This is a genomic window from Streptomyces sp. DS1-CR2, assembly GCF_055760475.1.
Map to the genome: position 1 here is coordinate 3,652,102 of NZ_CM147085.1, position 57,671 is coordinate 3,709,772.

The 57,671-nt window shown below is 70.7% G+C and carries 45 protein-coding genes, 1 other RNA gene and 1 pseudogene (2 of these 47 only partly in view); 9 read left to right on the top strand and 38 right to left on the bottom strand.

From position 1 onward, the window contains the following. On the top strand, positions 1-51 hold the final stretch of the coding sequence (locus tag ACY0PA_RS17835; RefSeq protein WP_473085550.1) for a hypothetical protein. It extends 432 nt beyond the left edge of the window; the window shows 51 of its 483 coding nt (coding positions 433-483); its start codon lies off the left edge, out of view; its stop codon occupies positions 49-51. 324 nt (positions 52-375) lie between these two features. On the opposite strand, the gene ACY0PA_RS17840 is transcribed toward ACY0PA_RS17835, so the two are convergent. Continuing rightward, positions 376-1,752 (bottom strand): IS701 family transposase, encoded by a 1,377-nt coding sequence (locus ACY0PA_RS17840; RefSeq protein WP_473084703.1) that lies wholly within the window; start codon positions 1,750-1,752, stop codon positions 376-378. Positions 1,753-1,843: 91 nt separating this feature from the next. Continuing rightward, entirely contained in the window at positions 1,844-2,308 is a 465-nt protein-coding gene (locus tag ACY0PA_RS17845; RefSeq protein ID WP_473085551.1) for a hypothetical protein, read from the bottom strand. Positions 2,309-2,785: 477 nt separating this feature from the next. Here ACY0PA_RS17845 and ACY0PA_RS17850 point away from each other — a divergent pair, with 477 nt between their 5' ends. The 3 genes from ACY0PA_RS17850 to ACY0PA_RS17860 are packed head-to-tail and all read left to right on the top strand — an operon-like array spanning position 2,786 to position 6,155. Further along, positions 2,786-3,244: a hypothetical protein gene (locus ACY0PA_RS17850; protein ID WP_473085552.1), complete on the top strand. Its 459-nt coding sequence runs from the start codon at positions 2,786-2,788 to the stop codon at positions 3,242-3,244. 60 nt (positions 3,245-3,304) lie between these two features. Next, the gene (locus tag ACY0PA_RS17855) at positions 3,305-5,476 is read left to right on the top strand and encodes a hypothetical protein (RefSeq protein WP_473085553.1); all 2,172 of its coding nucleotides are present in this window, start codon (positions 3,305-3,307) and stop codon (positions 5,474-5,476) included. Between the two features lie 4 nt (positions 5,477-5,480). Further along, complete coding sequence (locus ACY0PA_RS17860) at positions 5,481-6,155, top strand: hypothetical protein (protein ID WP_473085554.1); 675 nt, start codon at positions 5,481-5,483, stop codon at positions 6,153-6,155. A gap of 114 nt (positions 6,156-6,269) precedes the next feature. On the opposite strand, the gene mycP is transcribed toward ACY0PA_RS17860, so the two are convergent. The 12 genes from mycP to ACY0PA_RS17920 all read right to left on the bottom strand — a co-directional run bounded on the left by mycP (position 6,270) and on the right by ACY0PA_RS17920 (position 21,400). Next, entirely contained in the window at positions 6,270-7,646 is a 1,377-nt protein-coding gene (gene mycP / locus ACY0PA_RS17865; protein ID WP_473085555.1) for a type VII secretion-associated serine protease mycosin, read from the bottom strand. Between the two features lie 3 nt (positions 7,647-7,649). After that, on the bottom strand, positions 7,650-9,362 hold the full coding sequence (locus ACY0PA_RS17870; RefSeq protein ID WP_473085556.1) for a translation initiation factor IF-2: 1,713 nt from the start codon (positions 9,360-9,362) through the stop codon (positions 7,650-7,652). After that, positions 9,363-9,914: a hypothetical protein gene (locus ACY0PA_RS17875; protein ID WP_473085557.1), complete on the bottom strand. Its 552-nt coding sequence runs from the start codon at positions 9,912-9,914 to the stop codon at positions 9,363-9,365. It abuts the gene before it with no gap. A 368-nt stretch (positions 9,915-10,282) separates the two neighbouring features. Further along, positions 10,283-12,610, bottom strand: a complete 2,328-nt coding sequence (locus ACY0PA_RS17880; protein ID WP_473085558.1) for a xanthine dehydrogenase family protein molybdopterin-binding subunit — start codon at positions 12,608-12,610, stop codon at positions 10,283-10,285. Then, complete coding sequence (locus ACY0PA_RS17885) at positions 12,607-14,157, bottom strand: (2Fe-2S)-binding protein (RefSeq protein WP_473085559.1); 1,551 nt, start codon at positions 14,155-14,157, stop codon at positions 12,607-12,609. Before ACY0PA_RS17885 ends, ACY0PA_RS17880 begins: the two co-directional genes overlap by 4 nt. Further along, positions 14,154-15,038, bottom strand: a complete 885-nt coding sequence (locus ACY0PA_RS17890) for an FAD binding domain-containing protein (protein WP_473085560.1) — start codon at positions 15,036-15,038, stop codon at positions 14,154-14,156. Before ACY0PA_RS17890 ends, ACY0PA_RS17885 begins: the two co-directional genes overlap by 4 nt. Before the next feature lie 317 nt (positions 15,039-15,355). Next, positions 15,356-17,002, bottom strand: a complete 1,647-nt coding sequence (locus tag ACY0PA_RS17895; RefSeq protein WP_473085561.1) for a beta-N-acetylhexosaminidase — start codon at positions 17,000-17,002, stop codon at positions 15,356-15,358. A gap of 5 nt (positions 17,003-17,007) precedes the next feature. Continuing rightward, the gene (locus tag ACY0PA_RS17900; protein ID WP_473085562.1) at positions 17,008-17,856 is read right to left on the bottom strand and encodes a carbohydrate ABC transporter permease; all 849 of its coding nucleotides are present in this window, start codon (positions 17,854-17,856) and stop codon (positions 17,008-17,010) included. A gap of 2 nt (positions 17,857-17,858) precedes the next feature. Continuing rightward, positions 17,859-18,821 carry a carbohydrate ABC transporter permease gene (locus ACY0PA_RS17905; protein WP_473085563.1) on the bottom strand — a complete coding sequence of 321 codons (963 nt, stop codon included), beginning with the start codon at positions 18,819-18,821 and terminating at the stop codon, positions 17,859-17,861. 4 nt (positions 18,822-18,825) lie between these two features. Continuing rightward, positions 18,826-20,136, bottom strand: coding sequence for an extracellular solute-binding protein (locus ACY0PA_RS17910; protein ID WP_473085564.1), 1,311 nt, complete (start codon positions 20,134-20,136; stop codon positions 18,826-18,828). 315 nt (positions 20,137-20,451) lie between these two features. Then, on the bottom strand, positions 20,452-20,739 hold the full coding sequence (locus tag ACY0PA_RS17915) for a DUF3039 domain-containing protein (RefSeq protein ID WP_100593929.1): 288 nt from the start codon (positions 20,737-20,739) through the stop codon (positions 20,452-20,454). A gap of 100 nt (positions 20,740-20,839) precedes the next feature. Next, positions 20,840-21,400 (bottom strand): YqgE/AlgH family protein, encoded by a 561-nt coding sequence (locus ACY0PA_RS17920; protein ID WP_199841783.1) that lies wholly within the window; start codon positions 21,398-21,400, stop codon positions 20,840-20,842. A 326-nt stretch (positions 21,401-21,726) separates the two neighbouring features. On the opposite strand from ACY0PA_RS17920, the gene murA reads away from it, so the two are divergent. After that, positions 21,727-23,067 (top strand): UDP-N-acetylglucosamine 1-carboxyvinyltransferase, encoded by a 1,341-nt coding sequence (gene murA, locus ACY0PA_RS17925; RefSeq protein WP_473085565.1) that lies wholly within the window; start codon positions 21,727-21,729, stop codon positions 23,065-23,067. Positions 23,068-23,306: 239 nt separating this feature from the next. Here the strand turns inward: murA and ACY0PA_RS17930 are convergent, their stop codons facing one another. From ACY0PA_RS17930 to ACY0PA_RS17990, 13 genes and pseudogenes are all read right to left on the bottom strand, one after another. Then, on the bottom strand, positions 23,307-23,588 hold the full coding sequence (locus ACY0PA_RS17930; RefSeq protein WP_030680681.1) for an HU family DNA-binding protein: 282 nt from the start codon (positions 23,586-23,588) through the stop codon (positions 23,307-23,309). A 295-nt stretch (positions 23,589-23,883) separates the two neighbouring features. Then, positions 23,884-25,317 (bottom strand): NAD-dependent malic enzyme, encoded by a 1,434-nt coding sequence (locus ACY0PA_RS17935; RefSeq protein ID WP_100593926.1) that lies wholly within the window; start codon positions 25,315-25,317, stop codon positions 23,884-23,886. A 362-nt stretch (positions 25,318-25,679) separates the two neighbouring features. Next, complete coding sequence (locus ACY0PA_RS17940) at positions 25,680-28,070, bottom strand: HelD family protein (protein WP_473085566.1); 2,391 nt, start codon at positions 28,068-28,070, stop codon at positions 25,680-25,682. A gap of 81 nt (positions 28,071-28,151) precedes the next feature. After that, positions 28,152-28,952, bottom strand: coding sequence for an anti-sigma factor family protein (locus ACY0PA_RS17945; protein WP_473085567.1), 801 nt, complete (start codon positions 28,950-28,952; stop codon positions 28,152-28,154). Beyond that, complete coding sequence (locus ACY0PA_RS17950; RefSeq protein ID WP_100593923.1) at positions 28,949-29,524, bottom strand: sigma-70 family RNA polymerase sigma factor; 576 nt, start codon at positions 29,522-29,524, stop codon at positions 28,949-28,951. The genes ACY0PA_RS17945 and ACY0PA_RS17950 overlap by 4 nt, the downstream gene beginning before the upstream one ends. 145 nt (positions 29,525-29,669) lie before the next feature. Then, a complete protein-coding gene (locus ACY0PA_RS17955; protein WP_473085568.1) occupies positions 29,670-30,263 on the bottom strand; it encodes a CGNR zinc finger domain-containing protein in 594 nt (197 codons plus the stop codon). Positions 30,264-30,398: 135 nt separating this feature from the next. Further along, entirely contained in the window at positions 30,399-31,559 is a 1,161-nt protein-coding gene (locus ACY0PA_RS17960) for a uroporphyrinogen-III synthase (protein ID WP_473085569.1), read from the bottom strand. Between the two features lie 97 nt (positions 31,560-31,656). After that, positions 31,657-33,009 (bottom strand): nitrate/nitrite transporter, encoded by a 1,353-nt coding sequence (locus tag ACY0PA_RS17965; RefSeq protein WP_473085570.1) that lies wholly within the window; start codon positions 33,007-33,009, stop codon positions 31,657-31,659. 238 nt (positions 33,010-33,247) lie between these two features. Next, positions 33,248-34,180, bottom strand: coding sequence for a hypothetical protein (locus ACY0PA_RS17970; protein ID WP_473085571.1), 933 nt, complete (start codon positions 34,178-34,180; stop codon positions 33,248-33,250). A 104-nt stretch (positions 34,181-34,284) separates the two neighbouring features. Beyond that, complete coding sequence (locus ACY0PA_RS17975) at positions 34,285-35,574, bottom strand: acyltransferase family protein (protein WP_473085572.1); 1,290 nt, start codon at positions 35,572-35,574, stop codon at positions 34,285-34,287. Further along, positions 35,571-37,693 (bottom strand): annotated as a pseudogene (locus ACY0PA_RS17980) (bifunctional polysaccharide deacetylase/glycosyltransferase family 2 protein). The gene ACY0PA_RS17975 and the pseudogene ACY0PA_RS17980 overlap by 4 nt, the downstream one beginning before the upstream one ends. Before the next feature lie 54 nt (positions 37,694-37,747). Beyond that, positions 37,748-38,434 (bottom strand): hypothetical protein, encoded by a 687-nt coding sequence (locus ACY0PA_RS17985; protein ID WP_473085573.1) that lies wholly within the window; start codon positions 38,432-38,434, stop codon positions 37,748-37,750. A 245-nt stretch (positions 38,435-38,679) separates the two neighbouring features. Continuing rightward, a complete protein-coding gene (locus ACY0PA_RS17990; RefSeq protein ID WP_473085574.1) occupies positions 38,680-39,690 on the bottom strand; it encodes a LysR family transcriptional regulator in 1,011 nt (336 codons plus the stop codon). A gap of 83 nt (positions 39,691-39,773) precedes the next feature. Between ACY0PA_RS17990 and ACY0PA_RS17995 the strand changes: the two genes are divergently transcribed. Beyond that, positions 39,774-41,030: an MFS transporter gene (locus ACY0PA_RS17995; protein ID WP_473085575.1), complete on the top strand. Its 1,257-nt coding sequence runs from the start codon at positions 39,774-39,776 to the stop codon at positions 41,028-41,030. A 49-nt stretch (positions 41,031-41,079) separates the two neighbouring features. Here the strand turns inward: ACY0PA_RS17995 and dacB are convergent, their stop codons facing one another. From dacB to ftsE, 7 genes are all read right to left on the bottom strand, one after another. After that, a complete protein-coding gene (gene dacB / locus ACY0PA_RS18000; RefSeq protein ID WP_473085576.1) occupies positions 41,080-42,699 on the bottom strand; it encodes a D-alanyl-D-alanine carboxypeptidase/D-alanyl-D-alanine endopeptidase in 1,620 nt (539 codons plus the stop codon). 44 nt (positions 42,700-42,743) lie between these two features. Continuing rightward, complete coding sequence (locus ACY0PA_RS18005; protein WP_473085577.1) at positions 42,744-43,745, bottom strand: extracellular catalytic domain type 1 short-chain-length polyhydroxyalkanoate depolymerase; 1,002 nt, start codon at positions 43,743-43,745, stop codon at positions 42,744-42,746. A 211-nt stretch (positions 43,746-43,956) separates the two neighbouring features. After that, positions 43,957-44,345, bottom strand: a transfer-messenger RNA (tmRNA) gene (ssrA, locus tag ACY0PA_RS18010). A 133-nt stretch (positions 44,346-44,478) separates the two neighbouring features. Continuing rightward, complete coding sequence (gene smpB / locus ACY0PA_RS18015; RefSeq protein WP_473085578.1) at positions 44,479-45,030, bottom strand: SsrA-binding protein SmpB; 552 nt, start codon at positions 45,028-45,030, stop codon at positions 44,479-44,481. Positions 45,031-45,060: 30 nt separating this feature from the next. Further along, positions 45,061-46,215, bottom strand: coding sequence for a S41 family peptidase (locus tag ACY0PA_RS18020; RefSeq protein WP_473085579.1), 1,155 nt, complete (start codon positions 46,213-46,215; stop codon positions 45,061-45,063). A 78-nt stretch (positions 46,216-46,293) separates the two neighbouring features. Continuing rightward, entirely contained in the window at positions 46,294-47,211 is a 918-nt protein-coding gene (gene ftsX / locus ACY0PA_RS18025; protein ID WP_384264390.1) for a permease-like cell division protein FtsX, read from the bottom strand. A gap of 44 nt (positions 47,212-47,255) precedes the next feature. Further along, positions 47,256-47,945: a cell division ATP-binding protein FtsE gene (gene ftsE, locus ACY0PA_RS18030; RefSeq protein ID WP_100593907.1), complete on the bottom strand. Its 690-nt coding sequence runs from the start codon at positions 47,943-47,945 to the stop codon at positions 47,256-47,258. 292 nt (positions 47,946-48,237) lie between these two features. Between ftsE and ACY0PA_RS18035 the strand changes: the two genes are divergently transcribed. Next, positions 48,238-48,429, top strand: a complete 192-nt coding sequence (locus ACY0PA_RS18035; RefSeq protein WP_100593906.1) for a hypothetical protein — start codon at positions 48,238-48,240, stop codon at positions 48,427-48,429. Positions 48,430-48,530: 101 nt separating this feature from the next. On the opposite strand, the gene ACY0PA_RS18040 is transcribed toward ACY0PA_RS18035, so the two are convergent. From ACY0PA_RS18040 to ACY0PA_RS18055, 4 genes are all read right to left on the bottom strand, one after another. Beyond that, complete coding sequence (locus ACY0PA_RS18040) at positions 48,531-49,178, bottom strand: LPXTG cell wall anchor domain-containing protein (RefSeq protein WP_473085580.1); 648 nt, start codon at positions 49,176-49,178, stop codon at positions 48,531-48,533. 289 nt (positions 49,179-49,467) lie between these two features. Next, a complete protein-coding gene (gene prfB / locus ACY0PA_RS18045; RefSeq protein ID WP_473085581.1) occupies positions 49,468-50,571 on the bottom strand; it encodes a peptide chain release factor 2 in 1,104 nt (367 codons plus the stop codon). A gap of 79 nt (positions 50,572-50,650) precedes the next feature. Next, entirely contained in the window at positions 50,651-51,886 is a 1,236-nt protein-coding gene (locus ACY0PA_RS18050) for a serine/threonine-protein kinase (protein ID WP_351255922.1), read from the bottom strand. Between the two features lie 136 nt (positions 51,887-52,022). Continuing rightward, the gene (locus tag ACY0PA_RS18055; RefSeq protein WP_473085582.1) at positions 52,023-53,669 is read right to left on the bottom strand and encodes a serine/threonine-protein kinase; all 1,647 of its coding nucleotides are present in this window, start codon (positions 53,667-53,669) and stop codon (positions 52,023-52,025) included. A gap of 425 nt (positions 53,670-54,094) precedes the next feature. On the opposite strand from ACY0PA_RS18055, the gene ACY0PA_RS18060 reads away from it, so the two are divergent. Together ACY0PA_RS18060 and ACY0PA_RS18065 are read left to right on the top strand one after the other, a co-directional pair. Further along, on the top strand, positions 54,095-57,433 hold the full coding sequence (locus tag ACY0PA_RS18060) for an FHA domain-containing protein (RefSeq protein WP_473085583.1): 3,339 nt from the start codon (positions 54,095-54,097) through the stop codon (positions 57,431-57,433). 210 nt (positions 57,434-57,643) lie between these two features. Further along, positions 57,644-57,671 carry the beginning of an ABC transporter substrate-binding protein gene (locus tag ACY0PA_RS18065; protein ID WP_473085584.1) on the top strand. It continues 1,379 nt past the right edge of the window, so the window shows 28 of its 1,407 coding nt (coding positions 1-28); its start codon is at positions 57,644-57,646; its stop codon lies beyond the right edge, outside the window.

Consider the following 57,671-nt stretch of genomic DNA (forward strand, 5'->3'; position numbering starts at 1 on the left):
GAGGAATACGCTGCCGCTACCGCCAAATCAGGCGCCTGCCGCAGGTTGTAGCCTGTACCACAGCCGTGGCTCGTGTCCGTGAAGCTTCCCTCTCATCTCCAACTACACACACGCAGTTGAGGACTCCAGCGCATGCCGCTGAATGCGACACGCGCATTCTTGCGCTGATGACTATCGACCGACAGCCCCGTCCAAGAATTCGCGCAGACCTGGCCGCCATAGGCTATCTGGCAGTGATACTCACCGGGTGTTCCAGCGATGAGCCTCAACGCGACGGCGGCGTAGCGCATACCAACCTGCTACACCACGCCCGCCCGCTGGCGTCGGAGCCGTGCGCCAGGATTGAGGCTCAGACACGGCAGCTGTAGTTCTTGATCACGGCTGGTCGTGACGGCGGTGTCGTTGCTGGTGGCACGCTGTCGCAACGGCTTGGTGGCGGCGGCGCCAGGCGGTCCAGTGCAGGACGTGATCCCGGTCGCGGACTGGTGGGGGCAGCGCGAGGGCCCGCAGGAGACGGATGAGCTCGGGGCAGGTCAGCGGGACGAGTTCAGGCCGCTCCTCGGTGGCCTCGTGGACGGCGGCGGTCGTAAGGGCGAGGACAGCGGCGGCGATCAGGGAGAACAGCGACCAGCGCATCCAGGAGTTCCAGCAGGTCACCTGACCCTGGTCGAGTCCGGTGAAACCCTTGGCGAGTTGGAAGGTCTCCTCGATCCGCCACCTGCGACAGATCACTTCCACCAGCGTGCCCAGCGAGACGTTGCCGGGTGCCCAGCAGCGGAAGTAGGACACCTCGCCGGTGTAACGGTGCCGCCGCGCGACCAGCACACTCGTCCCGGCCCCTACACCGGCTGCGTTCTCGTTCTCGTTCTCGTTCTCGTTCTCGGCGGGAGCATCGTCGGGACGGACATCGAGCCAGGCCCAGTCGTACTCGCGGGTGCCCTTCGTGCCGTGTCCGGTCTGCCTTCGCATCCACTGCCCGGGCCGCACCTTGTTGATCAGTTTGCGGGCCTCCCACCGACGGCCGGACCCGTCGGTGACCTGATATGTAGCGGCGATCCCGACCGTGTAGCCGAGCCCCAACGCCCGTACCCCCTGGCGCAGTTCGCGTCCGCAGTACACCTCGTCGCCCGCGAACCAGCGGGCCTCGCTCCCGGCCGCGAGCGCATCGGCGACCATGGTCAACGCCTGCTGCGGCTTCGTCGCGAACCCGATCTTCTCCGGCACCCCGGTCACTCCGCGGCGTTCCTCGTCCGCGGCCCAGTCCGCCGGGAGATACAGGGCCCGATCGATGATCACCTTCGTCGTCGCGGTGACCACCGCCAAATGCACCGCCACCTGGCACAGTCCCACGCCGCCGATCGCACCGGAGTACTGCCGGCCGGCGCCCACACAGTCCGTGGACGACTTTGCGTCGCCCGTCTCGTCCACGACCAACACCACGTCCTGCCCGGCGAGTTCGCCAATCACCAGGCGGGTGATCTCCTTCCGGGCCTCCTCGTGGTCGAACCGGGCACGGGACAGCAGGTGCTGCAGCCGGTGCGGGCCCGGGTGTCCCAGCGCCTGCGCGAGCGTCCAGCAGTTCCGCGTGTCCACTTCCAGCAACAGTCCAGCGACCAACTCCGCCGCTGTCGTGCGCGTCTCGCATCGCGCGAAGCAGCCCGAGACCACCGCCATCGCCCTCCCGAACGTCTGGCCCCACGCCCGCTCGACTATCGTGGCCTCCACGGCCACCGCGTCTTGATACGTCGTCACAAACGTTCATGATCGCGGTGGCCGTACTTGCGCCCGCCCGCACCCCGGCAAGCCGCTGAACAGCGAAGACGACGGAACTACAGCTGCCGTGTCAGAGCCTCAAAACGCCTCGCCAGGTCCATCCGGCGTCGAGAACCGCGTTCAGCAGAGGGTCCGTCATCTCCCGCGTGTCGAAGGAGAACGTCTCGACCTTGCGCCGTTTGCCGTCGGGCCCTTGATCGAATAGCCATTGCCGGTACACCGCGGGCGAGTGACCACGTCCGTACTGCGCACCGTTGTTGCCGGCCGAGCGCTTCTCCCACCTCTCATGGAGAAAGCGCACCTCCTGCTTCTCCGGGATCAGACGCATACTGGTCTTGAGCCTCACTCCCACCTGCCGAATCTGGCACTCCGCCACCAGGTCGGCCTTCTCTGCCGGGCGAGCGTCGCGCACGTGATACGGCACGTCCGGCGCGTTGAGCGCTAGCAGTGCGTCCCGAAGTTCCATGCGCGGCAGCGGTGCCACACCGTCGTCGGGGTATTTGGTGCCGGTCAGCTTGTCCCATAGACGGCCCATGGCAATGCCCCCGCCCCAGTGTCCGAGCGAACCGTGCAGACGAAGTCCTGGACGTCTCCCAGGCCGGCGTCACGCTGGTCCACGATGGCGGTGGCAACGACCGCGATGTCGAACCCTTCCGAATCCGTTGCGGTCCGACCCTCCGGCGGCCGGAACTCCACCTGTGTTGGCACTTTCGTGGGCCTCCAGTGACGGGGTCGGGCGTCGCCGCTCATTCAACCCTCCAGGATCACCGCCCGTCGAACCACGTCTGCATGTCTCCCGGCCCCCTGACGGTTCCCCGTTCACCATCGCGGACGCCCTGTGGGCCCGTGATCGGCATCTTGTCGTCCAACGTCCTTGAAATGTGACCAAGTTGCATCGATTTTCCAGCTCTTCCAGCAAACGTTCGAGTGATTGCTAGCGTGCAGCGAACGAAGGCGTCCGTGCCCATACGGGGGCGGTGCGACAGCGCGCGTACGGGGAGGTGCCTGGCCCATGGCCTGGGACGAGTGGGAACAGCTCAAAACCGAAGCGGTGCAGAAGCGATCCACGGGGATGGAGCTCAATCAGCTGGCCGACAGCGGAGGCGGCGGGGGTGGGGGCGGTGACGCCGATCTCGTCGTGCATGACGACCAGTTGGGCAAGCTCGGAAACCTCGCCTACGACCTGCGCGAAAGGTTCCGTGTCGACTCGGACTTCGCGCGGCCGACGACATTCACCGCGTCGGTCGACCTGTTCAACGACGGGCTCGACACCGGCTCGGCGCTCCTCGAGCTCCACGACGCCTGGAACACCCAGGCTCAGACGGTCAAGGAAGCCTGCGCGCACATCTCCAACCATCTGGACTTCTCCCGCGCTCAGCACGCCAAGGACGACGTCCATGTCCAGACGGGAATGAGAGACGCCGCCGGACACCTCATGACGGTGTCCAGAATCAACGACTACATGAAGTGACCTACACCGCAGCTTAGTTGAGGTTTGGACGGTGTACTCGACACGGGGGCTCGGCAAGTCATGGCAGAGAAGATGATGACCGCGCAGGAGTTGCACTCGCTGCGCCTCGGCACGCTGAACACGGCCATCTCCGACTGGGAGACCATGGCCAAACGCCTGGACACGCTTGCCAACGGCGGCAAGGGCGAGGTGAGTGCCAAAGATCTGGAGACGCGGGCGCTCGGCGCCGACTGGAAGGGCGTCAACGCCACCGTTTCACGCGAATTCGTCGCCAAGACAGCGGTCGAGTTCCAGGACGTGGCGTTGGAGGCGGCGAGTGTCCTCGGGATCCTGAAGGACGTCAGCGCGGCCTTCAAACAGCACATGACGGATCTGCAGACGGCCGAGAGCGACCTCGCCAAGCGCAACCTCCACGTCGACGCCAAGGGCGGCGTGGTACGGCAGGAGGCGTCCGGCGCGGCCGGCGTCGGAGGGATCCACGCCACCGAGGACGAGATCGACGTGGCGCAGCGCCGCATCACGCGCATTCTCTGGGAGGCGTCCGAGACCGACCGGATCGCGGCGCGCGCACTGCGCAAGCTCGCCAAGAACAAGTACGACTTCACGGGCGACGGACCTGGCGGGCTCAAGGAGGCCGACGCACAGCAGGGCAGGGAAGACGCCGAGTACTGGGCGAAGCGCATCAAGGAAGGGGACGTCAAGGACTGGAGCGAAGCCGACCTGCGGGGCTACAACGAGACCCTCAAGAACCAGCGCGACAACCCCGGCTTCACCGAGACCTTCGCGACCACGCTCGGCGCGGACGGCACCCTGCAGTTCTGGCGTGACCTGGCCGCGCCGCCCGGCGGCGCGGTGGAGGGCGACCGGGCGAAGATACTTGCCGACGTGCAGGACAACCTCAGCATGTCGCTCGCCAACGCCACCCAGAGTGACAGTCCCGCCATGGACACCTGGAAGAGGGAGGTCATCGCGGCCGGCGACAAGCCGTTCCCGATCCAGGGCCTGCCCATGGGGCCCAACGGCTTCCAGGTCATGAGCAGCCTGATGGGCAAGGGAAAGTTCGACGGCGAGTTCCTGCACGACTACGGCAATGCGATGCTCAAGTACGAGCGCGAGTACCCGGGCGACCCCAAGGTGGCCTGGCGGGACTCCACGAACCTCAACTACCCGCCGACCGACGAGCCGAACGATCCCGTCGCCGGCTTCATGGAAGGGCTCGGTCACAACCCCGAGGCCTCCCTGAAGTTCTTCGACGACTCGACGACGGCGGACGGAAAGAAGCTCGACAACTGGGACTACTTGGTGGCCAAGGGCGACAGCGCCCGTGAGTGGCCGCTGGGCGAGGACGGCAAGCCGATCGGGCACGATGCGCTCGGGCACGCACTGGAGTCGGCGACGATCGGGGTGCCGTACGACTCCGACGCCACCCCGCCGAAGCACTCGGAGGACAGCGCGTCTCTCGTCAACAAGATCGTCGGAGAGTTCGGTAAGAACTCCGACCGACTCGACGACTCCCCGCTGAGCGACAGCTTCGGCCACATCTCCGCCGAGTACATGCGCGACATCCAGGACGGGATCAACGGCCCGAGCGACATCAAGACGTTCGGGTCGAACGCCGAACTCGCTCAGTACCACGAGGATGGCACCCTCGCGAACTTCCTGGGTGGGGTGGGCAAGGACCCGGAGGCGTACGGGTCCATCCTCAACGCGCAGCAGGCGGTCAGCACCGAGATGGTCAACGAGGCCTACCACGACAAGGGCAAGTACGAAGACTTCAGGGGTGAGGTGGCCAACCGCATCGCCCCCGGTTCGGAGATCGCCGGGATCATGGCGGAGGCGCGGGCTCAGTCCGTGTACGACGACCAGATCGCCAAGGACGAGGAGTTCAACAAGTCGCTGACCACGACGGACAAGTGGGCGGGCCGTGCCATCGACATGGGACTGTCGCGCTTCCCCGTCGTGGGTGAAATGGTGTCTCCGGTGATCGAGGACATTCGGGAGGCTGTCGTGGAGAACTACACACGGGACTCCAGCGATGCGGCGGGCCAGGACAAGCGGGACTTCATCGCCATGCAGCGCGCGCAGACGGCCAATGCCGCGTACGACGCCACGTACACGGCCGCGACCGACGTCGGCGTTGACGACAGGAACGCGAAGAGCCAGGCCACCAGCGTGATGGAGCAGGCCAAGGACAGCTACGGCCAAGGGCAGCAGGCGGCGGCGACAGGATGAGGACATGACGGAAACAGCCCCCGCCACGACGGCTTCCTTCCCGGCGCGCGGCCGCCCCTGGAAGGTCACAGCCGTCGTGGTGGGCGTTCTGCTGGTTCTGGTGGCCGGGGCAGGCGTCTGGCTGCTGTGGCCCGACGAGGAGCCCGCCGTGGCGGTACCTGGGAAGGTGTGCGAAAAGTCGCTGCCGGGCGCAGCCGTGAAGGGCCTCATGCCTGAGCACGGTGAGAAGTTCCAGGAGCGGAACGCCTACAAGTTCGCCTCCGCTGGGCACAGTCAGGACGCCCTGCGGGGCTGGGCACTTGGGCAGTGCTTGCTGACCGGCGGAGGGACGAAGGTCGACGTCGAGTACCGGCTGCTCCAGGGTGGCGACTACACCCGCGCCGACGCCGAGCGCGATGCCGACAAGTCCGGCCATACGTCGCTGACGCTCGGGGACGCGATCGGGTACTTGAACGGCTCCGGCGCCCACCTCGTCGTTAACTGCCCGGTCCGTTCGGGCGGCGACGAACTTCTGTCAGTCACGGTCGGCGTAGGCGGCAGCGGAACAGACATGAAGGACCAAGCGGTGCGTGCCAACGCGGCCGCCCTGACCGCCGCCACTGCCCGGCACGCGGCCCAGGACATCCGACAGTGCGCCGGCGCCGAGAGCCTGCCGGATGGTGCGCCTGGCATCGGATGAGGCGGGGCCTCGGTCTCTCGGACCCGATCACGGTCTTGGAAGCGGCGGACGGCGCGACGGAGTCGGCGTCGTCCGCCCGTTCACGATCGTGCGGTACGTCCCGGATGGGGACCGTCAGGGTCCCTGGTTGGGGTTGTGCTGGTTGTCGCTCGACGGAGGCGCGTACGGCTGGGGGCTCGTGTACTGCGGCGCCCCGTACGGCTGTCCCTGGTAGGGCGGCTGGGCCGGAGGGTACGGCGGCGGCGAGGCCTGCGAGGCCGCCGCGCGGCGGCGGCTGCGGGTGACCGCAAAGGCGGTCGCGGCACCGGCCACGACGAGCGCGCCTGCGCCGATGCCGATCCAGAGCGGGGTGTTGCTGTCGTCGCCGTTGGAGGCGGCGGCCGGCGCGGCGGAGCTGGCGCCATCCGGGGCCTGGGCGCCCTTGGAGGGCTTGGCGGCCGGGGGCTTGGACGCCACGACGGGATAGTCCGAGAGCGGGTACTTGTCCGCCGGGCCGGGGTCGCCAGGGGTCTTCAGGGCGATGCGGGGGCGGACAATTCCATAGCCGATTGCATCGTTGCGCTTGGCGCCGTCCGTGGGGCCGCCGATGGTGTTGAGCATGACCCGGAGGACCTGGTTGTTGGTCCAGTCAGGGTGCTTGGCCCAGATTAGAGCCGCGCTGGCCGAGACGATAGCCGTGGCGTCACTGGTGCCGTGACTCTTGCAGAAGCCGGTCTTGCCGCCACAGGCGTGAACCATTTCATCGCCTGGGGCGGAGATATCGACCTGCGAGCCGTAGGTCGACTCGGACGTCCGATGCAAGTTCTTGCCGACTGCCCCTACGCCGACCACGCCCGGCGTGGCCGCAGGATATTCGAGCACGTTGGTCTTGTTTCCGGAGTTGCCAGTCGCGGCGAAGACCACCGAGCCCTTCTTCAGGGCGTAGTCGACAGCCGCCGCCAACCGAGGCGAGCCTTGCGCTTGCCCCTGAGAGATATTGATGACCTTCGCGCCTTCGTCGGCCGCGTACCGGATTCCTGCCGCCACCGCCTTGATGAACTCTGCATCCGCGTCGGCCTGGCTGGATGCCTCTGTGGGCTCCGGGAGGCGGATTGGAAGGATCTTCACACCCGGGGCCAGGCCAAGAGCCCCTTGTCCCCCGCCGTAGTCCCCTGTCCCTGCGATCAACGCGGCCATGCCTGTGCCGTGGCCGTCGTAGTCGGTGTATTCATCTCCCGACTGACGGGCAGGCGCAAGATCCCTGCCTTTGAGGATCTGCCCCTGCAGGTCCGGGATATTACGGTCCACACCCGTGTCGATGACGGCGACCGTGACTCCCTTGCCCGTGCTGGTCTTCCACATGCCGTTCGCCTGCATGGCATCGAGATACCACTGCTGTGCCCGCATGGAGTCTGCTTGCGCGGGGGCATTTGCCGCACCTGCCAGCAGCAACCCAACTAGCGTCGACGCTGCGGCCGTGCGGCGCCTTCGGCTGGTGTTGGAGGGGGACATGCGTTACCTCTCGTTGTTCTTGGACGCGTCGTCGACAACCGGGGGCACAGCACGGCTGACGTCCGGCTGCCAAGTCTGCTCGTCCTCAGTGGCGTAGCCGGGGCGTTCCCCTCGCTCCTCACCGCGTTGCGAGTCGGGGCGGGCGCCTTGCGGCAGCGCACCACTGCGGTTGGTCTGACCTGTGTGGTGCGAGTCGTCGGAGGAACCTCCGGCGGCACCACCGCTTTGGCCGCGTACCAATCCGGAGCCACCGGTGCTGAAGGGACGGGCATTTGGTCGGCCTTGCTGTTGCGGTCGGCCACCGACGATGCCGCCGTTCTCGCCAGTGATTCCGGCGGCCCGGCGCCCGGGAGCGGCGCCGCGCGACTCCTCTCCGATCACACCGCGCCGTCCGACGGTCTGCCCAGGCCTGGAGCCCACCGCCCCTTGGGCTGTCGGCCCTCGGCCTCCAGTCGCGCCACGCCCCCCGGTGTTGCCTTCGCCGCCCATCACCGTGCCCCGGGGAATGCCCGTCGTGGGCTTGCCCGCCACAGGTTGGGGGCGTCCGCCGGACACGCCGTTGGTCGGCAGACGTCCCTGGGTCGCCCCTCCGGTCGCCCGTCCCGTGGCACTCTGGCCCGGCACGGTCGGCCCCCGCATGCCGGGGTTCGTGGGTCGGCCCGTGCTACCCGTCGCTGACTGGGGGCCCGGCCTCTGCGTTCCGTTGCTGTTACCGAGAGGCGTTGTGCCTCCACGGCTTCCAAGGGCAGGCCCGCTTCCGCGGCTGAAGGGGTTGGTTCGGCCGCCGCCGCCGTAGACCGGCGGGAGCATCCCGGGAGAAGGCGTGGCGGGCCCATTCGCGGGCGGGCCCACTGGCCCATGGCCTGTGGTCTGCGCGGGAGTCTGCGACGGAGGAAGCGTGCCAACGGAGTCGACGTCCATCCGTGTCGGGATCTCCGGCTTCACTGGCTCCGCAGGCTGGATCTGTCCATGCACAGCTGCGGCGGGAGCAACTCCAGCAGAAGCAGCATGCCCACTGGCGGTCGCGGCGCCCAAAGCAGCTCCTGTAGCTCCCTCCGAATTGGCAACTCCACCAGGCCCTGCGACAGCTTCGCTGCCGTCACGGGTCCTGGAAGGGCCGTCCGGTACGAACGCCGAAGGCGGCGGCGGGAACTTAGGCTTCTTCTCTGACAGTTGGTCCATCTGGCCGGCAGACACAGAGAACGCCTGTCCAAGCTTCTCCATGTGCCCGGCCGCCTCGAGCCGCACCTTCTCCTTGTCGGCCGCGATCGCCGCGAGCTCGCTCGACGACTTCGAAGCGACCGACTGGGCATCAGGGTCGTTGTGTGCCGCATGCGCCGCGTCCAGATTGGCCTGGGCACTGTGCTTGTCACGCGGAATGGTGGCCTGGGCAGTGGAGATCGCGTTGGCAGCCTCGCCCATCCACTTGGCGGCACCTTCGCTGTAATCGCCGAGCCCGAGCGTCGCGTTGGCCAAATCAGCCGCCCAGGTCCGGAAGGAGTCCGCGCCCTCGCCCTTCCACTTCACCCATTGCGGACGGACCTTGAGTTCGTCCGCGATCTTGTGAATCTCCTTGGCTGCCGCCGTAAGCCTGCCGGCGGCGGCCTGGACATCGCCGCTGTTCGCCTGGTCCAGCCACGCCAACATCTGCTCATGACTCATGCTCGCGAACTGCGTACCCCCGACGCTGCCGCCGTCGATCGGTGCCTCTGCCATTTAGACCCCTCCGCCCGAAGCGCCGTCCACAGACTCCGTCGTACCGCTGCTGGGACTGTCGGAATTGTTGTCGCCCTTATCCTTCTTCGGAAGGTCCGGAACGTAGGGGCCACCGAAGTGTTTTGTGGTCTCTGCGCTGATTGCGCGCATCCGGTCCTTGATGTCGTCATCGATGTTCGCGTAGCCCTTGTGCGACTTCAGAACAGCGATCCCCATGCCCTCGATCGAGTCGGAGAGCAACTGCGACAGGGTCTCAAGCTCCGTGATCACCGTCTGATACGACGTGTGGAGACCGGCCGCTTCCTTGAACCCGTCCGCTCCGCCACCGAACTGGGCGCGGGCCAAAGGCTCTTGCCCCAGCTTCTTCGAATCCGCCGGCGATCCCTTCAGATCCTTGATCAGCTCATCAACCCGCTGCTGGAACTTAGTGAACGACTCCAGCTCGGTGACGACCTCCCCCACCGCCGCCTGTGCCGCCCCCACCGCTCCGAGTACGCCGAAAAAGGCCCACGGCGACTCGCTGCCGCCGCCCTTGTCCGCTGCCTCTGCCATCGCGTCCTCCCCGTTCCCCGCGTCCCCGTGTCCCGTACAGACCGCTCGTCGAGCGGCGCCGGCCGGCGTCGTTCAGACCGCTCGTCCCGTCGCGTCGCCCGCCGAAGGTCCATCGGCCGGCGCCCTCGTCTACGAAGTCTCGACAACAACTCTAGCCAAACGCACTGTCAGTTCACACGCGGCCCGGTGCAGAGTCCATCGACATCGCGTCACACAACGACACGACACGTCACAACTTGCAACGGGCGGGGAGGGCTTGGAGCTTCACTCCGTTGATGTCGCCATCGCCGGCAGTGCCGTTGACGTCGTCAGCACCGCCGCCTCCGAGCCGGGCCAGGCCAGGCCAGGCCAGGCCAGGCCAGGGAGGATCAGTCCGTCGGCACCATCGCCGGCGCCGCCGTGTTCGTCACCACCGCCGCCTGCGGGCGGATCGGGAGGCGGTTGACCGGGCGGCCCGTTGCCGCGCGTACCGCCGAGGCCACCGCCGCCGGGGAAGCGACCACCGGGACCGCGCTTGCCGCCTTCGCTCCGAAGGGGGCTACCACGTCCCGTTCCTCGACCAGTTTCACGATGCGGATGTCGGGGGCGTCCAGGGACGTCGGGAGCGCGTAGCCCGTGAAGTCGGGGTGGCGGACCAGGCCGCGCGGGGTGCGGAGGTTCTCCGTGAGGGCCGCGCCCACGCCTTGCGTGACGCCCGCTTCGATACGGGCCGTCAGCTGAGCGGGGTTGAGCACCCTGCCCACGTCCTGGGCCACCGCCAGTTCCACCACCCGTACCGAACCGAGTTCGATGTCCACGTCGACCACCGCGCGGATCGCGCAGAACGCCAGGCCCACGAAGGCGTCGCCCTGGCCGTCGGCGTCGAGGGGTTCGGTGGGGTGCGGGCGGCACTGGGCCGTGGCCCACAGTTCCTTGCCGTCCATGGCCTCGGTGACCGTCGTCGAGAGGACTCCGTCGTACGACGTGATCTTGCCGTCGGCGATCTGGAGCAGTTCTGTGGACATGCCGAACTTGTGGGCGAGGGGCTGGAGGAGTTGAGTGCGGACCATTTTCGCCGCCCGTTCCACCGCTCCGCCGGAGACCCAGGTGTGGCGGCCGCGGCAGCCGGGGCCGGCCGGCGGCTGATCGGTGTCCACGGGGGCTACTTGGACCTCGTCGATGCCGAGGGTGTCCTGGACGATCTGGCGGGCGAGAGTGGTGAAGCCCTGGCCGGTTTCTACCGCCGCGCAGATGACCGTGGCCACGCCGTCGTGGACCTTCACCGTCGCCGTCGACACCTCGTCGGTGCCTTCCGCGCCGAGCATGTGCACCATGCCGATGCCGTAGCCGACACCGCGGCGCACCGCGCTGGGTTCGCCCGCGCCTTCGGGGCCGCCGGGCAGCAGCCACTCGTCCTCGGGGGTGTCCCGGGGGAGCTCCGGGAGCGGGAAGTCCCGTACCGCGCCAAGCAGTTCGGCGACCGGGGCCGGGCACGTCACCGTCTGCCCGGTCGGGAGTACGTCGCCCGTCGCCATGGCGTTGCGCAGGCGCAGCTCCGCCGGGTCGATGCCGAGCTTCTTCGCCAGCTTGTCCATCTGCGCCTCGTACGCGGCGCAGACCTGGAGGGCACCTTCTCCGCGTACGTGGCCGGAGGGCGGGTTGTTCGTGCGGACCGCCCAGCCCTCGATGAAGGCGTGCGGGACGACGTACGGGCCGCAGGCGAAGGAGACGGCGGCGGCGAGCGCCTCCGAGGACGTGTCCGCGTACGCGCCCGCGTCGAGGAGGATCTGCGCCTCGACCTTGACCAGCTTGCCCTCGGCGTCCGCGTGGTGGCGGTAGCGCAGGAGGGTGGGGTGGCGGTGGGTGTGGCCGAGGAAGGACTCCTCGCGCGTAGCGGTGAGTTTGACCGGGCAGCCGGTCCTCAACGCGAGTAGTCCGAGCGGGAGTTGGAAGCTCTGGTCCTCGCGGTCGCCGGTCGCGCCGGGCACGCCCGTGACGACGACCTTCACGCGCTCGGGTTCGAGGCCGTAGCGGGCGGCGGCGAGGTCGCGGTCGCCGTGCGGGTCGGTGGAGGCGATGTAGAGCTCCACTCCCCCGTCGGGCCGCGGGACGGCGAGGCCGGCCTCGGCGCCGATGGGGGCCGGGTCCTGGCGGCCGATGCGGTACTGGCCCTCGACGACGATTTCGCCGACCGCGTCCTGGTCGCCGTGGCGCAGGGGGATGTGGCGGATCAGGTTGCCGTCGGGGTGCAGCGGCTCGGCGGCGAAGGACTGCTCGGGGTCGGTGACCGGTTCGAGCACCTCGTACTCGACGATGACGGCCGCGGCCGCCATGCGCGCGGTGTCCGGGTGGTCGGCGGCGACGGCCGCGATGGCCTCGCCGTGGTGGCGTACGACGTCGGAGGCGAACACGGGGCGGTCCGCGGCGCGGTGGCCGGGCAGGGGCGCTCCGGGGACGTCCTCGTGCGTGATGACCGCCCGTACGCCGGGCATCTCGCGCGCGTGGGTCGTGTCGATGGAGAGGATGCGCGCGTGCGGGTGCGGGGAGCGCAGGACGGCCGCCCACAACAGGCCCTCGGCCCACAGGTCGGCCGCGTACGGGAAGGTGCCCTCCGTCTTGGCGCGCGCCTCGGCGGGCGCCAGGGAGGCCCCGAGGCCATGCGGCAGCGGCTCGGCCACGGAGGCCGCGGGCGCGGTGGCTGGTGCTTCGTCACTCACGCCAGGCCTCCGTCCTGAATACCTTCGGTCGCGCTGGGTCCCGCCTGGTGCGGGATGCGGGCCGCGCCTCCGGCGTCACCCGCGGAGGCGGCCGGGCCCGTCGAGTCCGTCGCGGTGGTCCCGCCCGTCGCCGTCGCCTCGCGTTCCGTGACGACCTGCTGTACGGCGTCCAGGATCCCGCGGTAGCCGGAACAGCGGCACAGGTTGCCGCACAGCGCCTGCCGGGTCTCCAGCTCGGTGGGGGCCGGGTTGCCCTCAAGGAGGTCGTGCACGGTCATCGCCATGCCGGGCACGCAGAACCCGCACTGGACGGCGCAGCGGTCGGCGAGGGCGCGCTGCACGTCGGAGGGCTGCCCGTCGGCGGCCAGGCCCTCCACCGTGCGTACTTCGCTGCCGGCGGCGGTGGCGCCGGGCACGAGGCAGGAGGCTACGAGGCGGCCGTCGACCTGCACGTTGCAGGCGCCGCACTCGCCCTGCGAGCAGCCGTCCTTGGCTCCGGCGAGGCCGAGGCGCTCGCGCAGGACGTAGAGCAGGGACTCGCCGATCCAGGCGCCGGTGACGGGGCGGTCGGTGCCGTTGACCCGCAGGACGTAGGAGGCGAGGGGGTGGTCGTCGTGGAGAGGGGCGACCACGGCGTCGGGGGCGGCGTCCTCAGGGGCGGGGGCTTCGGCGGCCTCAGAGGTCTCGGGGCCCTCGTCGACCTCAGGTGCCTCCGCGGCCTCACGGACCTCGGAAGCATCGGCGGCCGGCACCCGCACCGGCTCATCCGCCGACTCGGCGGCCACGTCCGCGAACGCGTGCGCTTCGTCGGCCACGGTCCCGACCGGCTTGGGTTCGCCGTACACGTCGCGTACGTCGTCTGGGTTCCCCTGCGCCAGCTCCGGCTGCGGCTGCGGCTGCGGCGCGAACTCAGGCTCAAGCTCCCCCGCCGGCTCCCGCGCCCACTCCTCCGCCGCCCAGGGCGCAACCGCGCCCCCCGGCAGCGTCGCCGGAGGCGTCCGGCCCCACTGCGCGGCGAGGGACGACGTGGTGAACTCGCCCGACTCGTCCGGAAGATCCCCCTCGGCGATGACCGGGATCGACCACTGTCCGGCCTGCCCCGCCGGTTCTGCCACCGGATGCTCGTGGGCGGGCGGCTGCTCGTGGGCGGGCGGCTGCTCGACGTCCGAGAAGTTCCACTGCCCGGTCGCCCCGGCCCCGTGGCCGTACGAAGGCATCGCCTCCGGAGCGGCCGGCTCGGCGTGTTCGGCAGGTTCGGGCCAGTGCACCTCGCCGCTCGCCGCCCCCGTGGGCACCGCCTGCGCCCCCGTCACGTCGGGCGGCAGCACCCACACGCCCGTCGCCGCCGGGTCCGTGGCCGCGGGGCCGCCGGGCGCGATGGTGATCTGCGGCGGCACGTAGCCGTGTCCCGGCGCCGCCAGCGGCACGTCGGGGAGGCCGCCCTCGGGGAGCTGCACGAAGGCGGTGGCGTCCGCGTCGTAGTCGCCCTGGGGCAGCGGCTCCCAGCCGCCGCCCTGGTGGCCACCGTGGTTGTGCTCGTCAGTCACGACAGCGCCCTCCCAAGTGCACGTCGGGCCAGCGCGGCGACCGTGCGCCGCAGGTGCAGTACGGCGGGCGGCAGCTGTTCCTGGGTGCCGTCCGGCGCCGGGGCGGCGTCGGGGATGCAGGCCGCGGCGACGTACTCGCCGAACGCGGTCAGCGCCTCGGGCACGAGCATCCGCTCGCCGTCCCAGTTGATGAGCGAGGCCACCCACTGCTCGGCCTCCAGGGGCCGCAGTGGCATGGGCGCGACGGCGCCGACCGCGCACCGCACGCCGCGCCTCGCGGGGTCGAGGACGAGCGCGACGGAGGCGAGGGCGCGTCCGGGGCCGGTGCGGCCGGTGGCCTTGAGGAAGGTCTGCGGGGCGTGCAGGAGCGGCACGCGTACGAAGCCGATGAGCTCGCCGGGGCTGAGCATCTCCATGCCCGCGAGCAGGTGGGAGACGGGGACCTCGCGCCGCGCGCCGCCGGGGCCCGCGATGATGAGGGTCGCTTCGAGGGCGGCCAGGACCGGCAGGGTGTCGCCGGTCGGGGCGGAGGAGGCGATGTTGCCGCCGAGGGTGCCCGCGTTACGGATCTGGGGCGGTCCGGCGGCGCGGGCCGCGGCCGCGAGGGCGGGGATCAGGGCGGCGAAGTCGGGGCGTCCGATGCGGGCGTGGGTGAGGCCGGCGCCGAGCAGGGCGTGACCGTCCTGGTACTGCCAGCCGCGGATCTCGCTGATGCGGCCGAGGCCGACGAGGGCGGTGGGGCGCAGCAGTCCGGCGTTGACCGAGGCCATCAGATCGGTGCCGCCGGCGACCGGGACCGCGGCGGGCATGGCGGAGAGTGCTGCCACGGCCTCGTCCAGCGAGCCCGGGAGCGTCACGGCCTGCGTTGCGTGCGTGGTCAAACCGGCTGCCCCTTCCCGATGTCCGGCACTTCGCCCGGCGGCTTCGGCTTGTGAACCGTCGTTCGCGCCGTTACGCCTGTTCCGCCGTACGGTACGTGCTGACAGGCCGGACGTGGCAACTCTGGCACATCTTCCCGGGGGCCCGGCGAGGGGGTCCGCTAGGAGGCTTTCGCCCCGAGGACCAGGGAGATCGGTCGATTTCGCCCCTGGTCACCGGTCGGCGCCCATTGCCACTCTTCGGTGATTTTTGTAAGGCTTTTTCGTGCGGTCCCACGGTCCCAGGGCCGGGGCCCCGGGGCACGCGTACGGCGGGCGTCTCACACGTTCGGGGGCGCCCCTTCGATCGGGCGTCCGAGCACACCCGGTCGCCGCTGCCACGGAAGGGGCCCTGTGGGCGGGCGGTAGCCGACGCCGAGGGCGTCAAGGCGGGCGTAGTGGGCGGTCATTCGGCGCCGGAAGTCCGCGTAGTCGCGCTCGGCGGGTGCGGGCAGGGCGCTCCAGGCGACCTCGGCGAAGGCGGCCAGGCGCGGGAACACCTGGTAGTCGACGCGGTCCTGGCTATCCATCACCTCGGTCCACACGTTGGCCTGGGTGCCGAGGACATGCCGCGCCTCCTCGTCGGTGAGCTGCGGGGGAACGGGCTCGAAGCGGTAGACGTCCTCCAGCGTGCGGACGTATCCGATGGGCATCGGCTCGTCGTCGCCCGGCGCCTGACGGTGGTCCAGGTACACCTGCTGCTCGGGGCACATGACGACGTCGTGTCCGGCGCGGGCGGCGGTGATGCCGCCCTGGTAGCCGCGCCAGGACGACACGGCGGCGCCGGGCGCGAGGCCGCCCTCCAGGATCTCGTCCCAGCCGATCAGACGGCGGCCGCGTTCGGTGAGCCAGGTGTCGAAGTGCCGGATGAACCAGGACTGGAGCTCGTCCTCGTCCTTCAGGCCGAGTTCGGCGATCCGGGCCTGCGCGGCGGGCGACTGCTTCCACTGGTCCTTGGGGCACTCGTCGCCGCCGATGTGAATGAACGGCGAGACGTCGGCGGGGAAGAGGCCGAGGAGTTCCTCGAATACGCCCTCGTAGAAGCGCAGGGTGTGGTCGCTCGGCGCGAGTACGTTCGGGGTTACTCCCCAGTTGTCCCAGACGGTGAGCGAGGCGGTGTCGACGACGTCCGTGTTGCCGAGTTCCGGATAGGCCGCGATGGCCGCCTGGGAGTGACCCGGGACATCGATCTCGGGGACGACGCGGATATGCCGTTCGGCGGCGTACGCGACGATCTCGCGGATGTCGTCCTGCGTGTAGAAGCCGCCGTGCGGACGGTCGTCCCACAGGGGTGAGGCGCGGTGGCCGAATTTCGTGCGTGCGCGCCAGGCTCCGTGCTCCGTGAGCCTGGGGTGGCGCTTGATCTCGACGCGCCATCCCTGGTCGTCGGTGAGGTGGAAGTGGAAGACGTTCAGTTTGTGCGCGGCGAGCAGGTCGAGATAGCGCAGGACGCCGTCCTTGGGCATGAAGTGGCGTGACACGTCGAGCATCAGGCCGCGCCAGGCGAAGCGGGGGGCGTCCTCGACGGTGCCGGTGGGGACGGTCCACTTGCGGCCCGGATCGACGGGCGCGCGCCGGAACGCGTCCGGGCCGAGGAGCTGACGGAACGTCTGGGCTCCCCAGAAGACGCCGGCCGCGCTGCCGCCCTCGATACGGACCGCCCGCCGGTCGACGGTCATCCGGTAGGCCTCCGGGCCGAGTTCCGGGTCGATACGCAGCTCGATACGGGTGTCACCGTCGCGCAGGTCAACGCCGGTCTCGGCGTCGTTCAGGGTGAGGCCGGTGGCCGCTCCGACGGTCGAGCGCAGCCAGCGGGCGACGCCCTCGGTGCCCGCGCCGGCGTCGATCGTGGTGGCGTCGCCGAGTTCGTGGAGGCCGTCGCCGGGCGCCGTCCGGCGGGGTGCGGGAATGAGATCTGCCGAAGTCACTGACGTCAGTCCTTAACCGCGCCGCCGAGCCCGGACACCAGGCGCCGCTGTACGAGTACGAAGAAGACCAGTACCGGAATGGTCATGACCGTCGACGCCGCCATGATGCCGCCCCAGTCGTTCTCGTCGGGTTTGAAGAAGACGAGCAGGGCCATGGGCAGGGTCGACTGCGAGGTGTCGCTGATGATGAAGGACTTCGCGAACAGGAAGTCGTTCCAGGTGGAGATGAACGAGAACACGCTGGTCGCCACGAGGCCGGGAAAGACCAGCGGGAAAAGGATCTGCCAGAGGAACCTGCTGCGGCTCGCGCCGTCGATGTACGCGGCTTCCTCGAGCGCTTCCGGAACGGCCTTCACAAAGCCGCGCAGCATCCAGATCGCGAACGGCAGCGAGAAGGCGATGTGCGGCAGGATCAGCGAGCCCAGCGTGTTGAGCTGCCCGAAATCCCGCATGAGGAAGAAGAGCGGAATGGTGAGGGCCTCGACGGGCACCATCTGCGCCACCAGGAACATGATGAGAAGCGTCGTGCGGAACCTGAACCGGAACCTTGTCACCGCGGTCGCCGCGAGGAATGCGACGAGAGCGGAGAGCACGACGACGGTGCCCGCGACGATCAGGCTGTTGAGGAAGTACCGGCCGAATTCCTGCTGTTGGAAGACGCGCCGGAAGGAGTCGAGGGACGGCGCGAGCGTCCAGGGCCTCGGCTCGGTCGACTCGATCTCACCGGCCGGTTTGAAGGCGCTGAGCACCATCCAGTACAGCGGAAAGGCCACGACCACGGCGATGAGCAGCGCCGACGCCTCGGCCGCAAGCCGCCAGGGCCGCCGCACCGCGCCCCGTATCAAACCTGTCATGCTCACAGTTCCTCCCCCTGCCGGCGCAGCAGCCGCAGATAGATCAGCGTGATCGCGAGCAGGATCAGCAGCATCACGACGCCGATCGCCGAGCCCAGGCTGTACTGCGAGGACGCGAACGCCTTTTGGTACGCGTACACGTTCAGGACCAGGTTCTGCCCGGCGATTCCGCCGCCGTTCGTCATCACGTAGATCTGCGTGAACACCTTGAAGTCCCAGATGACCGACTGGATGGTGACGACCGTGAGGATCGGCCGCAGCATGGGCGCGAGCACCGACCGCCAGATCCGCCACTGCGATGCGCCGTCCAGCGCGGCAGCCTCCAGAACCTCCTCCGGTACGGCCTTGATGCCGGCGTAGACGGTCACCATCACGAACGGGAAGGAGCACCAGACCACTTCGAGCAGGACGAGGGCGAAGGCACTGTAGCGGCCGTACGTCCACGAGAAGTCGCCGAGCCCGAACACCTTGTTGACGGGGCCGAAGTCGGGGTCGAAGAGGAACATCCACACCGTCGAACCGGTGATCGCGGGGGTCGCCCAGGCCCCGAGCGCGGCGAGCATCAGGGCGAGCCGCGGCACGGCCCGCACGCGCGTGAGCAGCACGGCCAGCGCGCAGCCGGCAGCCAGCGTCGAGGCGACGCACACGGCGGCGAACAGCACGGTGGCGAGCAGCACCTGCCAGAACTGGTCGTCCGCGAAGAGCGTCGCGTAGTTCCCAAAGCCCTGGAAGCTGGTCGGCCGGCCGCCGCTGACCTGGGCCTGCGTGTACTCCAGGAAGGAGATCAGGCCCAGTTGGTAGACCGGATAGACCAGCAGCCCGGCGAGGACGACGAGGGCGGGGGCAAGGTAGAGCCAGGGAGTCCAGCGGCCGCCCCGGCGGGCGGACTTGCGTGGTGCGTCCGGGGCAGCCGCCGTGGTGACGGGGACCGCGGCGGCCGGCTCGGCAGTGGCGTTGTGCGTCATCGGCTCAGCCCACGGACGCGAACGCGTCGTCCATCTTCTTCGCCGCGTCGCCCGAGGCCGCCGCCACGTCCTTACGGCCGGTGATGACCTCCTGGAACATGGTCGGCAACACCAGGGACGCATCGATCCCCGCCCAGGCGGGCGAGGCGGGGACGGACCTGGTGCCTGCGCCGAGCGTCTCGATGAACGGCGCGACGAACGGTTCCTTCTCCGCAACGGTGCCGCGCACATCGGTGTACGTCGGCAGGAAACCCATCTCGTCGAAGAGCTTCTCCTGACTCTCCTTGCCCGTCAGCTCCTCCATCAGATCGATCGCGAGCGTGCGGTGCGAAGTGCTCTTCATCACGCCGAGGTTGTTGCCGCCCGCGAAGGCCGGCGCGATGTCGCCCGCTTTGACGCCCGGCAGGGGCACGACCGCGTACTTGCCCTTGACCTTGCCGGCCTCGACCGCCGCGTGGTTGAAGTCGCCGCCGATGGCCATGGCCGCCTTGCCGGACGCGAACGCGGTCACGACGTCGTTTCCGGTCATGGCGGCGCACTTGGCAGCGGGGCAGTTGTCATCACCGAAGAGCGAGGTGTAGGCCTTGATGCCCTTCTGGGACGCGGCGCTGTCGATGGCGGACTCGTAGGTGCCGCCCTTCTCCTCGGCCAGCTCGCCGCCGTTGGCCCAGACGAAGGGCATCGCGGCGTACGTGGACGTGCCGCCCACCGCCATCCCGTACAGCTCCGGCTTCGCCTTGTGGATCTTCTTGGCGGCCGCGGCCAATTCCGCCTGCGTCCTGGGAACTTCGAGCCCCAGCTCCTTGAAGACGTCGGTCCGGTAGTACAGGGCCCGGACGCCGACGAAGAACGGCGCTCCATAGACCTTTCCGCCGACCGTCACGGACTCCTTGGCGGTCGGGTCGGTGTCCTTCGCCTCGGCCCAGGTGCCGAACTCCTTGGTGACATCGGCGAGTCCGCCGTCGTGGACGTAGCCGGCGGTGTCCGTGTTGCCGTACTCGACGACGTCAGGGGCGCTCTTCGGGTCGTTGAACGCGGCCTTCATCTTCTGCGCACGGGTGTCGACGGGGATGTACTCGACCGTGACCTTCGTGCCCTTGTGGGCCTTCTCGAAGGCGGCGACGGCGGCGTCGACGACCTTCTGCTTCGGTGCGTTGTTGACTTCCTGGAAGAGCCAGACGCGCAGCGTCCCGCTCTTCTCGTCCTGGGTCGAGCTGCCGGCGGAGGTCCCCGGGGCGCAGGCGGTGGCGGTGAGCCCGGCGAGGACAAGTGCCGCCACGGAGGCGGTCATTCGGGCAGAGACAGGGAGCTTCATCGGACTTCCTCCGAGGCGTTGCAGCATATGCAATAGCGGTTTCGCTCTGCACAACACAACGGAGGCTAGAAGTTCAATGAACATGGCCACAAGTGGTCTCAACCACTCTGTGACCACCGGAAGCACTCCGTGCAACGCAGGGGCAGCACAAAGGCCTCGGACGCGCGCAGAAAGCGCACCTCCGAGGCCTTGTCATGAGACCGGCACGAGGGCATCGCAGCGGATCAGGCCGGCCACCACGAACCGGGAAGCCGCGCCGCCGCGAGCCGGAATGCTGCCGCGGGCCGCCGCTTCCTGCCCTCTTGCTCCCTGCCCCTACTTCTTGTCCTTGCCGCCCTTGTCCTTGTCGCCGCCGGCGCCCATGGACTCGTAGATCTCCTTGCACATGGGACACACGGGGTACTTCTTCGGGTCACGGCCCGGCACCCAGACCTTGCCGCAGAGCGCGACGACCGGCGTCCCCTCGAGGGCGCTCGCCATGATCTTGTCCTTCTGGACATAGTGGGCGTAGCGCTCGTGGTCGCCGTCACCGTGCGACGTCTGCGGCGTCGGCTCTACGAGGGTCCCCGTACCTGTCCCGCGCTCGGGCTCAAGAGTGCTCATAAAGGCCAAGGGTACTTAAGCGCCGGGAGAAGGGGCAGCGGCCTCGGGGTGAAGGGCCCGCACGTCCGGTTTCCGCCGATCACGGCACCGGCCGGCGGCCTCAGTTGAGCGACGGATCGTCCGGGTACGTCGCCACCATCGCCAGGTCGCTGCGCTGGCGTCGCAGCACCGCGCGCCACAGGCCCTCGGGGTCCGTCGACGAGACGTCGCCCGGCTCCGACTCGACGACGTACCAGGCGCCGTCCGTCAGCTCGGACTCCAGCTGGCGCGGGCCCCAGCCGGCGTACCCCGCGAAGATCCGCAGGGATCCGAGGGCGGAGGCGAGCAGCTCGGGAGGGGCCTCCAGGTCGACCAGGCCGATCGCGCCGTGGACGCGGCGCCAGCCGAGGGGCCCTTCGTCGCCGGGGATCACCGCGACGCCGAGCGCCGAGTCGAGCGAGACCGGGCCGCCCTGGAAGACGACGCCCGGATCCCCGGCGAGCTCGCCCCAGCCCTCCAGGATGTCCCCGACCCCGACCGGCGTGGGCCGGTTGAGGACGACGCCGAGCGAGCCCTCCTCGTCGTGGTCGAGGAGCAGCACGACCGCCCGGTCGAAGTTCGGGTCCGCGAGGGCGGGTGTGGCCACGAGCAGCCGCCCTGTGAGCGAGGACACCTCGGTCATGCCAGACATGATCCCGCATCTTGCCGCCGAGCGGGGAGTCAATGACCCTTCCCGGGTGCGCCCAGCTCAGAGACGCCTCGCGCGCTCCGGGAGTGCGCCGTGAACCGCCTTCGGAAGGTGACCCTCCGCGCGCGCTCAGCGACATTTCGTGTTGTAGCGAAGTCATGACGGCCTCCCTGCGCACTTGGGCTTACGGAAGGGGGGTAGGCGGCCCTTACGCTTATGCCTTGGCCCGCCCAGCGGCCCGGCCCGAAAGGCCTCGCCCGACGGCTCCGCCCTGCGGTCCTGCCCATCTGTCCTGTCCATCTCATCGGAACGCGAGATTCATGACCGTCACCGACGATGTACTGCTTGTCCACGGCGGAACCCCGCTGGAGGGCGAGATCCGTGTCCGCGGCGCGAAGAACCTCGTGCCCAAGGCCATGGTCGCCGCGCTGCTCGGCAGCGAGCCGAGCCGGCTGCGCAACGTCCCGGACATCCGTGACGTCCGGGTCGTACGCGGCCTCCTCCAGCTGCACGGCGTGACGGTCCTCCCGGGTGAGGAACCCGGCGAGCTGATCATGGACCCGTCGCACGTGGAGAGCGCCAACGTCGCCGACATCGACGCGCACGCCGGCTCCTCGCGCATTCCGATCCTGCTGTGCGGGCCGCTCCTGCACCGGCTCGGCCACGCGTTCATCCCGGGTCTCGGCGGCTGCGACATCGGCGGCCGGCCGATCGACTTCCACTTCGAGGTGCTCCGCCAGTTCGGCGCGACCATCGAGAAGCGGGCGGACGGCCAGTACCTGGAGGCCCCGCAGCGGCTGCGCGGCACGAAGATCCGGCTGCCGTACCCGTCGGTCGGCGCGACCGAGCAGGTCCTCCTGACGGCCGTGCTGGCCGAGGGCGTGACCGAGCTCTCGAACGCGGCCGTGGAGCCCGAGATCGAGGACCTCATCTGCGTGCTGCAGAAGATGGGCGCGATCATCGCCATGGACACCGACCGGACCATCCGGGTCACGGGTGTCGACAAGCTCGGCGGCTACACGCACCGCGCGCTCTCTGACCGTCTGGAGGCCGCGTCGTGGGCGTCGGCCGCGCTGGCGACCGAGGGCAACATCTACGTCCGCGGCGCCCAGCAGCGCTCGATGATGACGTTCCTGAACACGTACCGCAAGGTCGGCGGCGCCTTCGAGATCGACGACGAGGGCATCCGCTTCTGGCACCCGGGCGGCTCGCTGAAGTCGATCGCCCTGGAGACGGACGTCCACCCCGGCTTCCAGACCGACTGGCAGCAGCCGCTCGTCGTGGCCCTGACGCAGGCCTCGGGCCTGTCCATCGTCCACGAGACGGTCTACGAGTCCCGGCTGGGCTTCACGTCCGCGCTGAACCAGATGGGCGCGCACATCCAGCTCTACCGCGAGTGCCTGGGCGGCTCGAACTGCCGCTTCGGCCAGCGCAACTTCCTGCACTCCGCGGTCGTGTCGGGCCCGACGAAGCTCCAGGGCGCCGATCTGGTCATCCCCGACCTGCGCGGCGGCTTCTCGTACCTGATCGCCGCCCTGGCCGCCCAGGGCACGAGCCGGGTCCACGGCATCGACCTGATCAACCGCGGCTACGAGAACTTCATGGAGAAGCTCGTGGAGCTCGGTGCGAAGGTCGAGCTGCCGGGCAAGGCGCTCGGCTAGGACGGGATGCGTCTGCGGCCCGGTGGGGGCTGGTCGCGCAGTTCCCCGCGCCCCTGAAATGCATACGCTGCGCGCAGCATTTCCCCGATGAGATGGCGCACGCATTGCGCATCTCAAGGGGCGCGGGGAACTGCGCGACCAGGCCACGACGCACCCGCAGACGCTCACACAGAACGCCACGAGGGGCGGTACCCGGGGAAAACCCCGGGTACCGCCCCTCGTGCTTGCCTGACAGGCGCTTACTTGCCCTTGGCGGCTTCCTTGAGCTTGGAGCCCGCGGACACCTTCACGCTGAAACCGGCCGGGATGTTGATCGGCTCGCCGGTCTGCGGGTTGCGGGCGGTGCGAGCGGCACGGTGCGTGCGCTCGAAGGTCAGGAAGCCGGGGATGGTGACCTTCTCGTCGCCCTTGGCAACGATCTCGCCGACCGTCTCGGCGAACGCGGCCAGCACGGCGTCGGCGTCCTTGCGGGTCACCTCGGCGCGGTCGGCCAGCGCGGCCACCAGCTCACTGCGGTTCATGTTTGTACTCCCGTGTTCTTCTTGCCGTTGAGGCGTGCCACGCGGCGGAGCCGCATGTTGGGCACAGCGAAGCCGATGCTGCCAGGGTCCTCGGTCAGGCCCCGGACCCGGGTCCGTCTTCAGACCCTCGCGCCCGAAGACGCATCCTGCCCCCACCAGCGGCGGGAAAGCCAATCCGGCGCCCTCGGGGGTCACCGAAATGCGTCGCCGTCCCGGACTGGGGCGGGGTCGGGGCCGTGCTTCCCGGCCACCCTAGAGGGCAGCCAGGGGCCCGCATTCCGCGACGCGCCGGGCCTCAGGAGGCCGTGGCGCCTGTCACAGCGGCGCCGGCGGCCTTCGCGGCGTTACGCACCGCTCCGGCGACGGCGCCCGCGACCTTGTCGTTGAAGACGCTCGGAATGATGTAGTTCGGGTTGAGCTCGTCCTCGCTCACCACGTCCGCCAGGGCGGCCGCGGCGGCCAGCATCATCTCCGTGTTGACCGTACGCGACTGGGCGTCGAGGAGGCCACGGAAGACGCCCGGGAACACCAGGACGTTGTTGATCTGGTTCGGGAAGTCCGAGCGGCCCGTGGCCACAACTGCCGCCGTCTGACGGGCGATTGCGGGGTCGACCTCAGGGTCGGGGTTCGCGAGCGCGAACACGATCGCGCCCTCGGCCATGGCCGCCACATCGTCCCCGTCGAGCACGTTCGGAGCGGAGACTCCGATGAATACGTCGGCGCCGCGCACGGCCTCCTTGAGGGTGCCCGTGAGGCCCTCGGGGTTGGTGTTGTCGGCGATCCAGCGCAGCGGCGAATCGGCCTTCGCGTCGACGAGGTCCGCGCGGTCCGCGTGGACGACACCGTGGATGTCGGCGACGACCGCGTTCTTGACGCCGGCCGCGATCAGGAGCTTGAGAATCGCCGTGCCGGCCGCACCCGCGCCGGACATGACGACGCGGATGTCGCCGATGGCCTTACCCGCGACACGCAGGGCGTTCGTCAGGGCGGCGAGGACGACGATGGCCGTGCCGTGCTGGTCGTCGTGGAAGACCGGGATGTCGAGGGCCTCGCGCAGGCGGGCCTCGATCTCGAAGCAGCGCGGCGCGGAGATGTCCTCGAGGTTGATGCCCGCGAAGCCGGGGGCGATGGCCTTGACGATCTCGACGATCGCGTCGGTGTCCTGGGTGTCCAGGCAGATCGGCCAGGCATCGATGTCGGCGAAGCGCTTGAAGAGGGCCGCCTTGCCCTCCATGACCGGCATGGCGGCCATCGGGCCGATGTTGCCGAGGCCGAGCACGGCGGAGCCGTCCGTCACGACCGCAACGGTGTTCCGCTTGATCGTCAGACGCCGGGCGTCCTCGGGGTTCTCGGCGATCGCCATGCACACGCGGGCCACACCCGGCGTGTAGATCATGGACAGGTCGTCACGGTTGCGGATGGGATGCTTCGACTGCATCTCGATCTTGCCGCCGAGGTGCATCAGGAACGTACGGTCGGAGACCTTGCCGAGGACGACGCCCTCGATGCCGTTCAGGCCCTCGACGATCTCGTCGGCGTGCGAGGTGGAGCTCGCGGCGATCGTGACGTCGATACGGAGTTTCTCGTGCCCGGACGCCGTCACGTCGAGACCGGTCACCGAGCCTCCGTGGGACTCCACGGCCGTCGTGAGCTGGGATACCGCTGTTCCGCTGGCGGGCACCTCAAGGCGGACCGTCATCGAGTAGGAGACGCTGGGCGCCGTTGCCATGGCCGACTTCCTCTGCTTTCACCGTGTGGCTGCTGCTGTTTTTCCGTCCGATCGTCGCACCTACCGCTGAGTACGTGGTAGCCGTCCCGGATTGCGAACGTTTTGTTCACCGCCCGGACAGCACCCCGGTCGCGCACTTTCGGAAAGTTATTTCCACCATACGAGAAGTGGGGGGAAACAGAAAGAGGCCCACGTCAGACGACGTGGGCCTCTTCCTACGTTAATGACACCGACCCGCCATGCTCGCCTCGCGGCAAGTGGTCGCTCGTAGCGACGAAGGTTGGGCCCGGGGGCTTGGATCGAGCCGGTGCCACGTCCAAGGTAACAAAGGATCCCCGTAAGGCAATTCCCATCCCTCGAACTCATTCACGCAGCAGGTCCGGCACCCCGTCCGCGTCGGGTTCGTCGCGGCCGCCCGAGACGACCGTGAGCTGCTGCGTGGCGCGGGTCAGCGCCACGTACAGGACGCGCAGGCCCGCCGGGGACTCGTCGGCGATCTCCGCGGGCGACACGACGACCGTCGCGTCGTACTCCAGGCCCTTGGCCTCCAGGCTGCCGAGCGCGACCACGCGGTCGCCGAGCCCGGCCAGCCAGCGCGCCGCCTCGTCCCGCCGGTTCATCGCCACGACGACGCCGACCGTCCCGTCGACCTGGTCGAGCAGGCGCGCCGCTGCCTCGCGGACGGTGTGCCCGAGGCCGTCTTGTACGACCGCGAACCGCGGGCGCACGCCCGTCGAGCGGACGGCCGAGGGGGACTCGGAGCCCGGCATGGCGAGCGCGAGGACCTTGGCGGCGAGCTCGGCGATCTCGGCCGGGTTGCGGTAGTTCACGGTGAGCGTGAAGCGGCGGCGCGGGCGGGAGCCGAGGGCCTCGTCGCGGGCCTCGGCCGCCTCGTCGGGGTCCGACCAGGACGACTGGGCGGGGTCGCCGACCACCGTCCAGGTCGCGTGCCGGCCGCGGCGTCCGACCATCCGCCACTGCATCGGCGTGAGGTCCTGCGCCTCGTCGACGATGACGTGCGCGTACTCGGTGCGCTCCTGGGCCAGGCGCTCGGCGCGCTCGCGCTGCGTCTCCTCGCGTGAGGGCATCAGCTCCTCCAGACCGGTGAGCTGGTCCAGGGGGTCGTACTCGCGCTTCCTCTTCGGGCGTACGGGGGTGCCGAGTACCGCGTTCAGCTCGTCGAGGAGCGCCACGTCGTGCACCGACAGGGCGTCGCGGCGCAGCGAGCGGGCGACCTTGCGGACCTCGCCGGGGTTGAGGATCCGGCGCGCCCAGCGGCCGAGTCGGCGCTCGTCGCCCATCGCGGCGAGGACCCCGCGCGGGGTCAGCTCGGGCCACCACGCGTCGAGGAAGCGGACGAAGTCGTCCTCGGAGGTGATGTCGTCGTCGAACGACGAGCGCAGCTCCGCGGCGAGTTCCGGGTCGCTGTGGCGGGTGCCCGCGCCGGACTGCGACCACAGGGCGTCCAGGAGGAGCTTGCGGGCGCGCGGGCGGAGCATATTGACGGGGGCGGTGCCGCTCAGCGCGTTCTGGCGGATCCTCGCCAGTTCGGCGGCCTCCAGTTCGAGGCGGCGGCCGAAAGCAACGACGCGCAGGCGTGTGGGCTGCTCGGCGGGGGCCGCCGCGTCGTCGTCGGGCTCCTCGCCGAAGGCCAGCTGGCCCGTGCCCTGCGACGGTTCCCTCGCGGGCGTGCCCGATTCGAGCGCGCCGCGCGCGGCCTTGCGCAGGACGCGCAGCATCCGCGAGGAGCCCTTGACGCGGGCCACCGCCGGGGAGTCGTAGACCGTGGCCTCCGCGCCGTCGACCAGTGAGCCGACCGCGCGGATCGCGACCTGGCCCTCCTCGCCGAGCGAGGGCAGGACGCCCTCGGTGTAGGCGACGAGGAGCGGGGTCGGGGAGACGATCAGGATGCCGCCCGCGTACCGGCGGCGGTCCTGGTAGAGCAGATACGCGGCACGGTGCAGGGCGACGGCGGTCTTGCCGGTGCCGGGGCCGCCCTCCACGTACGTCACCGAGGCGGCGGGCGCCCGGATCACCAGGTCCTGCTCGGCCTGGATGGACGCCACGATGTCGCGCATGGTGTGGCTGCGGGCCTGGCCGAGGGCGGCCATCAGGGCGCCGTCGCCGATGACGGGCAGCTGCTCGCCGTCGAGGTGCGCGGTGAGCTCCGGGCGCATCAGGTCGTCCTCGACGCCGAGCACCTTGCGGCCCTTGGAGCGGATGACCCGGCGGCGTACGACCCGTCCCGGATCGACCGGGGTCGAGCGGTAGAAGGGCGCGGCGGCCGGCGCGCGCCAGTCGATGACCAGGGGCGAGTAGTCGGCGTCCAGGACGCCGATCCGGCCGATGTGGAGGGTCTCGGCGATGTCGGCGGTCCGCTGCCCGTCCGCGTCCTCGCGCACGACCCCCTCGGCGGGCTCCACGGCCGTGTACGCGCCGTCGGGGCCCTTCTTGCCGTCCTTGCCGAGCAGCAGGTCGATCCGGCCGAAGAGGAAGTCCTCGAACTCGTTGTTGAGACGGTTGAGGTGGATCCCCGCGCGGAACACCTGGGCGTCGCGCTCGGCGCGGGCGCCGGGCGTGCCGACTTGCCCCCGCTTGGCCGCGTCGTCCATCAGGAACTCGGCCTCGTGGATCTTTTCCTCGAGCCGGCGGTACACCTGGTCGAGGTGTTCCTGTTCGACACCGATCTCGCGCTCCCGTACGGAATCGCGGTCCTGGTCGAGCGCGGTTTGCTGATGAGCCTGAGCGGCCACCGGGCCCCCTTCTGACGTGCTGGGCAGCCGTCAAAGGTACGCGAAGGGAGGCCCGGGAGGCTACGCATCCGGCTGCCGGGGCTACGCGTCGACCTCCACGAGGCGTTTGCCGTCGAGGGTCTCGACCTCGAAGTGGTCGATGGAGTTGCGCTCGAACGCGGCGCCCCCGTGCACGTACAAGGGGTCCTTCGACGCCCCGTGTTCGCTGCCGGGAATGCCGTAACCCCACTGCGGGACGGACCAGGTGGTGACCGTCTCGCGCTGGCCGTTCTTCCCGACCGCGATCAGGGAGCACTTCAGCGGGCCCTTGACGTTCTTCAGCTCCAGGACGGTGTGGGTGCCCCAGGCCTTCTTCTCCATGCCGATGGTGGCGGTGACCTTCGTGGCCGGGTCGGTCGCCCTGACCTTCTCGTCCATGTGGTTGAAGAAGGCGTCCTCGGCGGGGCTGGTGGGGTGGGCCCCCTCGGCGACGTTGTCGGTCCCGCCGTCGTTCACGGCGAGCACGGTCAGCGGGCCGCCGATGATCAGCGCGGCGGCGGCCGCCACCAGGTACATCCCGCGGCGGCGCTTGCGGGCCCGCCTCTGCGCCACCTCGTCGAAGAGCCGGCCGGCGAGCCGGTCGCTCGGGCGGGCGCCGAGCTGCGCACCGAGGCGTTCTCTGCCGGGGGTGCCCTGCGGTTCGGGGATGTCCGCGAGCGCGGCGAGCATCGGCTCCATGCCGGCGAACTCCTCCAGCTGGCGCGCGCACAGCTCGCAGCCCGCCAGATGCGCTTCGAAGGCGCTCGCCTCGGCGTCGTCGAGGACGCCGAGCACGTAGGCGCCGACCGTCTCGTGAACGTCACCGGACCCATGCGGTCCGTAGTCGTCGTACGAGGCACTCATGCCGTCACCCCCCGCTCCTCCAGCGCCAGCTTCATGGAACGCAGCGCGTAGAACACCCGTGAGCGCACCGTTCCGCTGGGTATACCGAGTGTCTCGGCCGCCTCGTTGACCGTACGCCCCTTGAAGTACGTCTCCACCAGCACCTCGCGGTGGGCGGGCGTCAGGTCCTCGAGCGCGTCCGAAAGGGTCATCAGCCACAGCGCCTTGTCGATCTCGTCCTCCGCGGGGATGACCTCCAGCGGCGACGGATCGACCTCCTGCGGCCGGGCCTGCCGGCTGCGGTGTCCGTCGATGACGATGCGCCGGGCGACCGTCACCAGCCAGGGGCGTACCGAACCGGTCGCTCGGTTGAGCTGACCGGCGTTCTTCCAGGCACGGATGAGCGTTTCCTGTACGACATCTTCGGCGCGCTGCCGGTCTCCCGCCACCAGCCTGAGCACATAGGCCAGAAGCGGACCCGCGTGCTCGCGGTAGAGCGCGCGCATCAGCTCCTCGTCGGGCTCAGGAGGCTGCGGCGCGCGATGTCGTGCCCTCGGCGGGCGTTCATCGGCCACGGCGGAATCCTTGCGCACGCCTACCTCCGCTGTCCCCTGGTTGAGCGTTCCGGCTGGGTCGCCGCTCGGCTGGACGCACCCCAGTACGTAAGAGGTCCGCGATGTGTTCAATCGATCGGCCGGGACATGCCAAAAGGATTCCGGGGAGGCCTTCGGGTGATCTTCAGGCCCGGGCGAGCGCCGCCCTGCGCCGGTGTCGCGCCACCCGCTCCCGGTTGCCGCACACCTCGCTGGAGCACCAGCGGCGGCGCCGCCCCCGGGACGTGTCGAGATAGATGATCGGGCAGCTGTCGCCCTCGCAGCGGCGCAGACAGGAGCGGGCGACCGGGTCCGTGAGGAGCTCCACGGCGTCACGGGCGACGGCGGCGAGCAGCTCGCCGCAGCCGGGGTCGGCGTGCAGGGCCCTGGCCAGGGTGCCGTCGGTGCCGCGGGTCGCCCGGGGTGCGGGCGGCGCCGCGCGGGCGAGGGCGTTGACCCGCTCCAGGGCGGCGGACGCGGGCCTGCCGTCGAGTTCGCCGCGCACCAACTGGCCGATATGGCCGCGCAGTTCGACCATCGCGGCGAGCCAGGCGGCGTCGGCGTCCCGCAGCGGCGTGTCCGCGGGCACGAGCCCCGAGCCGACCAGCCAGGCCCGCAACCGCCCCACCGAGTCGAGCCGTTCGTCGGGGTGCGCCGTGGCCAGGAGATCCAGCGAACTGCGCCCGGAGTCGAAGCGCAGCTCGTACGACGACGAGGACGAGGACGATGGCGATGCCATACCCCTACAGTGCCCGCCCGCACGCACCGCCGGAACCCCTGGTACCGGGCCCCTCACGAAGGGTTCACGGTGCCGCCGCCGCGGGCCTGCCGGCGGACCTCGACGAGCACAGCGTTCACGGCACGCCGAACTGACTCAGTCCGTCCCGTACTTGGAGTCCGCCGCCGGGTCCAGGGCCAGGCGGTAGCCGCGCTTGACCACCGTCTGGATCAGCTTGGGGGTGCCGAGGGCCGTACGGAGTCTGGCCATCGCCGTTTCCACCGCGTGTTCGTCGCTGCCCGCGCCGGGCAGCGCGCGCAGGAGTTCGGCGCGGGGGACCACCCAGCCGGGGCGGCGCGAGAGGGAACGCAGGAGCGACATCCCGGCGGGCGGTACGGGGTGCAGGTCGCCGTCGACCAGGACGGCCTGGCCGCGGATCTCCACGCGGTGGCCCGCGATCGGCAACACACGTGCCCTGCCCGGGAGTTCGGCACACAGGAGCTGGACGAGCGGTCCGAGGCGGAAGCGCTCGGGCTGCACCGTGTCCACGCCGTGGGCCTGGAGCGGCAGCGCGGTCACGGGGCCGACGCAGGCGGGCAGCACGTCGTGCCGCAGCGCGGCGAGCAACTCCGGTAGCTGGCCCCGCAGTTCGGCCCGGGAGAGCAGGGACACAGCGGCGGGCGCGCTGGTGAACGTGAGCGCGTCGACGCCCCGCGTGAGGGTCGCGTCGAGCAGCCGGTCGAGAGGCCCGATGTCCTCCGGCGGCATCCACCGGTACACCGGCACCCCCACGACATCGGCGCCCGACTCGCGCAGCGCCTCGACGAACCCGGGCAGCGGCTCGCCGTGCAGCTGGACGGCAACCCGGCGGCCGTCGACGCCCTCGTCGAGGAGCCGTTCGAGGACCTCGGCCATCGACTCGGACGACGGGGACCACTCCTCGGTGAGCCCGGCGGCCCTGACGGCGCCCTTGACCTTGGGCCCGCGGGCGAGCAGCTCCACGCCGCGCAGCCGGGCGACGAGCGCCTCGCCCAGGCCCCAGCCGTCGGCGGCCTCGATCCAGCCGCGGAACCCGATGGCGGTGGTCGCGACGACGACGTCGGGCGCGTGGTCGACGATCTCCTTGGTCGCCGCGAGGAGCTCACTGTCGTCGGCGAGCGGGACGATGCGCAGCGCGGGCGCGTGCAGGACGGCGGCGCCGCGCCGCTGGAGCAGCGCGCCGAGCTCGTCGGCGCGGCGCGCGGCGGTCACGCCCACGGTGAAGCCCGCGAGGGGGCCGTGCTGCCCCGCCGGGGGGACCTGCTGTGCGTCGTACATGTGGCTCTCGTCCCGCTCGGGTGGTTCTGCCGGGGTCGACCGAGCCTGTCAAGATCCCGTGACGGACTCGGTTCCCCATGATGTCAGCGGTGTTACGTCACACCTCGGCGTAGCTGAGCCGGGGCTCCGACTCCGCGGCCTCGACAGGAGCCTGCGCGCCCGCCGGGCGGCGAAGGTATACGGCCCAGGTGAGGGCGAAGCACACCGCGTAGAAGACGAGGAACCCGACGAACGCGGCCGTGCCGGTGCCCGCGGTCTGGAAGGACTGGCGGAAGGCGAGGTTGATGCCGAGCCCGCCGAGCGCGCCCACCGCGCCGATCAGCCCCATCGAGGCCCCGGACAGGCGCCGCCCGTACGCCGCGGCCTCCTCCCCCGCAAGCCCTCGGGCCGCTGCCTTGGCCTGGAAGATGCCGGGGATCATCTTGTACGTCGACCCGTTGCCGAGCCCGGTGAGCACGAACAGGACGATGAACGCCGTGGTGAACAGCGGCAGCGACTTCTGCGTCGACGCGAGGACGACCACGGCGGTGGCGGCGGCCATCCCGACGAAGTTCCACAGCGTGATGCGGGCGCCGCCGAACCGGTCGGCGAGCCGGCCGCCGACGGGCCGGATCAGGGAGCCGAGCAGCGGCCCGATGAACGTGATCGACGCGGCCTGCAGCGGCGTCCTGCCGAACTGCGTCTGCAGGACGAGCCCGAACGCGAAGCTGTAGCCGATGAACGACCCGAACGTCCCGACGTACAGGAACGACATGATCCATGTGTGCGGGTCGCGCACGGCCTCCTTGGCCGCGCCGGTGTCGTTCTTCACGGTCGCGAGGTTGTCCATGAACAGCGCGGCGCAGATCGCCGACACCGCGATGAGCGGGATGTAGATCCCGAGCAGTACGCGCGGCCCGCCGCTCGCGCCGATCACGGCGAGCCCGGCGAGCTGCACGACGGGGACGCCGATGTTGCCGCCGCCCGCGTTCAGGCCGAGCGCCCAGCCCTTCTTCCGCAGCGGGAAGAAGGAGTTGATGTTGGTCATCGACGAGGCGAAGTTGCCGCCGCCGACCCCGGTGAGCAGCGCGCACACCATGAACGTCGTGTACGAGGTCCCCGGCTCCATCACGACGAACGCGGCAGCCGTCGGGATCAGGAGCAGACTCGCCGCGAAGATCGTCCAGTTCCGGCCGCCGAAGCGGGCGACGGCGAAGGTGTAGGGCACGCGGACGACGGCACCGACCAGGGTGGCCATCGAGACCAGGAAGAACTTGCCGGCCGGGTCGATGCCGTACTCGGGCCCCATGAACAGGACCATCACGGACCACAGGGTCCAGATCGAGAACCCGATGTGTTCGGACAGGATGGAGAACGCGAGATTGCGCCGCGCGACCTTCTCGCCGCCCTCGCGCGACCAGAACGTCTCGTCCTCCGGATCCCACCTCTGGATCCAACTCCGGGCTGTCATCACACGCCTCCAGGGTCACGGTTCTCGGCTGATGACCTCGAACGTAGGGAGACGGGATTACCGCGCTGTGGCGCACCGTGACCGCCGGGGAACGTTGCTCTCACTGTGCGCGGGGCCCGGCGGTGAGCTTCGCTCCATGGCGTGGGTCAGGGCGTGGGCGTGGATCAGGTCGGTGGGCGTGGGTCAGGTCGTGGGCGTGGATCAGGTCGGTGGGCGTGGATCAGGTCGTGGGCGTGGGTCAGGTCGTGGTGCCCGCCCACTTGAGGCTGGCCGAGCCGCCCTTGTCCCACTTCAGCGTGACCACGTCGTCGGCCTGCGTCAGGTTCGCGCCGAAGACCTCGTCGCCGGTGTCCTTGCCCATGCACTTGACCGCGATCCTGAACGCCCCGCCGCTGCGGTTCTCCCCGATGCCGGTGCAGATGCCCTTACCGCCCGCGTCGATGTAGGACACGCTGTACTTGCCCTTGGCCGTGCCGGTCGCGACCTTGTCTCCGACCGTGAGGGTCCTGGCCTGCTCGTCCTGCCACTGGCCCTGATACCCGGTGGACCCGGCGGGCCGCTCCTCCGCCGTCCCCGTTGGATCCGTGGGCTCCTCCACGGGGTCCTCCGTCGCGGGGTCCTCGGTCGTGGGGTCCTCGGCCGTGGACTCGTCGGAGGGCTCGTCCGACGCGCTGGGCTTCGCGGACACGGAGTCCTGCGCCTTCGGCTTGTCGTCGTCGCCGCCGCTGTTCGTGGCGAGGAAGATCCCGCCGACGATCAGACCGAGCGCGACGAGCGCGGACACGACGATGACGGCGGTCCGGCGCGTGTTGCCGCCCGACGGTGGCGGAGGCGGCGGATAGGCACCCCCGCCGTAGGGCGGCTGCCCGCCGTACGGGGGCTGCCCGTACGGGGGTTGGCCCTGCGGGGGCTGACCGTAGGGAGGCTGAGCGCCGTATCCGGACTGGTCCCCGTAGCCGGACTGGTCCCCGTAACCGGGCCGGTCCTGAGGGGCCGGTGCCGGTGGCGGGGTCTGCGGAATCTGCGGCGGAGCCGGTGGCGGGGTCGGCGCGCCGGCGTACGGGTTGTCCTGCCCGCCGCCGGACGGCGCCGGCGGTGGCGTGGGAGGCGGCCCGTACGCCGGGTGGTGCCCGGATCCGTCCTGCGGCGGCTGGCCGGGAGGCTGTGTCATGTCGGTCCGGATTCCCCTCGTGGTCATACGGTCACTGGTCGCTCACGCCCCAACCTCCCCCACCCCCACCGGCCGCACAACCCCGTCCAGCGGCTGTGTGCCCGCTAGCGGCTGTGTGCCCGCTTCTTGACGCCGTTCGGCCACAGCCGTGGGCGCCGCTTGGCGGCGAGGTCCTCGATCCAGCCCGTGCCGAGGACCGCGAGGGCGATCAGTGGCCAGGTCAGCACGAACATCCAGAGCATGTACGTGGAGTCGAGGGCGCCGCTCCATCTCGCGTCCTCCATGAACGGCAGGTTGTACGCCAGGTCGATGATCGGCACCGTCGCCATGATCAGCATGTTGTGCCAGAGGTAGATCGTGACCGCGCGGTTGTTGGACAGCGTGATGAGCTTGTCCCACTTGGCGAGCCGGCCGGGCAGCTCCTGCCAGGACGGCGAGTACTGGAGCAGGATGACGACGAACCCGAAGGACCAGGTCGCCTGCGCCAGCGGGATGTCGTTCAAGTCCCAGCCGTCCGGCCCGAGATGGCCCGAGGCCCACCACAGTCCGAACGCCATCACGATCGCCGAGCAGGACACCGCGAGATAGCGCGGCACCTTCGCGAGGACGCCCTCGTGGTGGGCGAAGCCGAGGACCCAGCAGCCGCCGTAGACCGCGAAGTCGGTGACCGCGTTCCCCGTCTCGCCGGGGATGGTGACGATGCCCGTACCGACGACGGCCGTCAGCGCGAGCGGCGCGAGCAGCGTCGCCCACGGCACCTTGCGGAACGCCCGGAGCAGCAGCGGCGAGGCGATGACGAACCACAGGTAGGCCCGCAGGTACCAGAGCGGGCCCGCGGCCTGCGACGGCCAGGTGTCCTCCAGGAGGCCCGCCTTGTCGCCGAGGTGCCAGGGGAACGACGGCGCACCGACGGGCACGAAGTAGTTGAACAGGCTGATCCAGCCCCAGGTCCCGCCGCTGTCGGGGTCCTTGCCCGGGTTCCAGCCGCCCAGGAAGAGCAGGGCGAGGACGACGACGCTGAACGCCCACATGGGCGGCAGGAGCCGGCGGATACGGCCTCTGATCACACCGGTCGCGGGCCGGCTCAGGGAGCGCGCCATCAACGATCCGGCGAGCGCGAACATCACGCCCATGGACGGGAAGAGAACCGTCAGCCAGGCCCACCCGAAGAGGTGGTAGGCGACGACGCGGACGAGCGCGATGGAGCGCAGCAGGTCCAGATAGCGGTCGCGGCCCGGCTTCTTGGGCGCGGCCGCCTGCGCGGGCGGGGCGGGCGGAACGGGCGCGGGCGCCGGTTCCGGTGTGAACGGCACCTGCGGGAACGGCACCTGCGGCAGGCGCCGCGTCTGCTGGAACCCGCTCTGGCCGCCGGTGGCGGGAGTGGGATACGTCATGCGACGGGCCTCCGATCGTTGCCGCGCGACGCCCGCTGGCGCGGAATCGCCCCCGGCGCCTCCACCGCTCCGGTGCGGCGCAGCTTCTGCCAGCGCAGCCGGCCGCCGGTGAGCGCGGTGATCCAGGACTGGAGCAGCACGACGTACATCAGCTGCCGGTAGAGGACTTGCTGGAGCGGGAGTGAGATGAGGTGGGTCATGCGTTCGCGGTCGAGCCGGAAGGCGTACGCCGCGCAGACGGCAGGATGGCGAGGACGCCGAGCCAGGCGACGATCGTCTTCTCCGTGGGGCCGAACACGAGGCCGTAGAGCAGGAAGACGTCGATGAGGGGCGCGAGGAGCGGCGCGAGGACCATGAAGAGGGCGACGAACGGCAGGCCGATGCGGCCGAAGCGCCCGGAGGGGCCCGACTCGATCACGGAGCGGCGGTGTTTCCAGATCGCCTGCATCGTGCCGTAGGACCACCGGTAGCGCTGGGACCAGAGCTGCTGGACCGACTCCGGGGCCTCGGTCCAGGCGCGGGCCTTCTCGGCGTAGACGACGCGCCAGCCGTCCCGGTGCAGGGCCATCGTGACGTCGGTGTCCTCGGCGAGCGTGTCGTCGCTCATGCCGCCGATGCGCTCCAGGGCGCTGCGGCGGAAGGCGCCCACGGCCCCGGGGATCGTGGGCATGCAGCGCAGCATGTCGTACATGCGGCGGTCGAGGTTGAAGCCCATCACGTACTCGATGTGCTGCCAGGCCCCGATCAGGGAGTCCTTGTTGCCGACCTTCGCGTTGCCCGCGACCGCGCCGACGCGGCGGTCGCCGAAGGGCTGGACGAGCTCGCGGACGGTGGACGGCTCGAAGACCGTGTCGCCGTCCATCATCACGATCAGGTCGCACCGGGCGTTGGCCAGGCCCCTGTTGAGCGCGGCCGGCTTGCCCGCGTTGTGCTGGCGGACCACCCGGACGCCTGGCAGGCGCAGATTCTCGACGATGCGGGCCGTGCCGTCGGTCGAGCCGTCGTCGATGACGATGATCTCGATGGGGTGCTCGCTCGACATGAGCGAACGCACCGTGTTCTCGATGCACTTGGCCTCGTTGAACGCCGGGACCAGGACCGACACCGGTTCGGTGACGGGCGGCCCCCAGGAGAATCCGCGGCGCCGCACGCGGCGGGCGTGCGCCCCGGACAGGAGGAGCATCAGGCCGAAGCGGGTGAAGACGAGGACGCCGATCACGGCGAGGCCCACGACGAGGACGTCCGTCATGTTGTCCGAGGCCTCGACGGCGTAGATCCACGCCTTGCCCTTGGCCAGTTCGAGACCGTGCACGGGCGTGTGGGCGCTGGGTGCCCCGAGCGCTTCGGTGAGGTTGACGACGTCGTATCCCTGGCCCTGGAGCTGGGGCAGGAAGCGGTCGAGGGCGGCGACGGTCTGCGAGCGGTCGCCTCCGGAATCGTGCATCAGGACGATCGCGCCCTTGCCGCCCTGGGGCGTGGCACGGCGGATGATCTCGTCGACGCCGGGGCGCTTCCAGTCCTCGCTGTCGGTGTTGTTGACGACGGTGATGTATCCGCGGCTGCCGATGTACTTGGTCACCGGCCACGACTTGTCGTCCATGGCGTCGGCGAACGATGAGTAGGGCGGCCGGAACAACGAGGTGCGGATGCCGGCCGCGCCCGCCAGGGCCGTCTGGTTCTGGGTGAGTTCCCAGTCGATGCGGCTCTTGGACTGGTACGAGAGGTCGGGGTGGTTGAAGGTGTGCAGGCCGACCTCGTGCCCCTCGTCGACCATGCGTTTGACCAGGTCCGGGTAGCGGGAGGCCATGGTGCCCGTGACGAAGAAGACGCCGTGCGCGTGGTGTTCCTTCAGGACGTCGAGGACCTTCGGGGTCCACTGCGGGTCGGGGCCGTCGTCGAAGGTGAGGACGAGCCGGTGGTCGGGCACGCTCATGCCGGTCTCACGCCCGCCGCGCGTGTCGATGACGGGTCCGCCCTCGAGGATCTTCTCGGGAACGTGATCGGTGGCGGCGGGCGGCTGGATGCGGTGGTCGGCGAGGATCTCGCTGTGCACGTACCCGCGGAGCATGAGCATCGCGAGCAGGGCGACAAGGAGCAGCGACGGAAGCAGATAGCGCATGGGCAGGCGGCGGCGACGCGGCGCCCTGCGGCTGCTGCGTGGGCGGGAGGACATTTACAGGATGCCGCTTTCCGGGAACGAGGCCGATGACGGTCCGGCCGGACTCCGGCTCGGGTCGACGGGCGCGACCGGCGACTCGACGGGCGGTGCCGCGACGGTCTCGGTGCCGCCCTGGGCCACCGGGGACTCCGTCGGCTCGACGGGCGGTCCGCTGTCCGACGGGGACGGCTCGCCGGCGCCCGGTGAGCTGGGCTCCTGCGAGGGCCCGGGGCCCGGGTCGTCGGGCGAATGACCTGGGTCGGGCTTGCCGGCGCCGCCGGACGGCTTCGGGTCGGGCGACTCGCCGGGCTTGTCGTCCGGCTTGGCGCTCTCGCTGCCCTCGGGCCCGGTCGACGAGTCGGCACCCGGCGCGCTGGACGCCGCTCCCGTGCCGGAGGCGCTGGGACCGGCCGTGGCTCCCGTCGACGAGGACGGCTCGGCCGCCGGGTCGGCCGGCAGTGGCGGCGTGTCCACCTTGCCCGCGGGCTTGTCGCGGTCCTGGCCCGTGATGGGCAGCCAGGGAGCGGTCGAGTTTCCGGAGAGCAGCGTCGCCACGATGACCACGGCGTAGACCGCGCAGATCATCCCGACGATCGCGCCGAAGCGGCGGTACCTGCGGTTGCGCCGGCCCGAGTCGTCTACGAAGACCGGGACTTCCTTGTCGGCGGCACCCTCGCGCCGCGCGGCGATGAGCTCGTCCAACTGGCGTCCTGCGCCGTCGAGTTGGACCGTTACTTCATTAGGATCGTGAGTCTGCCCGGAACGGGCATTTTCTCGCCAGTGTTCCACCGTACGCACATCCCCCCAAGGACATGAACATGGGTGCGCGCACGACGTACCGAGCCCTCGTCGTTCGGACCGGGCCCCCACCCGATCCGAGCGCCCCCCTTATCACAATGCGCTCGGACCAAGAATGTAGCGCACGCGAGTGACAGCCACGCCCGACCTCAGTCCTGACTCATCATGATGAGTGCATCTATGGCCGGAATCCAGGCGCCTGAGGGCTTACGGAGCCAGTCGTTCTCCTCCGCGAGCGTGGCCGCCGCCGCACGGAGCGCGTCGATCCCCGGGTGCACCAGCCCCGTCGGCCACACCAGCGACACCGGCGACAGGGGTACGGGGTCGGTCAGGGGCCTCACTACGGAGCCGGGCATGGCCGGAAAGTCCCCCGCGGCGAGCACCGGGGTCCCCGTCTTGGCCATGATCCGCCGGAACTCCTCGACACCCACGGCGAGCGGCGCGGGCGGCGCGACGGCTATCCCGCGCCCCTCGAAGAGCCGCCCGGCCAGGTCGGTCCACTCCGGTGTACGGGGATTGCCCGCGCCCGCGTACACCGTCTCGCCCGCGAGCCGCGCGAGCGGCACGGCTTCCAGGGCGGCGAGGGGATGTCCGACGGGCAGGACCACCGTCATCGGCTCGTACCGCACGGGCTGCTGAGAAAGACGCGCCCGCACCGCCGGGTCGAGCCCCGCGTACCGCCCGAACGACGCGTCCAGGCGGCCCGCCGTCATCTCGGCGGCGGCGCCGGTCAGGCCGCTCTCGTAGCGGGCCATCAGCTCGCACTGGGGGGCGAACCCGCGGGCCCGCTCCAGGATGCGCTCGAAGACGAGGCCGGGGCTGTTCACGTCGACGAGCAGCGGCCGCGTCCCCGCTGCCGGGCGGCGCGCGAAGGCGGCGAGCAGTTCGTCCTGCGCATCCAGGACCCGCCGCGCGTACGGCAGCAGCCGCGCACCGTCCGCGGTCAGGGCGACCTGGCGCGTGCTCCGCGCGAACAGCTCGGCGCCCAGCTCGCGTTCGAGGCGGCGAATGTCCCTGCTGAGGGCCTGCTGAGCGACGTAGAGACGGGCGGCGGCACGCGTGAAGTGCAGCTCCTCGGCGACGGCGAGGAAGGCGCGCAGCAGTCGGGGCTCCAGGTGGGCGGGGGCCGGTGCGCCGGGCGCGGCTGGCTGGTCGGGCATCCGGCGAACTTACAACGCGGGCGCGTGAATCGGTACGGAGAAGGTGTTGGACCGGGCGCGCGGATCACGACGACGCTGATCACATGCCCGACGCGATATCCGAGCCCGCCACCGCTCCCCCGGCCTCCACCGCCCCGCCACAGTCCAACCGCTCCCCGTACGTCCGACTGCTCTCCACCCCCGGCGCGCTCGCCTTCACGCTCGGGAACCTCCTCGCCCGGCTCCCCATGGGCATGTTCAGCGTCAGCGCCGTCATCATGATCGCCGGGGCGCGCGGCTCGTACGCGCTCGCCGGGGCCGTCACCGCGACCGGGATGGCCGCGACCGCGGTCGTCGCCCCGTGGACGGCGCGCCTCGTGGACCGGTACGGACAGGCCAGGATCGCCGTGCCCGCCACGGCGGTCGCGGTCTGCGGATCGCTCGCGCTCCTCCTCTGTGTGCACTACCGAGCGCCCGGCTGGACCCTCTTCGCCGCATACGCGGCGACGGCCACCACGCCCAACACGGGCGGCATGTCACGCGCCCGCTGGGCCCATCTCCTCAAGGGCGACCCGACCGCCCTGCACACCGCGAACTCCTTCGAACAGGCGGCGGACGAGCTGTGTTACATGCTCGGCCCGGTCCTCGCCGCCTTCCTGTGCGGGTCGCTCTTCCCGGAGGCCGGCACCCTGATCGGCGCGGTCCTGCTGCTCACCGGTGTGCTCGTCTTCGCCGCGCAGCGCGCCACGGAACCGCCCACCCATGGGCGCACGGCCACGAAATCGCCCCTCCGCGCGCGCGGGATGCCCGTTCTCCTGGCGTCGTTCCTCGCCACCGGCGCCGTGTTCGGCTCGATGGAGGTGGTCACGATCGCGTTCGCGGACGAGGGCGGCCACAAGGCGGCGGCCGGCGCGGTCCTCGCACTCCAGGCGGCCGGTTCCTGTGTGGCGGGGCTGGTCTACGGGGCCGTACGCCCGGCCGGTCCCGCGGCGCGGCGCCACCCGTGGTGCGTCGCCACGATGACCGTCCTGCTGGCCCTCCCCCTGCTCGCGGCGCTCACCGGCTCTCTCCTTGTGGTCTCCGGGGCTCTCCTTGTGGCCGGCATGGCGACGGCCCCGACGATGGTCACGGGCATGACGCTGGTCCAGGCCCGCACCCCCGAGGGCCAGCTGAACGAGGGCATGACCCTCGCCGTGACCGGCCTGCTCGGGGGCATCGCCTGCGGCGCGGCGGCGGGCGGCTCCGCGGTGGAGCGCTTCGGCCCCACCGCGGGCTACGCGATCCCGGCCGCCGCGTCGGCGTGCGCGCTCGTACTGGCGCTCACCGGTTACGTACGAAGCGACGCACGCGACCGTACGTAGTCACCCGCACCCTCGCCCTCGCCCGCACCCGCACCCGCACCCGCAGCCGTCAGCACGCGGCCGGTTTGCGCCACGAGCACTCCAGGTCGCCCTTGCGTTCGGAGACGGGCACGGAGCGCAGCGAGCGCGGCTTCACCGCCACAGTCGCATCGGCATCGGACTTCGCGAGCGTCACCACGATCGCGTCCTCAAGAGGCTTCACCGAGCCGACCAGATAGTTGTTCTGGACGATGCTGTAGACGAGTTCGCGTCCGCCGGCGTCCTTGACGTAGCCGGAGAGCGCGGAGGCACCGGTCAACGACCCGGTCTTGCCACGGGCGTTGAGCGCGGCCGGTGTCCTGCACATCCGCGAGCGCAGGGTGCCGCCGACGAACCGGTCCGGGTCGCAGGCCACCGGCAGCGACTTGTACCAGTCGCCGAACCACGGCTCGGAGCGGACCGCGAGCAGCAGTTTCGCGATCTGGCCCGCCGGAATGTTGTCCATCCGGGAGAGGCCGGACCCGTCGACCTGGCGCAGCCGCCCGGTGTCGACGCCGATGCCCTTCAGATAGCCACTGATCGCCGCGAGCCCGTCGTCCCAGCTCCCCGGGCGGCCGGTCGCCTTCGCGCCCATGGCCTTGGTGAGGATCTCGGCGTGCATGTTGTTGCTCAGCTTCATGAACGGGATCAGCAGGTCTTTCAGGGGCATGGAGTCGTGCGTGGCGAGCCGCACGGCGCCCTTCGGGGTGGCACGCCCGAGCTCCGTGCCGCCCGACACCTTCACCCCGTGCGCGGCGAGCGCGTCACGGAAGACGGAGGCCGCGTAGGCGGTGGGCTCCCAGACGGTGACCCACTCCTTGGTGGCGGATCCGCCGACGGGAACGGTGCCGCTGACGGTGACGGTGTTCGTGCCGTGCTGCCGCTCGACGGTGAGGGTGTCGGCGCCGCCCGCCGCCACGGTCGTGGCCCGCACGTCGATGTCGACGTAACGCGTTTTCGGCGTGAGGGTGATCTTCGGCTTGTCCCCCGCCTTCGCGCCCGGCGAGGCCTCGACGATGACCGTTCCGGTGTCGTAGTCGGTGTCGGGCGCGACGCTCAGGGCGGAGATCTGCGCCGAGTAGTACGAGGACTCGTCGTCGGCGGCCCAGGAGCGGCCGAGCCGCTGACTGTCGAACGCGCTGTCGTCGGCGACGAGGTGCCCGCTGACCGACTTCACACCCGACGCGGCGACCTCGGCGGCGAGTTCGTCGTAGTCCTTGGCAAGGGCGGTCGGATCACCGGTGCCGCGCAGATAGAGATCGCCGTCGAGGACGCTCCCCCGGCGCCGCCCGTCACCGAGCACGTCGGTGGTGAACCGGTAGCCGGTGCCGAGAAGCTCGGTCGCCGCGGTCGAGGTGAGGAGCTTGGTGTTGGACGCGGGCATCAGGCGCCCGGTGGGGTTGTGCCGGTAGATGATGTCGCCGCTCCCGGCGTCGGCGACGACGACGCTCGCCGTGCCGCCCTCCATGGACGGGTCACCGAGGATGGTGTCGATGGCCTCGGGCAGGCCGGTGCTGTCGCCGTCGGCACCGGCCGGTGAACCCCAGGTCAGGCCCGCCGCGAGCGCGACGAGGGCGGGCCAGACGAGGTAACGCCGTTGACGTGCAAGCGGATTGAGGAGTCGTCTCACAGGTCCGTCGGGTCTGCTCATGCCTCAGGAGCATCCCCGATCGCGGCGCCCGGGACCAGGGTGCGTCAGTCGAGCCCCCACGAGTGACCCATGGCGTAGGCCGCGCACAGGTTCACGTCGAGGATGTAGGCACCCGCGGTCCCGCACTGCGCGGCCCCGCTCCCCGGATCGACGGGCTGCCCGTGCCCCATCCCTGTGATGCTGTACGTCTCCACAGCCGCGCTTCCGTCGGCCCGGCGGAAGACCTGGTGCGGAAACCCGGCCACGCTGTCGCTGACGTCGGCGACCTGATCGGCGCCCTGGACATCGGTCCACTGCTTCATCAGGTCGGTCATGTTCACGGGCTTCACCGTGTAGTCGGCGCTGCCCTGGAAGACGGTCAGCCGCGGCCAGGGCCCGGCGTACCCGGGCCGGGCGGCCCGCACCCGGTCGCCCCACTGCTGTGCGGTCTGCGTGGCACCCACGTACATGCACACGTACGGCGACCCGGCGGCGGCCGCGCACCCGTACGGCAGTCCGGCGACGACGCCTCCGGCGGCGAACTTCTCGGGGTACGAGGCCATCATCACGGAAGTCATGGCGCCGCCCGCGCTCAGGCCGGTGACGTACACCTTCGCGGGGTCGCCCGAGGCGTCGGCGAGCTGGCGGTCGACCATCTGCGCGACGGAGGCGGCCTCGCCCTGGCCGCGTTCGATGTCACCGGCCTGGAACCAGTTGAAGCAGGAGGACGCGTTGTTCCCGGCCTGCTGCTGCGGCAGCACGACGGAGAAGCCCCACCGGTCGGCGAGCTCGGTCCAGCCGCTGCCCGTGCCGTAGCCGGAGGCGTTCTGCGTGCACCCGTGCAGGGCGACGACGACGGGGCGCCCGGCGGGCAGCCCGTCGGGCACGTAGCGGTACATCTTGAGGGCGCCGGGATTGGTCCCGAAGCCGGTGACTTCCTGGATCGTCCCGGCGGCAGTGGCAGCGGCGGCGCCGGCGCGGGGCGCGGGCAGGAAGACGGACAGGAGGGCGGCCAGGAGGGCCACGAACGCGAGACGTGGGGGTGTTGCGGCTCTGGTCGGTGTCATGGGGAGGGACCGTAGAGGCGGGCCGGGGCCGCCGATATGGAGCCGGGCCACACAAGACGCACCGCGCACCTGTGGCACGACGAAGGCCCGGCTGCGATGCAGCCGGGCCCAGGTCTCACATGGGGTGACGGTGTCTGGGGGCCATGCCCCCAGAGATTCAACGAGATGGACCCGGCTCGCGTGTGCGGCGAGCAGAGCCCGTCCATCCGTCTAGTGGAGATGGCGGGAATCGAACCCGCGTCCAACGGTGCAGCAGCAGGGCTTCTCCGTGTGCAGTTCGCTTCGATTTTCTCGGCCCCGGTGATCACGCGAACAAGTCGCCGACGGGCCCAGTCACTGTTTGATTTCCCATCGAACCCCGTGACCGGGCTCGATGGTTTAGTTCCCTAGATTATGCCAGGATCCGGGTCGGGAACATCCCCGGGCTGACACCCTTTTAGGGTCCTTCACTCACTGCTTATTAGGCAGCGAGGGCGAAGGACTGGGAATCGCTCTTAGAAGTGGCGATTATTGGTTGCGACATATGGTTAACGAGATCATTGTCGCTTCCTCGACACGCTTCCCCTGCTTCGACATCCGCTGTCGAAACCGATCATCCCCATGTTGATTTTTCAAAACCGGATCTTTCGATCCGGGGCGTCCCGTCACCAGCGGGACAACACCCATCGTACGTGACCGACGGGCGACGGTGCCAGCCTATTACCGGCGGACCGGCCAGGACCCCGGCGGAGCGTCAGCGCTCCCGCGCCCGCTGCCTCCGCTTGGCCGACGCGATGGCGCGGTCCGAGTCCCTGCGGTCCTGCTGCTCGCGCAGCGTCTGCCGCTTGTCGTACTCCTTCTTGCCCTTGGCGAGCGCGATCTCGGCCTTGGCGCGGCCGTCCTTGAAGTAGATCGCGAGAGTCACGATCGTGTGACCCGTCTCCTGGGACTTCGACTCCAGCTTGTCGATCTCGTCGCGGTGCAGGAGCAGCTTGCGCTTGCGGCGCACGGCGTGGTTGGTCCAGGTGCCCTGGCTGTACTCGGGGATGTGGGCGTTGTGCAGCCACGCCTCGTTCTGGTCGATCTGGACGAAGGCGTCGGTCAGGGAGGTGCGGCCCTGGCGCAGCGACTTGACCTCCGTGCCGGTCAGCACGATGCCGGCCTCGTAGGTATCCATGATCAGGTAATCGTGGCGCGCCTTCTTGTTCTGCGCGACGATCTTGCGCTTGCCGTCAGCGCCCTTTGCGGACTTACCGCCCTTACCGGACGCGCCCTGCTTGGGCTGTGATTCCTTCGGTACGAACATTCCCTTAGACATAGTGCAGCCATTTTCGCACTACGAGGGGTCCCTGAGGCCACTCAATACTGTCTCGGCCCGCTGCCGCGCGCCCTCCTCGGCCTCGAGGTCGGGGACGATGCCCCGTCCGTCGACGCCGCGGCCGGCGGGGGTGCGGTAGTGGCCGACGGTCAGCTCGGCGACGGAGCCGTCGGGGAGCCGGCTCGGCATCTGGACCGATCCCTTGCCGAAGGTCTTCGAGCCCACGACGACCGCGCGGCCACGGTCCTGGAGGGCCCCGGTGAGCAGCTCGGCCGCGCTCATCGTGCCGCTGTCGACGAGCGCGACCACCGGTCTGGAGGTGTCGCCACCGCGCTCGGCGTGCAGGGCGCGCTGCCGTCCGCGTACGTCGTACGTCGCCACGAGCCCGCCGTCGAAGAACGCCGACGCCGCGGTGACCGCCTCCGTGACCAGGCCGCCGGAATTGCCGCGCAGGTCGAGAAGGACGCCGTCGCCGTGGGGGGCGTCGCGCACGGCGGACCGTACGCGCTCGCCCGAGCCCTTGGTGAAGGCCGCGACCTTGATCAGGACGGTGTCGCCGGGGAGGCGGGAGACGGTGACGGACTCGGTGGCGAGGTTGGCCCGGCGCAGGACCTCGGTCCACGCGCGCGTGCCGCGCTCCAGGCCGAGCCGGACCGCAGTCCCCGCGTGCTCGCCGCGCAGCAGGGAGACGACCTCGGTGACGGGGCGGCCGTCGACGGGCCGGCCGTCGACGGTGCGGAGCCGGTCGCCGGGGCGCACGCCCGCATGGGCCGCGGGGGACCCGGAACCGACCTTGGAGACCTCGATGCGGCCGTCGGCGGTGCGTCGGGCCCAGAGGCCGACGCCCGTGTACTGGCCGTCGAGTTCCTGCTCGAACTCCTTGTACTCACCCTGCGAGTACACCGCGCCCCAGCGGTCGCCGCTGCGGCTGACGGCCTCCTCGGCAGCCTGCACAGGGGACTTGCCGTCGGCCATCGCCCCGGCGGCCGCGTCTCTCACGTCCTCGTGTCCGGCGTCAGTGGCCGAACCGGCCGGAACCTCCTCGGACTTGTGGCCGTCGGCGCTCCACGAACCCGTCGCGACACCGGTCGCGAGGACGCTCGCGAAGACCAATGTCAGGGCCGCCCCGCGGCCGAAGCGGCGGGGCCGGGAGAACAACTCGGGGCCCGACATGACGGTGAGTCTAGGACAACGCGAAGCGCCGTACGGCTCGTTGAACCGCACGGCGCCCTGTAACTCAGGGGAGTCTTGTCACACCTTCAGATACTTGCGCAACGCGAAGAAAGCGGCGATCGCGGGCATCAGCAGTCCGATCGCGAGGACGAGCGGCAGCTTGGCCAGGACCGCGTCCCAGCCGATGAAGTTGATCAGGTTCAGCTTCTCGGAGAGCGCCAGACCGTGGTCGATCATGAAGTAGCGGCCCACGAGGAGCATGCCGCAGGCGACCACACCGCCGATGACTCCGGCGACGGCGGCCTCCATGATGAACGGCATCTGGATGTAGAAGCTGGACGCGCCGACCAGGCGCATGATGCCGGTCTCTCTGCGGCGGCTGAACGCCGAGACGCGCACCGTGTTGACGATCAGCATGAGAGCGACGACGAGCATCAGCGCCATCACGGCGAGCGCCGCCCAGTTCATGCCGTTGAGGAGTCCGAAGAGGTTGTCCAGGATGCCCTTCTGGTCCTGCACGGACTGGACCCCGTCACGCCCGTCGAAGGCGGTCGCGACGACCTGGTACTTCTCCGGGTCCTTGAGCTTGATCCGGTACGACTCCTGGAGCTGGTCCGGCGTCAGCGAGCTGGCCAGCGGGGAGTCGCCGAACTGCTCCTTGTAGTGCTTGTACGCCTGGTCCGCCGACTCGTGGGAGACCTTCTCGACGACCGGCATCTTGTCCAGGTCGGAGACGATCTGCTGCTTCTGCTCGGCGGTGACGGCTCCCTTGGCGCACTTCGGGTCCGACTCGGCGTCGCCCTTGTTGCACAGGAAGATCGAGACGTTGACCTTGTCGTACCAGTAGCCCTTCATCGTGCTCACCTGGTCACGCATGAGCAGCGAGCCGCCGAACAGGGCGAGCGAGAGGGCGACCGAGACGATGACCGCGAAGGTCATCGTGAGATTTCGGCGGAGACCGACGCCGATCTCCGACAGGACGAATTGGGCGCGCATGGCGTCTGCTCAGGCCTTTCTCAGTGCTCTGGTGCTCACGGGGCTCAGTGCTGGTAGCCGTAGACGCCGCGCGACTGGTCGCGGACGAGACGGCCCTTCTCCAGCTCGATGACGCGCTTGCGCATCTGGTCCACGATCTGCTGATCGTGGGTGGCCATCACGACGGTCGTCCCGGTGCGGTTGATCCGGTCCAGCAGCTTCATGATGCCGACCGAGGTCTGCGGGTCGAGGTTGCCGGTCGGCTCGTCGGCGATCAGGAGCTTGGGGCGGTTCACGAAGGCGCGGGCGATGGCCACGCGCTGCTGCTCACCACCGGAGAGCTCGCCGGGCATCCGGTCCTCCTTGCCGCCCAGGCCGACGAGATCGAGCACCTGGGGCACGGACTTGCGGATCTCGCCTCGGGACTTGCCGATGACTTCCTGCGCGAAGGCGACGTTCTCGCCGACGGTCTTGTTGGGCAGGAGCCGGAAGTCCTGGAAGACCGTGCCGAGCTGGCGGCGCATCTGCGGCACCTTCCAGTTGGACAGTCGCGCCAGGTCCTTGCCCAGGACGTGCACCTGGCCGTGGCTGGTGCGCTCCTCGCGCAGGATCAGCCGCAGGAAGGTGGACTTTCCGGAGCCGGAAGATCCCACAAGGAACACGAATTCGCCGCGCTCGACCTCGAGGGACACATCCCTGAGGGCGGGCCGGGTCTGCTTGGGGTAGGCCTTGGAGACGTTGTCGAATCGGATCACGGGTGCGCCTCGGTGCATCGTGGGCGTCGGGGGTAGGTGAGCGTGACCATACGCGAACCGGGCTCCGCGGCGCAGTCGGCGTCCTTGGATGAGTGTTTTGTCCCGTTGATTGCCTGGTCGTGGGCGGGTCATGGCGGGAACGGAACGGGTCCAAAGGGGCAGCATCCGGGGAGGCGCGCCGAAATCCCCGGAAGCTGGCACAGTGGTAGGGGGGAACGGTTGCGGTCCCCGGAGCGTTGTGCGGAGAGAATTACGCTGTGGCGGCTCCGCCGCGCGGGAGGAGGAAGAGCGCATGACCTATGACCGGCTGGTGTGCGCGAACTGCGCGGCGCCCGTGAGCGAGGGCCGCTGCCCCGTGTGCCGGGCGAACCGCGAGCGGCTTCAGCAGGAGAGCCCGTTCGCGGGGCTTCACCCGATGGCCCTGATAGCCCTGGTGGCTGTACTCATCGCGGCGGTGGCGCTCCTCGCGCACCAGACCGTCTAGGACACGAGGAAGGGCCCGGAGCGACGCTCCGGGCCCTTCTCGCGTTACGTGCGCACGTACATGACGTACATGACGTACGTGACGTACGCGCCTACGGCTGCTTAGGCAACCGTGCGGCCGCCGCCGACGAGGCGGGGCAGCAGGCGGAAGCCGATGCCGCCGGCGATCATCGTCGCGGCGCCGATCAGCAGGAACGTGGTCTCGGCGGCGCCGGTCTCGGCCAGCTCACCGCCCTTGCCCTGGTTCTGGGCCGGCTGGGCGGCCGGCACGGAGCCGGTGTCCTGCAGGCTGTCCTTGCCCTGGCCCTGCTCGACCGGGTTGTTGCCGCCGTCGGGGTCGGTGTTGCCGTTCCCGCCGCCGTTGTTGCCGCCGCCGTGGTGGCCGCCGCCGTTGCCGCCACCGTTACCGCCGCCGTTGCCCGGGGTGGTCGGGTCCTCGGTGGGCTCGGTGGGCTCCTCGGTCGGGTCCGTCGGGGGCTCCACGGTGGGAGGCTCCTCCGTCGGCGGCTCGTCCGTCGGCGGCAACGAGGTCGGCGGCTCCTCGGTCGGAGGGGTCGGGTCCTCGTCGCCGCCGATCGCGACACCGGCGCCGACGCCGTCGCCGCCCGCGTGCACGTTCGCGTCCACACCCGGAAGGTCCACGCCGATGTCGAGGGCCGAAGCGGCGCCCGCGGCGGTCAGCGACGCACCGGCCGCGATCACCGCACCGGCCGCTATGCGCGCGATACGGATCCGCGTCTTCTTGGTCATCTGGCTGCTACCCCCAGTAGCTAATCGTTGATGGAGCAGCGCGCGGGACGGGGGCCGTCGGGGGTAGCCGCGTACTGATGGCCTGCTCCCCGTTACACACGCGTCCCACTGATACGCATGCCGCGCGTCAGCCTTCCCAGTTTTCATGTCAGCGTCAAGGTCGTTGCGTACGTGATGCCCGAAATCGGGGGAGTTGGCCGACATACGGACATGCGACTGTGACGTAAAAGGCAACTGCCGCCCGGTGGGCGGCAGTTGCCTTGTCGACAAAGCTGGAAAAGACCCGAGGCTACTTCTCCTGCTGCTTGCGCCAGCGAATTCCCGCTTCGAGGAATCCATCGATCTCGCCGTCGAGCACCGACTGCGGATTACCGACCTCGAATTCCGTCCGAAGGTCCTTGACCATCTGGTACGGGTGCAGGACGTACGAACGCATCTGGTTGCCCCACGAGCTGCCGCCGTCCTTGAGGGCGTCCATCTTGGCCCGCTCCTCCTGACGCTTCCGCTCGAGGAGCTTGGCCTGGAGGACGTTCATCGCGGTCGCCTTGTTCTGGATCTGCGAGCGCTCGTTCTGGCAGGAGACGACGATGCCGGTGGGCAGGTGCGTCAGGCGGACCGCGGAGTCCGTCGTGTTCACGCCCTGGCCGCCGGGACCCGACGAACGGTAGACGTCGACGCGGAGCTCGGACTCGTCGATCTCGATGTGGTCGGTCGTCTCGACGACCGGGAGCACCTCGACGCCCGCGAAGGACGTCTGGCGGCGGCCCTGGTTGTCGAAGGGCGAGATGCGCACCAGGCGGTGCGTGCCCTGCTCGACGGAGAGCTGGCCGTAGGCGTACGGGATCTGGACGGCGAAGGTGGTCGACTTGATGCCGGCCTCTTCCGCGTACGACGTCTCGTAGACCTCGGTCTTGTAGCCGTGGCGCTCGGCCCAGCGCAGGTACATGCGCTGGAGCTGCTCGGCGAAGTCCGCGGCGTCGACGCCGCCCGCCTCGGCGCGGATGTTGACCAGCGCCTCACGGGAGTCGTACTCACCGGACAGGAGGGTGCGGACCTCCATCTCGTCCAGCGCCTTCTTGACGGAGGTCAGCTCGGACTCGGCCTCGGCACGGGTGTCCGGGTCGGATTCCTCCTCGGCCATCTCGAAGAGCACGCTCAGGTCGTCGATCCTGCCGCGCAGGGTCTCCGCCTTGCGCACCTCGGCCTGGAGGTGGCTCAGCTTGCTGGTGATCTTCTGTGCCGCGTCGGGGTCATCCCACAGGGACGGTGCGGCCGCCTGCTCCTCGAGCACGGCGATATCTGCCCTCAGTTTGTCGAGGTCCAGGACGGCCTCGATCGACTCCATGGTCGAGGAGAGGGACTTGAGCTCTTCGGAAACGTCGACGACTGCCACGACACCAGCGTAACGGCTGGGGCAAGTGCTCCGGTCCTGGTGGCCGCGGGGCCGGGTCCGGGCGCTGCACCGGGCCGTCTCAGGGGGAGGCGGGGGCCGACTGTCCGGGGTTCTTGCCGGGGGTCGCGTCCGCGTCGTCGCCGCCCACGGCCGCCCACGTGCCGATGCCGGCCGCCGCCACCAGGACGGCTCCGGCGACGCCGAGGGTGATCCTGCGGCGGCGGGCGGAGGCTCGGTGGCGGGCCGAGCCCGGCCGGGGTGCGCCGGCCGCACGGGGGGCGCGGGCGGTGCCGCGGGCGCCGCCCGCCAGCTCGTCGGGGGCCGGGACGCGCATCGACGTGTGGGTGTCCCGGTTCGAGTCGGCCGGGGTCGCGCCGGGGACCAGGGGGACGGCGCCGCGGCGGGCGGCGGGCGCCTCGGGCGCGGCCGGGGCGGCCTCCGGCTCCGGGTCGGGCTCGGTGTCCGGCTCGTCCACGTCGAGCGGCGCCATCCCGGCGAGCTGGGGCAGCTGCTCGCGCAGGCGGGCTCCCAGCTCCGAGGCGCGCAGACGGGACGCGGGCGCCTTCGCCAGGCACTGGACGAGGAGCTGCCACAGCTCGTCGGGGATGCCGGGCAGCGGGACGACCGTCTCCGTGACGTGCCGGCGCAGGATCGCGCCGGGGTGGCCGCCGCCGAAGGGCGTGAAGCCGGCGAGCAGCTCGTACAGGACCGTCGCCAGGGCGTAGATGTCGACGGCGGCGCGCGGCGGGAGGCCCTCGATGAGTTCGGGGGCGAGGTAGTCCGGGGTGCCGATGATCTTCGTGGCGCGGGTGCGGCGCGGGGAGTCGATGAGCTTGGCGACGCCGAAGTCGGTCAGGAGCGCCGGGTGGGAGCCGCCGGGGCCGAGGGGGCCCTGCATGTCCAGGAGGACGTTCTCCGGCTTCACGTCGCGGTGCACGATCCCGGCGGCGTGCGCGGCGGCGAGCCCGTCCGCGATGTCCGCGACGATGGCTACCGCGGCCTCGGGGGCCAGGCGCCGCTCGCGGTCGAGGCGGGTGCGCAGGTCGGTGCCGCGTACGAGGTCCATGACCAGGGCGAGGTCGTTCCCGTCGACCACCAGGTCACGGACGCCGACCACGCGTGGGTGGTCCAGGCTGAGCAGGGCCGTGCGCTCCTGGACGAAGCGGCCCACGAGCTCCTGGTCGGAGGCAAGGTCCTCACGCAACAGCTTGATGGCGACGGGCCCCTCGGGTCCCTCGCCCAGCCACACCGTGCCGGCGCTGCCGCGTCCCAGGATCTGGTTCGCGGTGTACCGGCTGCCGATCTTCCGTGCCAAGACTGCTCCTACAGACGCGTGTTGGCGCCCAAGCTACGCGGCTCGGACGCCAACCATCACATCCACGGGGGAAATCACCCTCCGGAAGTCGACAAATCTCCAACCTCACGGCCGAAGCGGGGCCGTGAGGCGTTTTTCAGGTGCCGGAACCCCCGCTGCCCGAACCCCCGCTGCCAAGGTCGCCGATCCAGCCGGTGACCGTGTCGTACCAGTCCGACAGCTGGGCCCAGTAGCCCTTGCCCGTGCCGATCCAGTCCTGGAGCGGGGTGAACTCCCAGACGAGCCAGCTCACCACGAACAGCATGACGATCATGAAGAGGCAGCCCTTGAGGCAGCCGAGCCCCGGGATCTTCATCCGGTTCGCACTGCGCTGCCTCGACTGCCGCGGCTCGCGCTGCGGCGCCTGCGGCTGCGGCTGGCGCGGCTGCTGCTGCGGCGCGTACTGCTGCTGCTGGGGCTGCGGCGCGTACTGCTGCTGGGGCTGCTGCCGGCGGGGCTGCTGGGGCGCGTACTGCTGCTGTGGCTGCTGCGGGCGCCCCTGCTGGCGCTGCGGCCGGCGGCGCAGCGGGTCTTCGTTCGGGTTCAGGTACTGGACCTGCGTCTGCTCGTTGCGGTCTCGGGCCGCCCGCATCTGGTTCTGCCAGGGGTGCGGGTCGTCCGGGTTCGCGCCCGGCTGGTGCGGCGGGACCGGCGGCATGACGGCCGTCGGGTCGGCGGCACCCCGGTTCGGCAGGACCGAGGTGGGGTCGGCGTCGCCGGTGCCGGTGGACTGCATGACGCTCGTCGCCGCGTTCGGGTCGTACGAGCCGGCGTTGCCGGGCAGGACCTGCGTCGGGTCGGCCGCGCCGGGCACGCCCGGCACCTGCGCGGGCGCGGGGTCCGGCATCAGGAGGGCGCCGACGCCCTCGGCCGCCGCGATCTGCGCGGAGTTCGCGTGCACGCCGATGCCCTCGGCTACGGCGCGCAGGCCGCGGGCGAGGTTCTCGGCGCTGGGGCGCTCCTCGGGGTTCTTGCGCAGGCAGCGCTCTATGACCGTCCACAGCGGGTCGGGCACGGTGGACGGGCGGCGCGGTTCGGCGCTCAGGTGCTGGTGCAGGACCTCGAGCGCGGAGCCGCCGGAGAACGGGGGCCGGCCGGTGACCAGCTCGTACAGCAGGATTCCGGCGCCGTAGATGTCCACCGCGCTGGTCTGCGGGCGGCCCTCGGCGGACTCCGGCGCGACGTACGCGGGCGTGCCGACGAACTCGTGGGTGCGGGTCAGGCCCGGGGAGTCGGCGAGGCGGGCGATGCCGAAGTCGGTGAGCATGGGATGCATCTCACCGCCGTCCTGCTTCAGCAGGACGTTCGCCGGCTTCAGGTCGCGGTGCACGACGCCGTCCGCGTGGCTCGCCGCGAGCGCGTCCGCGACCTGGGCGGTCAGCAGGGACGCGGCCACCGGGGAGAAGGGGCCGTTCTCGCGGAGGTAGCGGTGCAGGTCGGGGCCCTCGACCAGGTCCATGACGAGCGCGAGGAGCTCGCCCTCGACGACCAGGTCGCGGGTGCGCACGATGTTGGGGTGCGTCAGGCGGAGCAGCACGGAGCGCTCGCGCAGGAAGCGCATCACGACATCCGCGTCGTTGGCGAGCTCCTCCTTGAGGACCTTGATCGCCACGGTCTCGCCGGGCTGCCCGGCGACGGCCGCCTCGGCCCCCGCGGTCTCCCGCTGGCGGGCCCGCCACACGGTGCCCGTGGCGCCGCGTCCGAGCGGCTCCTCGAGCAGGTATTTACTGCCTACCGGCCGCACGTCATGCGCTCCCTGCTTGCTGCGTACTGGCGTACTGCTTGGTCTTGCCCGTTCGTACTGCTTGTCTTGCTCGTTCTCGGGTGTTCCGACCACTGTAGTGCCGTCGGACAACCCGCCGTCTGTTGATCTTCCGCGACTCCCCGCCCCGCCACAGCCGCGTTCGACGGAAAGACGCTCGAGGTGGGCTGTTGGTTGCCGCCGGCAAGGGGGTGAGCGGTCCCAAGCGGCATCATGCAGGCACTTTTGCGGGCAGAGCCGACCAATCAAGATCACTTACGGGTGGCCGACGGGCGTGTTGTCGGTGGCTAGTGCGAGGATGCCTCTCGTACTGGCCTACGTGCCCGTTGTGCGGTGGGGGATCTGCGGTGGGGTGACCGCGGTGCAGCCCCTTCCCGGGCGCCCGCGCAGAAGGGACCGCTGACGCGATGCAGATCCGGCTGACCGTCGTAGACCCCCTGGGGACGCGCCCCGACCCGCAAGACCGCGCGGCGTCGTGCGACGTGCTGGTGACCGCCCCGGCGGGCACCGCGCTCGCCGCGGTGGCCTCCGCCCTGGTGACGGCCGTCGCGGGCGGCGAGGGCACGGCGATTCTCTACGCGGGACCCGAGCGGCTCGACGGGCAGCGCTGCACGCTGGGCGAGCCGCCGCTGACCGACGGGGCCGTGCTGTCCCTGGGTGTTCCCGCCGAGCCGGGACCCGAGATCGAGGGCGCGGCGGCGCAGCTCCATGTGGTGGCGGGGCCCGACGCGGGCGGTGTGCATCTGCTGCACGGCGGCGAGATCCGCGTGGGCCGCTCCGCGGACGCCGATGTCGCGCTCGACGACCCCGATGTCTCCCGGATGCACTGCGCTGTGACGCTCGGCCCGGACGGCCGCGTGACCGTCACCGACTTGGGCTCGACGAACGGGACGACGGTCGACGGCAGCCCTGTCGGGGACCGCCCCGCCCGGCTCGCCCCCGGCGCACTCCTGCGGCTCGGCGAGTCCACGCTGCGGCTGGCCCCCGAGGGCGCCGCGGGCTCCTCGTCTTTCACTGGTTTCTCAGGTTCCTCGGGGCCCGTGCTGCGGACGGCGCCCGACGGCGAGGGCTACGTGCGCGTGACGGCCCCGGACGCGGGCGGCTCCGAAGACCCTTCCTCCCAGCCCCCTCTCGCGGGCGAGACCCGGCACGCATACGGGCCCGCCGCGCTTGCCGCCAGATCCGGCCCCGTCGTGCCCGAGCAGGGCGGGCCGCCCGCCGCCGAGAGCACGCCGACCATCACCCCCGCGCGCGGGACAGCCGTGCCGCGCGAGCAGCGCAGGCGCGGCGGGCTCGGCGCCTGGGCACGGCGCCTGGCCGGCGGGCGTACGGGCGAGGACGTGTCCCCGTACGACACCGGCGCCCACCTCGGCGAGCCGCCGCACGTCCCCGAGACCTTCGCCCGCGCCTCCCGCTCCTCCAGGGGATCCTCCGAGTCCTGGCCGGACGCGGCCGCGCTGCTGCTCACTGCGCTCGGACCGGGGCCACGGCTCTGGGAGCGGGGCCCCGGGCACCCCGAGGCGCTTGCGGTGCGGCTCGGCACGGACGACCGGACGGCCCCGGACCGCACGGGGCTGCTGCCCGGCGTCCCGGTGACGGTGGGGCTGCGGGAGGCGGGCGCGCTCGGTCTGGCCGGGCCGCGGGCGCGGCTGTCGGGCGTGGCCCGTTCCGTCGTCGCGCAGCTCGCGGCGCTGCACTCGCCGGACGCCCTGGAGATCGTCCTGGTCAGCACGGACCGGTCGCGCAGCGTCCAGGACCGGGCTGCTGAGTGGTCCTGGCTCGGCTGGCTCCCCCATCTGCGCCCCGCGCACGGCCAGGACTGCCGGCTCCTCCTCGCGTACGACCGCGAGCAGGCCGTGGCCCGTACGGGCGAGCTCCTGCGCCGCCTCGACGACCACATCGCCGACGAGTCGCGCCGCCCGGACGCCGGGACGGCGGCCGCCCGCGCGGGGCAGCAGCCGGCCGGCTTCGGCCCCATGGTGCCGAGGTCCCGTTCGGGTGAAGCCGCAGACGCCGGCGAGCGCGGTGGCCGGATGCCCGGGCCGTACGGGCACGAGGGCGCGGGAGGCCGGCCGGGCGACGCTCCGGCGGAGTGCCACGCCGATTTCAGGCCCACCGCCGACCGGGCAGGGCGTACGACGGACCACCCCGCCGGGCACCCCGGCGCCGAGGAGACCCGGCCGCCCCAGGGCCCCGGCGCCGGGCACCGCTGGACCGGCCCGCTGACCGTCCTCGTCGTCGACGGGGACCCGGGATCGGCCGGGCTGCGCGAGGCCACCGTGCGGCTCGCGACGGAAGGCGGCCGGGCCGGGATCCATGTCATCTGTCTCGCCGAGGCCCCCGCGTCCTCGCCCGCGTCGCCGGTCACGCAGACCTATGAAATGGCGTGCGCCGTGTCGCCCGCGTTCAAGTCGTGCGGCGCCGTCGCACTGCTCAGCGGGGATGTGGCGACGGCGCTGCGGCTGATGCGGACGTCGCACGGCCAGGTCGTCGGGCACGGCACGGTCGCCGCGATCGACGCGGTGTCGGCGGCCTGGGCCGAGCGCTTCGCGCGGGCCCTCGCCCCCTTGCGCACCGACAGCGGTCCCAGCGAGCCGCACCCCAGAGTCTCCGCGCCGCTGCCCCAAGTCGCGCGACTCCTGGACGAGTTGGGGCTCGCGCGGGCCACGCCCGCTTCCCTGATGGCCCGCTGGGCCGCCGCCGGGGACGACACGGAGGCGCTCGGCGGGCGCGCGTGGGCCGTGCTCGGCGCCGGACCGCGCGGACCGGTCGTCGTGGACCTGGCCGCCGAGGGCCCCCATCTGCTGATCGAGGGCCCGGCGGGCAGTGGCCGTACGGAGCTGCTGCGCTCGATCGCCGCGTCGCTCGCGGCGGCCGAGCGTCCTGACCGGCTCGGGCTCGTCCTCGTCGACGGGCGGGACGGTACCGGCGGCGCCGACCGGGGCGACGGACTGCGCGTCTGCACGGACCTGCCGCACGTCACGACCCATCTGGCCGCCAACGACCCGGTGCGCATGCGGGAGTTCGCCCAGTCGCTCGCCGCCGAGCTGAAGCGCCGCGCCGAGCTGCTCGGGCGCGGGCACTTCGCCGAGTGGCACACCCAGCGCGAGGTGTCGGGCCGGCTGGTCGCCCAGCGCCCCGCGCCGCCCCGCACGGCCGACCAGGGCGCCGGGGACCTGGACACGCCGCCCAGTTCGACCCTGCGCCTGCGGCCCGCCGCCGCCCGCAAGGAGGCCGATCCGGCCCCGCCCCTGCCCCGTCTCGTGGTCCTGGTGGACGACCTGGACGCGCTGCTCTCACCCCCGCTCGGCTCGCCGGGGCGGCCCGCCGCGGGATCGGTCGTACGGGCCCTGGAGGCCGTCGTCCGGGACGGCGAGCGCCTGGGGGTGCATCTGGCCGCGGCCCGCGCGTCCGCTTCCGAGCCGGCGTGGGGCGTGGCTTTGCGGGTCGTGCTCGACGCCCCGTCGGCCGGTCCCGACGACCCGGCGCCCGGCCGCGGCCGGCTCTCCGGCGCCGACGGACGCGAGCTGGCGTTCCAGGCGGGCCGGGTCACGGGGCGGATCCCCCGTACGGCCACGCAGCGGCCCACGGTGGTGCCGCTCGACTGGACGCGGATGGGTGACCCGCCGACCCGCCGCCCCGTAAGGGAGTTGGGGAACGGGCCGACCGATCTCGCCCTGCTGGCCAGCGCGCTGGAGCGGGCCGCGCGTTCCGTCGCGGCGCAGGAGGTGCCGTCGCTGCTGTGACGGGACCTCCGGCAGGACGGCCCGGAAATTTCCAACTCCTATGTTCGAGGCGGACATCACGACCCCGTCACGATCTTGGAGCTGACACCGCAGGCGCCCTTGCCTGTTCTCCCTGGCCGGGCGTAGAACCAGACGCCACGGGACAGCGCACATACGTACGTTCAGCGTTCGGTGCGTACGTTCAGCGTTCGGGACGAGAACGGGGCAGCAATGCGCAGCATTCGTACACGCACGACAC

Excerpts from the sequence above, each read along its gene's own strand:
- ACY0PA_RS17915 (WP_100593929.1), bottom strand. The coding sequence starts at position 20,739 with ATGAGCACTCTTGAGCCCGAGCGCGGGACAGGTACGGGGACCCTCGTA.
- ACY0PA_RS17905 (WP_473085563.1), bottom strand. The coding sequence starts at position 18,821 with ATGACGCACAACGCCACTGCCGAGCCGGCCGCCGCGGTCCCCGTCACC.
- ACY0PA_RS17975 (WP_473085572.1), bottom strand. The coding sequence starts at position 35,574 with ATGACGTATCCCACTCCCGCCACCGGCGGCCAGAGCGGGTTCCAGCAG.
- ACY0PA_RS17990 (WP_473085574.1), bottom strand. The coding sequence starts at position 39,690 with ATGCCCGACCAGCCAGCCGCGCCCGGCGCACCGGCCCCCGCCCACCTG.
- ACY0PA_RS17955 (WP_473085568.1), bottom strand. The coding sequence starts at position 30,263 with ATGGCATCGCCATCGTCCTCGTCCTCGTCGTCGTACGAGCTGCGCTTC.
- ftsX (WP_384264390.1), bottom strand. The coding sequence starts at position 47,211 with ATGCGCGCCCAATTCGTCCTGTCGGAGATCGGCGTCGGTCTCCGCCGA.
- ACY0PA_RS18040 (WP_473085580.1), bottom strand. The coding sequence starts at position 49,178 with ATGACCAAGAAGACGCGGATCCGTATCGCGCGCATAGCGGCCGGTGCG.
- ACY0PA_RS17965 (WP_473085570.1), bottom strand. The coding sequence starts at position 33,009 with ATGACAGCCCGGAGTTGGATCCAGAGGTGGGATCCGGAGGACGAGACG.
- ACY0PA_RS17870 (WP_473085556.1), bottom strand. The coding sequence starts at position 9,362 with ATGGCAGAGGCACCGATCGACGGCGGCAGCGTCGGGGGTACGCAGTTC.
- ACY0PA_RS18020 (WP_473085579.1), bottom strand. The coding sequence starts at position 46,215 with ATGTCGGGCCCCGAGTTGTTCTCCCGGCCCCGCCGCTTCGGCCGCGGG.
- ACY0PA_RS17960 (WP_473085569.1), bottom strand. The coding sequence starts at position 31,559 with ATGTACGACGCACAGCAGGTCCCCCCGGCGGGGCAGCACGGCCCCCTC.
- ACY0PA_RS17930 (WP_030680681.1), bottom strand. The coding sequence starts at position 23,588 with ATGAACCGCAGTGAGCTGGTGGCCGCGCTGGCCGACCGCGCCGAGGTG.
- smpB (WP_473085578.1), bottom strand. The coding sequence starts at position 45,030 with ATGTTCGTACCGAAGGAATCACAGCCCAAGCAGGGCGCGTCCGGTAAG.
- ACY0PA_RS17945 (WP_473085567.1), bottom strand. The coding sequence starts at position 28,952 with ATGAGTGCCTCGTACGACGACTACGGACCGCATGGGTCCGGTGACGTT.
- ACY0PA_RS18060 (WP_473085583.1), top strand. The coding sequence starts at position 54,095 with ATGCAGATCCGGCTGACCGTCGTAGACCCCCTGGGGACGCGCCCCGAC.
- murA (WP_473085565.1), top strand. The coding sequence starts at position 21,727 with ATGACCGTCACCGACGATGTACTGCTTGTCCACGGCGGAACCCCGCTG.
- ACY0PA_RS17875 (WP_473085557.1), bottom strand. The coding sequence starts at position 9,914 with ATGGCAGAGGCAGCGGACAAGGGCGGCGGCAGCGAGTCGCCGTGGGCC.
- ACY0PA_RS17855 (WP_473085553.1), top strand. The coding sequence starts at position 3,305 with ATGGCAGAGAAGATGATGACCGCGCAGGAGTTGCACTCGCTGCGCCTC.
- ACY0PA_RS18005 (WP_473085577.1), bottom strand. The coding sequence starts at position 43,745 with ATGACACCGACCAGAGCCGCAACACCCCCACGTCTCGCGTTCGTGGCC.
- mycP (WP_473085555.1), bottom strand. The coding sequence starts at position 7,646 with ATGTCCCCCTCCAACACCAGCCGAAGGCGCCGCACGGCCGCAGCGTCG.
- ACY0PA_RS17935 (WP_100593926.1), bottom strand. The coding sequence starts at position 25,317 with ATGGCAACGGCGCCCAGCGTCTCCTACTCGATGACGGTCCGCCTTGAG.
- ACY0PA_RS17970 (WP_473085571.1), bottom strand. The coding sequence starts at position 34,180 with ATGACACAGCCTCCCGGCCAGCCGCCGCAGGACGGATCCGGGCACCAC.
- dacB (WP_473085576.1), bottom strand. The coding sequence starts at position 42,699 with ATGAGCAGACCCGACGGACCTGTGAGACGACTCCTCAATCCGCTTGCA.
- ACY0PA_RS18035 (WP_100593906.1), top strand. The coding sequence starts at position 48,238 with ATGACCTATGACCGGCTGGTGTGCGCGAACTGCGCGGCGCCCGTGAGC.
- ACY0PA_RS17860 (WP_473085554.1), top strand. The coding sequence starts at position 5,481 with ATGACGGAAACAGCCCCCGCCACGACGGCTTCCTTCCCGGCGCGCGGC.
- ACY0PA_RS17910 (WP_473085564.1), bottom strand. The coding sequence starts at position 20,136 with ATGAAGCTCCCTGTCTCTGCCCGAATGACCGCCTCCGTGGCGGCACTT.
- ACY0PA_RS17900 (WP_473085562.1), bottom strand. The coding sequence starts at position 17,856 with ATGACAGGTTTGATACGGGGCGCGGTGCGGCGGCCCTGGCGGCTTGCG.
- ACY0PA_RS17920 (WP_199841783.1), bottom strand. The coding sequence starts at position 21,400 with ATGACCGAGGTGTCCTCGCTCACAGGGCGGCTGCTCGTGGCCACACCC.
- ACY0PA_RS17995 (WP_473085575.1), top strand. The coding sequence starts at position 39,774 with ATGCCCGACGCGATATCCGAGCCCGCCACCGCTCCCCCGGCCTCCACC.
- ACY0PA_RS17845 (WP_473085551.1), bottom strand. The coding sequence starts at position 2,308 with ATGGGCCGTCTATGGGACAAGCTGACCGGCACCAAATACCCCGACGAC.
- ACY0PA_RS17850 (WP_473085552.1), top strand. The coding sequence starts at position 2,786 with ATGGCCTGGGACGAGTGGGAACAGCTCAAAACCGAAGCGGTGCAGAAG.